This is a genomic window from Phycisphaeraceae bacterium (genome assembly GCA_019636795.1).
In the GTDB taxonomy this organism is placed as follows: Bacteria; Planctomycetota; Phycisphaerae; order Phycisphaerales; family UBA1924; genus JAHBWW01.
Genome location: JAHBWW010000004.1, coordinates 230,686 through 288,356, shown reverse-complemented (window position 1 = coordinate 288,356; position 57,671 = coordinate 230,686). Strand labels below are relative to the sequence as shown.

At 61.3% G+C, this 57,671-nt stretch carries 50 protein-coding genes (2 of these 50 only partly in view); 27 read left to right on the top strand and 23 right to left on the bottom strand.

Going from position 1 to position 57,671, the window contains the following annotated elements; all coding sequences use genetic code 11:
- The 6 genes from KF757_10295 to KF757_10270 all read right to left on the bottom strand — a co-directional run.
- Positions 1-297 carry the beginning of a prepilin-type N-terminal cleavage/methylation domain-containing protein gene (locus KF757_10295; GenBank protein MBX3323369.1) on the bottom strand. Its footprint begins 423 nt before the window's first position, so only the first 297 of its 720 coding nucleotides appear in the window; the start codon lies at positions 295-297; its stop codon lies off the left edge, out of view.
- The gene (locus KF757_10290) at positions 294-857 is read right to left on the bottom strand and encodes a hypothetical protein (protein ID MBX3323368.1); all 564 of its coding nucleotides are present in this window, start codon (positions 855-857) and stop codon (positions 294-296) included. Before KF757_10290 ends, KF757_10295 begins: the two co-directional genes overlap by 4 nt.
- Positions 854-1,726, bottom strand: a complete 873-nt coding sequence (locus KF757_10285) for a hypothetical protein (protein ID MBX3323367.1) — start codon at positions 1,724-1,726, stop codon at positions 854-856. The genes KF757_10290 and KF757_10285 overlap by 4 nt, the downstream gene beginning before the upstream one ends.
- On the bottom strand, positions 1,668-2,174 hold the full coding sequence (gene gspG, locus KF757_10280; GenBank protein ID MBX3323366.1) for a type II secretion system major pseudopilin GspG: 507 nt from the start codon (positions 2,172-2,174) through the stop codon (positions 1,668-1,670). The genes KF757_10285 and gspG overlap by 59 nt, the downstream gene beginning before the upstream one ends.
- 218 nt (positions 2,175-2,392) lie before the next feature.
- Positions 2,393-3,589, bottom strand: coding sequence for a type II secretion system F family protein (locus KF757_10275; protein ID MBX3323365.1), 1,197 nt, complete (start codon positions 3,587-3,589; stop codon positions 2,393-2,395).
- Positions 3,590-3,624: 35 nt separating this feature from the next.
- Complete coding sequence (locus KF757_10270; protein MBX3323364.1) at positions 3,625-4,074, bottom strand: glutathione peroxidase; 450 nt, start codon at positions 4,072-4,074, stop codon at positions 3,625-3,627.
- A gap of 186 nt (positions 4,075-4,260) precedes the next feature.
- Here KF757_10270 and KF757_10265 point away from each other — a divergent pair, with 186 nt between their 5' ends.
- The 3 genes from KF757_10265 to KF757_10255 all read left to right on the top strand — a co-directional run bounded on the left by KF757_10265 (position 4,261) and on the right by KF757_10255 (position 7,887).
- A complete protein-coding gene (locus tag KF757_10265; GenBank protein ID MBX3323363.1) occupies positions 4,261-5,052 on the top strand; it encodes a 6-carboxytetrahydropterin synthase in 792 nt (263 codons plus the stop codon).
- Positions 5,053-5,145: 93 nt separating this feature from the next.
- Positions 5,146-6,828: a Flp pilus assembly complex ATPase component TadA gene (gene tadA / locus KF757_10260; protein ID MBX3323362.1), complete on the top strand. Its 1,683-nt coding sequence runs from the start codon at positions 5,146-5,148 to the stop codon at positions 6,826-6,828.
- A gap of 30 nt (positions 6,829-6,858) precedes the next feature.
- Positions 6,859-7,887 carry a glycosyltransferase family 9 protein gene (locus tag KF757_10255; protein ID MBX3323361.1) on the top strand — a complete coding sequence of 343 codons (1,029 nt, stop codon included), beginning with the start codon at positions 6,859-6,861 and terminating at the stop codon, positions 7,885-7,887.
- Here the strand turns inward: KF757_10255 and mutL are convergent.
- Positions 7,884-9,782: a DNA mismatch repair endonuclease MutL gene (gene mutL, locus KF757_10250; protein ID MBX3323360.1), complete on the bottom strand. Its 1,899-nt coding sequence runs from the start codon at positions 9,780-9,782 to the stop codon at positions 7,884-7,886. The genes KF757_10255 and mutL overlap by 4 nt on opposite strands.
- 79 nt (positions 9,783-9,861) lie before the next feature.
- On the opposite strand from mutL, the gene KF757_10245 reads away from it, so the two are divergent.
- The 3 genes from KF757_10245 (at position 9,862) to KF757_10235 (ending at position 13,732) form a co-directional block, all read left to right on the top strand.
- Positions 9,862-10,140 carry a DUF2007 domain-containing protein gene (locus tag KF757_10245; protein MBX3323359.1) on the top strand — a complete coding sequence of 93 codons (279 nt, stop codon included), beginning with the start codon at positions 9,862-9,864 and terminating at the stop codon, positions 10,138-10,140.
- Between the two features lie 418 nt (positions 10,141-10,558).
- Complete coding sequence (locus tag KF757_10240) at positions 10,559-12,394, top strand: SLC13 family permease (GenBank protein ID MBX3323358.1); 1,836 nt, start codon at positions 10,559-10,561, stop codon at positions 12,392-12,394.
- Between the two features lie 165 nt (positions 12,395-12,559).
- Positions 12,560-13,732 (top strand): hypothetical protein, encoded by a 1,173-nt coding sequence (locus KF757_10235; GenBank protein MBX3323357.1) that lies wholly within the window; start codon positions 12,560-12,562, stop codon positions 13,730-13,732.
- A gap of 20 nt (positions 13,733-13,752) precedes the next feature.
- Here the strand turns inward: KF757_10235 and KF757_10230 are convergent, their stop codons facing one another.
- Positions 13,753-15,228 (bottom strand): AMP-binding protein, encoded by a 1,476-nt coding sequence (locus KF757_10230; protein ID MBX3323356.1) that lies wholly within the window; start codon positions 15,226-15,228, stop codon positions 13,753-13,755.
- A 53-nt stretch (positions 15,229-15,281) separates the two neighbouring features.
- Here KF757_10230 and KF757_10225 point away from each other — a divergent pair, with 53 nt between their 5' ends.
- A complete protein-coding gene (locus tag KF757_10225; GenBank protein MBX3323355.1) occupies positions 15,282-15,854 on the top strand; it encodes a hypothetical protein in 573 nt (190 codons plus the stop codon).
- Between the two features lie 56 nt (positions 15,855-15,910).
- Here the strand turns inward: KF757_10225 and KF757_10220 are convergent, their stop codons facing one another.
- Positions 15,911-16,948, bottom strand: a complete 1,038-nt coding sequence (locus tag KF757_10220) for a DMT family transporter (protein MBX3323354.1) — start codon at positions 16,946-16,948, stop codon at positions 15,911-15,913.
- Positions 16,949-17,049: 101 nt separating this feature from the next.
- On the opposite strand from KF757_10220, the gene crcB reads away from it, so the two are divergent.
- The 3 genes from crcB (at position 17,050) to KF757_10205 (ending at position 18,386) form a co-directional block, all read left to right on the top strand.
- Positions 17,050-17,451 (top strand): fluoride efflux transporter CrcB, encoded by a 402-nt coding sequence (gene crcB / locus KF757_10215; GenBank protein ID MBX3323353.1) that lies wholly within the window; start codon positions 17,050-17,052, stop codon positions 17,449-17,451.
- Entirely contained in the window at positions 17,448-17,930 is a 483-nt protein-coding gene (locus KF757_10210) for a histidine phosphatase family protein (protein MBX3323352.1), read from the top strand. Before crcB ends, KF757_10210 begins: the two co-directional genes overlap by 4 nt.
- 81 nt (positions 17,931-18,011) lie before the next feature.
- Complete coding sequence (locus KF757_10205; GenBank protein MBX3323351.1) at positions 18,012-18,386, top strand: transcriptional repressor; 375 nt, start codon at positions 18,012-18,014, stop codon at positions 18,384-18,386.
- Positions 18,387-18,474: 88 nt separating this feature from the next.
- On the opposite strand, the gene KF757_10200 is transcribed toward KF757_10205, so the two are convergent.
- Positions 18,475-19,116: a hypothetical protein gene (locus KF757_10200; GenBank protein ID MBX3323350.1), complete on the bottom strand. Its 642-nt coding sequence runs from the start codon at positions 19,114-19,116 to the stop codon at positions 18,475-18,477.
- 30 nt (positions 19,117-19,146) lie between these two features.
- The gene (locus KF757_10195; GenBank protein MBX3323349.1) at positions 19,147-20,466 is read right to left on the bottom strand and encodes a right-handed parallel beta-helix repeat-containing protein; all 1,320 of its coding nucleotides are present in this window, start codon (positions 20,464-20,466) and stop codon (positions 19,147-19,149) included.
- A gap of 273 nt (positions 20,467-20,739) precedes the next feature.
- Between KF757_10195 and KF757_10190 the strand changes: the two genes are divergently transcribed.
- A complete protein-coding gene (locus KF757_10190; protein MBX3323348.1) occupies positions 20,740-23,196 on the top strand; it encodes a DUF3459 domain-containing protein in 2,457 nt (818 codons plus the stop codon).
- Between the two features lie 21 nt (positions 23,197-23,217).
- Here KF757_10190 and KF757_10185 read toward each other — a convergent pair whose 3' ends face one another.
- The 3 genes from KF757_10185 to KF757_10175 form a co-directional block, all read right to left on the bottom strand.
- On the bottom strand, positions 23,218-24,294 hold the full coding sequence (locus tag KF757_10185) for a hypothetical protein (GenBank protein ID MBX3323347.1): 1,077 nt from the start codon (positions 24,292-24,294) through the stop codon (positions 23,218-23,220).
- Between the two features lie 132 nt (positions 24,295-24,426).
- Positions 24,427-24,747 carry an HPF/RaiA family ribosome-associated protein gene (locus KF757_10180; GenBank protein ID MBX3323346.1) on the bottom strand — a complete coding sequence of 107 codons (321 nt, stop codon included), beginning with the start codon at positions 24,745-24,747 and terminating at the stop codon, positions 24,427-24,429.
- Between the two features lie 55 nt (positions 24,748-24,802).
- Complete coding sequence (locus KF757_10175; protein ID MBX3323345.1) at positions 24,803-26,605, bottom strand: methylmalonyl-CoA mutase; 1,803 nt, start codon at positions 26,603-26,605, stop codon at positions 24,803-24,805.
- A gap of 255 nt (positions 26,606-26,860) precedes the next feature.
- On the opposite strand from KF757_10175, the gene KF757_10170 reads away from it, so the two are divergent.
- The 3 genes from KF757_10170 to KF757_10160 all read left to right on the top strand — a co-directional run bounded on the left by KF757_10170 (position 26,861) and on the right by KF757_10160 (position 29,320).
- Positions 26,861-27,826 carry a fasciclin domain-containing protein gene (locus KF757_10170; GenBank protein MBX3323344.1) on the top strand — a complete coding sequence of 322 codons (966 nt, stop codon included), beginning with the start codon at positions 26,861-26,863 and terminating at the stop codon, positions 27,824-27,826.
- Positions 27,827-27,914: 88 nt separating this feature from the next.
- Positions 27,915-28,475 carry an RNA polymerase sigma factor gene (locus KF757_10165; protein MBX3323343.1) on the top strand — a complete coding sequence of 187 codons (561 nt, stop codon included), beginning with the start codon at positions 27,915-27,917 and terminating at the stop codon, positions 28,473-28,475.
- Positions 28,472-29,320, top strand: a complete 849-nt coding sequence (locus KF757_10160; protein ID MBX3323342.1) for an anti-sigma factor — start codon at positions 28,472-28,474, stop codon at positions 29,318-29,320. The genes KF757_10165 and KF757_10160 overlap by 4 nt, the downstream gene beginning before the upstream one ends.
- Positions 29,321-29,617: 297 nt before the next feature.
- Here KF757_10160 and KF757_10155 read toward each other — a convergent pair whose 3' ends face one another.
- A complete protein-coding gene (locus KF757_10155) occupies positions 29,618-30,478 on the bottom strand; it encodes a 3-hydroxybutyryl-CoA dehydrogenase (protein MBX3323341.1) in 861 nt (286 codons plus the stop codon).
- Between the two features lie 136 nt (positions 30,479-30,614).
- Between KF757_10155 and KF757_10150 the strand changes: the two genes are divergently transcribed.
- On the top strand, positions 30,615-31,283 hold the full coding sequence (locus KF757_10150; GenBank protein MBX3323340.1) for a RecX family transcriptional regulator: 669 nt from the start codon (positions 30,615-30,617) through the stop codon (positions 31,281-31,283).
- Between the two features lie 2 nt (positions 31,284-31,285).
- Positions 31,286-31,855 carry a hypothetical protein gene (locus KF757_10145; GenBank protein ID MBX3323339.1) on the top strand — a complete coding sequence of 190 codons (570 nt, stop codon included), beginning with the start codon at positions 31,286-31,288 and terminating at the stop codon, positions 31,853-31,855.
- A 139-nt stretch (positions 31,856-31,994) separates the two neighbouring features.
- Here KF757_10145 and KF757_10140 read toward each other — a convergent pair whose 3' ends face one another.
- Together KF757_10140 and carA are read right to left on the bottom strand one after the other, a co-directional pair.
- Positions 31,995-33,074 carry a hypothetical protein gene (locus KF757_10140; GenBank protein ID MBX3323338.1) on the bottom strand — a complete coding sequence of 360 codons (1,080 nt, stop codon included), beginning with the start codon at positions 33,072-33,074 and terminating at the stop codon, positions 31,995-31,997.
- 468 nt (positions 33,075-33,542) lie between these two features.
- A complete protein-coding gene (gene carA, locus KF757_10135; protein ID MBX3323337.1) occupies positions 33,543-34,748 on the bottom strand; it encodes a glutamine-hydrolyzing carbamoyl-phosphate synthase small subunit in 1,206 nt (401 codons plus the stop codon).
- Positions 34,749-34,768: 20 nt separating this feature from the next.
- Between carA and priA the strand changes: the two genes are divergently transcribed.
- The 3 genes from priA to KF757_10120 are packed head-to-tail and all read left to right on the top strand — an operon-like array spanning position 34,769 to position 39,184.
- Positions 34,769-37,114, top strand: a complete 2,346-nt coding sequence (priA, locus tag KF757_10130; GenBank protein MBX3323336.1) for a primosomal protein N' — start codon at positions 34,769-34,771, stop codon at positions 37,112-37,114.
- Positions 37,115-37,121: 7 nt separating this feature from the next.
- On the top strand, positions 37,122-38,438 hold the full coding sequence (murD, locus tag KF757_10125) for a UDP-N-acetylmuramoyl-L-alanine--D-glutamate ligase (GenBank protein MBX3323335.1): 1,317 nt from the start codon (positions 37,122-37,124) through the stop codon (positions 38,436-38,438).
- Positions 38,435-39,184 carry a hypothetical protein gene (locus tag KF757_10120; GenBank protein ID MBX3323334.1) on the top strand — a complete coding sequence of 250 codons (750 nt, stop codon included), beginning with the start codon at positions 38,435-38,437 and terminating at the stop codon, positions 39,182-39,184. Before murD ends, KF757_10120 begins: the two co-directional genes overlap by 4 nt.
- Here KF757_10120 and KF757_10115 read toward each other — a convergent pair.
- Positions 39,159-40,580 carry a trypsin-like peptidase domain-containing protein gene (locus KF757_10115; GenBank protein MBX3323333.1) on the bottom strand — a complete coding sequence of 474 codons (1,422 nt, stop codon included), beginning with the start codon at positions 40,578-40,580 and terminating at the stop codon, positions 39,159-39,161. The two genes, KF757_10120 and KF757_10115, sit on opposite strands and share 26 nt — an antisense overlap.
- A 152-nt stretch (positions 40,581-40,732) precedes the next feature.
- Entirely contained in the window at positions 40,733-41,632 is a 900-nt protein-coding gene (panB, locus tag KF757_10110; GenBank protein MBX3323332.1) for a 3-methyl-2-oxobutanoate hydroxymethyltransferase, read from the bottom strand.
- Positions 41,633-41,687: 55 nt separating this feature from the next.
- Here panB and KF757_10105 point away from each other — a divergent pair, with 55 nt between their 5' ends.
- From KF757_10105 to KF757_10095, 3 genes are read left to right on the top strand one after another with little or no spacing between them, the layout of a single operon-like run.
- Positions 41,688-42,248: a hypothetical protein gene (locus KF757_10105; GenBank protein ID MBX3323331.1), complete on the top strand. Its 561-nt coding sequence runs from the start codon at positions 41,688-41,690 to the stop codon at positions 42,246-42,248.
- 24 nt (positions 42,249-42,272) lie between these two features.
- Positions 42,273-43,463 carry a PQQ-dependent sugar dehydrogenase gene (locus KF757_10100; protein MBX3323330.1) on the top strand — a complete coding sequence of 397 codons (1,191 nt, stop codon included), beginning with the start codon at positions 42,273-42,275 and terminating at the stop codon, positions 43,461-43,463.
- A gap of 30 nt (positions 43,464-43,493) precedes the next feature.
- Positions 43,494-45,479, top strand: coding sequence for an ABC-F family ATP-binding cassette domain-containing protein (locus KF757_10095; protein ID MBX3323329.1), 1,986 nt, complete (start codon positions 43,494-43,496; stop codon positions 45,477-45,479).
- A gap of 151 nt (positions 45,480-45,630) precedes the next feature.
- Here the strand turns inward: KF757_10095 and KF757_10090 are convergent, their stop codons facing one another.
- The 4 genes from KF757_10090 to KF757_10075 form a co-directional block, all read right to left on the bottom strand.
- Positions 45,631-49,074, bottom strand: coding sequence for a protein kinase (locus tag KF757_10090; GenBank protein MBX3323328.1), 3,444 nt, complete (start codon positions 49,072-49,074; stop codon positions 45,631-45,633).
- Complete coding sequence (locus KF757_10085) at positions 49,071-49,649, bottom strand: sigma-70 family RNA polymerase sigma factor (GenBank protein ID MBX3323327.1); 579 nt, start codon at positions 49,647-49,649, stop codon at positions 49,071-49,073. Before KF757_10085 ends, KF757_10090 begins: the two co-directional genes overlap by 4 nt.
- 116 nt (positions 49,650-49,765) lie before the next feature.
- Positions 49,766-50,641: a hypothetical protein gene (locus KF757_10080; protein MBX3323326.1), complete on the bottom strand. Its 876-nt coding sequence runs from the start codon at positions 50,639-50,641 to the stop codon at positions 49,766-49,768.
- The gene (locus tag KF757_10075; protein ID MBX3323325.1) at positions 50,625-51,521 is read right to left on the bottom strand and encodes a hypothetical protein; all 897 of its coding nucleotides are present in this window, start codon (positions 51,519-51,521) and stop codon (positions 50,625-50,627) included. Before KF757_10075 ends, KF757_10080 begins: the two co-directional genes overlap by 17 nt.
- Positions 51,522-51,864: 343 nt before the next feature.
- Between KF757_10075 and KF757_10070 the strand changes: the two genes are divergently transcribed.
- From KF757_10070 to KF757_10050, 5 genes are all read left to right on the top strand, one after another.
- A complete protein-coding gene (locus KF757_10070; GenBank protein ID MBX3323324.1) occupies positions 51,865-53,211 on the top strand; it encodes a hypothetical protein in 1,347 nt (448 codons plus the stop codon).
- A gap of 380 nt (positions 53,212-53,591) precedes the next feature.
- Complete coding sequence (locus tag KF757_10065) at positions 53,592-54,467, top strand: c-type cytochrome (GenBank protein MBX3323323.1); 876 nt, start codon at positions 53,592-53,594, stop codon at positions 54,465-54,467.
- A 61-nt stretch (positions 54,468-54,528) separates the two neighbouring features.
- The gene (gene nosZ / locus KF757_10060) at positions 54,529-56,607 is read left to right on the top strand and encodes a Sec-dependent nitrous-oxide reductase (GenBank protein ID MBX3323322.1); all 2,079 of its coding nucleotides are present in this window, start codon (positions 54,529-54,531) and stop codon (positions 56,605-56,607) included.
- Between the two features lie 87 nt (positions 56,608-56,694).
- Positions 56,695-57,372, top strand: coding sequence for a hypothetical protein (locus KF757_10055; GenBank protein MBX3323321.1), 678 nt, complete (start codon positions 56,695-56,697; stop codon positions 57,370-57,372).
- A gap of 1 nt (position 57,373) precedes the next feature.
- Positions 57,374-57,671, top strand: partial view of a nitrous oxide reductase family maturation protein NosD gene (locus KF757_10050; protein ID MBX3323320.1) — the start only. It continues 1,172 nt past the right edge of the window; the window shows 298 of its 1,470 coding nt (coding positions 1-298); its start codon is at positions 57,374-57,376; its stop codon lies beyond the right edge, outside the window.

Genomic DNA, 57,671 nt, shown 5'->3' with positions numbered 1-57,671 from the left:
CACCGCGCCTGATGTCTGCCCGATCGGCAGCGTGACACTGCGCGAGAGCAGTGTCAACGTCGTCGGCGTACCCGAGATGCCAGCACCAAACCGTGACGCCCCCGCCAGCGTCGTCGTCAGGTCGCGTTCGATCGTTTCGAGCACGCCGATTCCGACTCTCGCCCGATCCGTCAACTCGACGATCCGATCTCGCTTGTTCATCAGGTCGAACAGAAAACTGTAGATCGCACCCGACAGAATCATCACGATCCCGATCGCGAGCAGCACTTCCAACAGCGAAAAACCGCGGCGGATCATCGGGCGCCTCCCGGTCGATCGGCCCCGCGACGCGCCGCATCCATCAACTCATCTTCTTCGCCCGCAATGTCATCAGGCGCAGACCCCATCCGCACCAACTGCCGAAGGGAATACGACGCTTCATCACGACTCGATCCCGCCGGCCCCGCCAGCCGCGCGGTGATGGTCACGAGCCAAAGCCCGGTTCCTTCGTGCGCTTCGGTCTCGATATCCAGAAACCACTCAAGCCCCGACCCGCGTGCCACAACCGATGCTTGCGGCGCACTGGCTGGTAGCAAATCATCAAACTCACCCGAGCCCACCAACGCATCCGGATCAAGAAATCGTGATTCATCCCACCGCGTGGCCGGACCATGCAGCGCAACCGGGTCCGCCAGCCCCGCCTCGATCATGGCCATCGTCGATCGCGCAAGATCGCACGCCTGCATCTGCCAGCGGGTGCGCTCCATCGACCCCACGCTCTGCAGAACGATCCCGCCCAGCGTCAAAGACGCCATCGCCAGAATCGCAAGAGCAATCATGGCTTCAAAAAGCAGAGCACCGCGTGCCCGCGACCTCACGGCAAACCTCGTGGCACAGGTTCCCTCGAAGCATCCCCCGATTCTTCCCCTTCGCGGATCGAAGGATCGAAGAGGTCAATCTCATCCTCGCTCTCCAGCATTGCCTGCGTGATGCGCGTCGCTGAAATCGAGCCAAGAAACGCATTGCTCGCAATGCGGGCAATCCGCTCGGGTGGCGTCACCAGATACACCGATTCGCCCGCGATTAATGTTCCATCCGGCAGAAAAATCGCAAGCGTAAATCGCTGTTTGCGTCGCTCGTCACTCGTCGTTTCGAAATCACCACGTGTAGCGCTTCCCAACGCCTTCGAACCGTCCGAAGGGTTGAGCAGCATCTCGCGCAGGTCGTCCGAGAGTCCCCGATACAACTGCACCCTCGGCCCGAGCGTCAACATGGTCTCAAGGCTGGCGAGAGTGACTCCTCCCGACTCGAACTCGTCATGTGCATCAGGTTCTTCCTCGATGGCTCGCACGACCCCTGCCAGATGATCTTCTTCCTCATCCGTATCGAGCCTCGACACGCCGATGACATACTCCGCCGAGGCGGCGTCCCAACGCGCCTCAAAGCGCAGAGGCGCGCTCGTGCGCTGCGATTCACTTCGGGCTACGGCACCCGTGCGCTCGATCTGGATCAGCAACTCGTCAAACGCAATGTTGCGCGACCGCGCCAAGACAAGCGGCAGCGTAACACCCGCGAGCGCCGCCACCAGCGCCACCGCAACAACCAACTCGAAGAGCGTCAGCGCGCGAGCCGACAGCGGGCGACGCGTCCTGCCGAGTCGCCTGTTCTGCAAGCCGAACCGCGAGGACTCATCCCCCCCGTCCGCTGCCCACGCCATCGAATCCGAACCCACTGGTGTCATCATCATCTGTCCACGCTTTGAGGTCGTCTTCGGTGCCGTCTTCGCCGTCTGGACCCACGGACCACAACGAATACCGCGCCGGGTCCTTGTCGCTCTGCTGCATGTACATCCACTCGCGGCCCCACCGATCCTTGGGTAGAGGCTCCTCGAGCTGAGCCTTCCACTTCGACTCATCCAGTTCCGGGTCGAGCGTCTCCGAACTCCACAGCACCGCTAGCCCCTCCTCATCCGTCGGGTAACGGTTGTACTCGAACCGGAACCACTTGAGCCCCGCTTTGAGGGTGTTCAGGTCTGTCTTGGTCAGGTTCACATTGGCCTGGTCGCGCCGGCTCAGAACTGCCACACTGACGATCGCGCCAAGGGCAAGCACGATCGCAAGCACGATCATCACCTCAATCAGGGTGAAGCCTCTCGACACACGCCGCACTGCATACCACTTCTTCTTCCTGAGCATGTTCATCCCTTTCTGTCCCGAACCGCCTCCGACCTTCACCACTGACAACCTGAGCCCGATTCTCTCGCATCTTTGCATCGACCGGCGCGGCGTGATTACGCCAGCGCCAGCATTACCCAGAGCGACTTAGTCGATGCTAGCATACTCGGTTCAGCGGTGCAATACCACTGCAAATTAACCCTGAAGGAACATGCACCACAACATCTGGTACATTCCCGTTACAAACCGGCACTCATCTTGAGCATCGGAAGCAGCAGCGCAATCGCCACCAGCACCACGACACTCGCGATCATCAGAAGCATCAGAGGCTCGATCAAACGGACAGCCGTATCCAGCATTCGGTTGATGCGAGACTCAATCGTTTCCGCGATCCCGAGCATGACCTCGTCAACGTTGCCCGCTGCCTCACCGACCGAAATCATCTCGATGACGTCTTCCTCGAACATCCCGCTCTGGGCCAATGGGGGAGCGAGGGGTTCACCCGCCCGGACCGATTCGACCGCCTTGTCGATTGCTTCCTCCATGAGGACATTTCCCGCTGCCTCGCGGGCGATCTGCATCGCGGCCAGCAAAGGCACCCCATTGGCCTCCATCGTCCCGAGCATGCGACAGAATCTGGCAGCTGCGAGCGATCGCGACAACGTGCCCGCAATCGGGATGCGGTTGCGAAGCACCACCAGGGTTCGCCGCACATCGGGCCTGCGCGTGATGCGCCACACCACCGCTGCCAGAGCGATGAGCCCAATTGCGGTGAACACGCCATAGCGCCCAAGCGCGTGGCTGATGAAAAACAAAACAGAGGTCAGCGCGGGCAACTCACCTTGACTCTTGAGACCCTCGAAGTTCGATTCGAACTGCGGCACAAAGACGATGAAGATGACCGCCAGCAGCGTGATACCCACCCCGATGAGCACGCACGGATAGATCATGTTGCCGACGACTTTGCCTCGCAACTCGGCCTGGGCCTGCACAAACTGCCCGAGGCGCGCAAAGACCTGTTCGAGGAACCCGCCTCGCTCACCTGCTCTGATCATGGCGATATGAATGCGGGGAAACACGTCCGGCTGAAGTTCCATGCCATCGGAGATCTCGCCGCCGTCGGAGACGTGCTCTGCAAGTTTGCGAAACACGGCTGCGAGTTTCTTGTCGCTCTTTGATCTGCCCAGCAGCGACAACGAACGCATGATCGGTACGCCGGCCCGCATCAGGTCGGAGAGCTGGGTGTATGCCCGCGCGAGTTTGGCAGCCGACAGTCCGCGCCGAAACCCACGCGATTCGACCTGCTCCTCGACCCGCAAGGCTGTCAACTGCTTGGCTTCGAGCTCGGCAAGCACAGCTGCATCGCTGGCCGCAGCGAGAACACCCTCGACACGCGTTCCGGCTGACGTTACCGCTGTGTATTCAAAACTCGGCATCTGGCTCCAGTATCGGCAGTATCTCAACCAGCTCGTCAACCTTCCAGCAGCGTGCGGATCGATTCCACGACCTGAGCGTCGTCGGGCTTGGTCCGCGGGTCGATGCGCTCGACCAGATGCCCCTGACGGTCGATCAGGTACTTGGTGAAGTTCCAACTCGGCTCGGCGCTGAGAAATGCCAGTTCAGCAAACAGCGGATGTGCCCCCTCGCCCTTGCAGACAATCTTCTCGAACATCGGAAAGGTCACGTCAAAGCGTTCGGTGCAGAAGGCTGCGATTTCCTCGTTCGTGCCCGGCTCCTGCCCCATGAACTCGTTGGCAGGAAACCCGAGCACGACAAATCCCTCATCCTTGTGCTCGCGATACAGGGCTTCGAGTTGTTCATACTGAGGCGTCAAGCCGCAACGACTCGCCACATTGACAATCATCACCACCTTGCCCTCATAGCGACGCAACGACTCGGGCGTGCCGTCGATGCGCGTCATCGTGTGCGCCAGAACATTGGGTGCACCGCCTGCGGGCAGTTCGGACGACTGCACCTTGCGGGTGCTGCACGCTGGCAGGGCCATGACAACTGCCAGGGCAGCAACAACGTGAGAGATTCGCAGGATCATCGAGTTCTCCATTCGGGGGTTCGGGGAAGGCATGGTTCGCCTGATAGACTTCGAGACATGGCCAGTCTCAGACGCACAGTTCGATTCTCCATCAACCCCGGAGGTGAAACCGGCGGTGTCAACGGCTCGGCCGGCATCCCGGCGATGCATGGGCTCGGGAGATACTACGAGATCGACCTGACCTGTCGCGGCGAGCCCGACCCACTCACAGGATACCTTGTCGATATCCGCGAAATCGACAGAATTGTGCGCACAATGCTTGTCCCGATCATCGCGAAGGCTTGCGAGCAGACTCCGACCGTCCATCCGGCGACGTTGATGCCGCGTCTGGTCGAGGCGGTGCGGATTGCCCATCTTGAAGGGGCCGAATCGCTGCGCTGGAGATTGAGCCCGTATCATGCAGTTGAAATGCCCGTGCAAGGTTCAGAGGAGTGGGCGGAGATCCGGGTGCGGTTCGATTTCGCAGCCGCGCATCGGTTGCATGTCCGTGCGATGAGCGATGAGGAGAATCGCCGTGTCTTCGGTCACTGCAACAACCCGAACGGTCACGGGCACAATTATCAGATCGAGCCTTGTGTGAGGGTTCGGGTTGCGGCATCCCCAATGCCGGTGGCTCGTATCGAGGAACTGGTCAAGGCGGCGATTCTGGACCGGTTTGATCACACGAACCTGAATTGTGATACTGCGGAGTTTGCACCCGATTCGGGGGTGAATCCTTCGGTCGAAAACATGGCCCGGGTGTTTTTCGGGCTTCTTAAGCCACGGATCACGGAGGCTGATCCCAACGCTTCGCTTGTGTCGATGACGGTGTGGGAGACTGAACGCACGAGCGCAACATATCCGGGTTGATGTCAGCGGCAGGCTCTGGCGACGGTAGAAGTGACGGGAATGTGACGAAAAGTGTGGAACTTCGGGCGCTGAGTCTGGTAGGGTGTAAGCAAGATGGGCATTGGGCTGATTCTGGTCGAGAAGGGGTTGATCACGCGCGAGCAGCTCGAGCGTGCTTTGACTGAGCAGCGCGAGACGGGCGAGCGGCTCGACCGGGTGCTGGTGCGGCTGAGGTTTGTCTCGCGGGCGCAGGTGCTTCAGTCGCTGGGCGATCAGTTCCAGATGCCGGTGGTGGATCTTGCGATGATCGCGCCCGATCGTGGCGTGCTGTCGATGCTGCCGCCGAAACTGGTCTACCGGCAGAGTTGCGTCCCGATCGATCGACACAACGGGACACTGACGATCGCGACGAGCGACCCGTTCGAGATCACGGCGCTGGATGAACTTCGGCTGCTGACGGGGTGCTCGATCGAACTGGTGCTGGCCGACGAAGAGGAACTGAGCAAATTCATCAGGCTGCACTACGGCGTGGGCGGCGACACGCTCGAACAGTTGTCGGCCGACAAGGACGAGCAGGCGCAGATCACTGGCGGCGAGGCTGAGGAGATCGAGCAGGCGCAGGAAGCCTCGGTCATCAAACTGGTCAACGACATTCTTTCTGAAGCGATCAACGAGCGCGCGACGGACGTGCATATCGAGCCGTACGAGGGTGAGTTGATTGTGCGTTATCGCATCGACGGCGTGCTGCAGAAAGCCAATGTGCCGGCGACGATCAACCGATTCGGCGCGGCGATCGTCAGCCGCCTCAAGATCATGTCGAGCCTGAACATCGCTGAGAAACGCAAGCCTCAGGACGGGCGCATCACGTTCGTGCATCGTGCGCCCAACACGCCCACGGCCGAGTATGACCTGCGCATGAGCGTGATTCCGATGCTCTTTGGCGAGGGCGTGGTGCTGCGCGTGCTGAGCAAGACCGCGGTGCTGCTCTCGCTTGACGATCTTGGCATGGATACGCAGACTCAGGCGCGGTGGGACAGGCTCATCTCGCGGCCGCATGGCATTGTGCTGGTCACGGGCCCGACCGGCTCGGGCAAGTCGACGACGCTGTACGCGAGTCTGAACCGGATCGTGACCGACGCGGTCAAGGTCATTACGGTCGAGGATCCGGTGGAGTATCACGTTGCGGGAGTGAACCAGATCCAGGTGAACATGAAGACGGGCCTGACGTTTGCGGCCGGCCTGCGGTCGATTCTGCGTCACGACCCGGACGTGGTGATGGTCGGCGAAATCCGCGACAAGGAGACGGCGGAGGTCGCGATTCAGGCGTCGCTGACCGGGCACATGGTGTTCAGCACGCTGCACACCAATGATTCGTCGGGCGCGACGACGCGCCTGCTCGATATGGGCGTCGAGCCGTTCCTGGTGTCGTCATCGGTCGAGGGCGTGATGGCCCAGCGTCTGGTGCGACGAATCTGCGAAGAGTGCGGCGAGCCGTACAAGCCCGAGGCCGACGAGATTCCGCCCGATTTCGAGATGTCCGAGGGTGGGATGCTCACGCGCGGGCGCGGGTGCCGCTCGTGTCGCAACACGGGGTATCGCGGGCGTGTGGGTGTGTACGAACTGCTGAGCCTGACGCACGAACTGCGCGACATGATCATGCACCGGCGCAACGCTCCGGACATCGCGGCCGAGGCACTGCGGCAGGGGCATCTGACGGTGCTGCGGGCCGACGGGTTTGCGAAGGTGCGCCAAGGGCGGACGACGCTCTCGGAAGTCGCGAGGGCTCTGACGGCCTAGTCGAGCGTGCGATACCATCCGCCGCACGCCATGGCACGAGCACACGACCCACAACACATTCTGCTGATTCGCCCGAGCGCTCTGGGCGATGTGTGCCGGACGGTGCCGGTGCTGGTGTCGCTGCGGCGGGCGCTGCCATCGGCGCGGATCGACTGGCTGGTGCAGGATTCGTTTGTCGATGCGGTGCGGGCGCACCCTGATGTGGCGCGGGTGGTGCCGTTTGCGCGCGGGGCGCTGGGGCGGGCGATGAAGCGCGGGCGGATCGGGGAGGTGTTTTCGTATCTGGGCGGGCTGCGGGCCGAGCGGTACGACCTGGTGATTGATGCGCAGGGGCTGCTGCGCAGCGCGCTGATCGGGCGTGCGAGCGGGGCGCGGCGGCGCGTGGGCTATGCCAATGCGCAGGAGTGCGGCTGGGTGTTCAATACCGAGCGGCACGCGCTGGATCGCTCGATGCACACGGTCGATCGCATGCTCGGGCTGGTCGAGCGCGCTGGCATCGCGCCGGTGCGCGACATGCGGCTGTATGCGGCGGAGGAGGATCAGATGGCGGCCCGCGCGCTGGTGCCCGAGGTCGGCATCGTGCTCGCGCCGACGAGCCGATGGGCGGCCAAGCGGTGGCCGATCGAGCGATTCGCGGCCCTGGCCGAGCGGTTGCTGCGCGAGTCGGACGAACCGATCACGATCATCGGCGCACCAGGCGAGGAAGCCCAGTGCGGGGCGCTGACGGCGCTGGCTGCACGCGAGCCGCGTGTGACGAACCTGGTCGGGCGGACGAGCATCGGGCAGACGATGGCGATCATCGAGCGCAGCGTGCTGGTGGCAGCGTGCGACTCGGCGGCGCTGCACATGGCGGTGGGCTTTGATCGGCCGATCGTGGCGCTGTACGGGCCGACGGAGGTCTCGCGTGTGGGGCCGTACCGGCGCGAGGGCGATGTGATTCAGCATGTGACGCCCGGCGACAAGCTTGATCACAAGCGCGCGGCCAATGTTGCGCTGATGGAGCGGATCGAGGTCGATGAAGTGCTCGCAGCGTGCCGTGCGCGGCTGGGCAAGAGCTAGCGGCGGTGAAAGAGTTTTTCGAGCTGGTCGATGGTGACGCGCACGGTGGTGGGCCGCCCGTGCGGGCAGGCGGCCGAGCGTTCGACGTCCTCGCGCATCGCGAGCAGTTCGCGCAGTTCTTCGTCGGCGAGTTTGTCGCCGGCCTTGACGGCGGCCTTGCAGGCCATCATGTCGAGGACTTCGTGCAATGCTTCTTCTTCGCTCACGGGCATCTCGTCGCGCTGGGCGCGTTCGAGCAGGGCCGACATGAACTCGACCGGATCGACGCCGCGCGCAAAGAGCAGCGTGGGGAACGCCCCGATGCCGATCGACGCCGGGCCGAGGATCTGGATCTCGATGCCGCAGCGGGTGAGCAAGGCTTCGAGTCGTTCGACGGCCTCGATCTGGCGGCTGGTGGCCGGGGCGGCGATTGGCGTGAGCAGTTTCTGGCTTTCGAGGGGGCCATTGCCGAGGCGTTGCCACAGGCGTTCGTACATGACGCGCTCGTGCAGGGCGTGCTGGTCGATGATGACAAGCCCGGCCTCATCCTGCGTCACCAGATACGTGTTGTGGACGGCCAGCACGCGCTCGACGGGGCGGACCACGCTCAGCGGGCGATGTTCGCTGCTGTCGCACGCGATCGCGGCTGGCAATGGGTGGCTTGCGCGGTGTTCATCTTCGGCCAGCGCGTCGCGGATGGCGCTGGGGCTGGGCATGGGCCCGGCGCGCAGGTGCTCGACAAAGGCCTGGGCCGAGCGCAGCGCAAAGCCGGGGCTCGATGATGCTCGATCATCGCTCGACAGCGCGGCGCCCGGGCCCGGCAGCGCTGCACTTTGGTGCGAGCGCGCGCCGAACAACGCTGCGCCGCCCGCGGCGGGTGTCAGGTCGGCGGTCCGCAGGGCGTCGCGCAAAGCGTGCAGCACCGCCTGATGGATCATGGACTGATCGCGGAAGCGCACTTCGAGCTTGGCCGGGTGGACGTTGACATCGACGGCTCCGGGCGGCAGGTCGAGCATGAGCACGGCGGTCGGGAAGCGCCCCGGCTCGATCAGCCCGCGGTACGCTTCCTTGATCGCGTGGGCGATGGTGCGGTCGCGAATGGTGCGGCCGTTGAGAAAGATGTGCTGGTGGCTCGCGGTCGCGCGGGCCACAGCGGGCCGGCCGATGAGCCCCCACAGCGAGAGCCCGCGCGCGTCGTCCTGATGGTCGAGGGCGACCTCGATGAGTTGCGCTTCGAGTTCGGCCCCGAGCAGCGCCAGCACGCGCTGGCGCGGCGACTGGCCCGCGTCGCACTCGAGGCGGATCTTGCCGTCGCAGCGCGCGACAAACCCGATCGCCGGGTGCGCGAGCGCGAGGTTGGTGATCCATTCAAGGCAGCGGCCCTGCTCGGTGGCGGGCGTGCGGAGGAACTTGCGCCGCGCGGGGGTGTTATAAAAAAGATTGCGAACCTCGATGGTGGTGCCGGGCGGCGCGGCGGCGGGGGCTGCGGGCGTCACGCTGCCGCCCTCGCCGGCGATGGTCCAGGCCTGATGGTCCACGCTCGCGCTGCGGTGCTCAACATCGGCGCGGGTGCGGCTGGTGATGCGTACGCGCGCGACCGAGGCGATCGAGGCGAGCGCTTCGCCGCGAAAGCCCATGGTCATGATGCGGTCAAGGTCCTCGGCCTCTCGGATCTTGCTGGTGGCGTGAGCGGCCAGAGCCAGCGGCAGGTCATCGGCCTCGATGCCCCAGCCGTCGTCGCTGACGCGCACGAGTTCGACGCCTCCGGCTTCGAGGTCGATCGAGATGCGGCTGCTGCCCGCGTCGATGGCGTTCTCGACGAGTTCCTTGACGACGCTTGCGGGGCGCTCGATGACCTCTCCGGCGGCGATCTGTCCGGCGAGCAGCGGCGACAAGCGTGCGATGCGGGGGGCCATGCGGGCGATTGTATGGGCTGCGGGCGCCAAGAGGCTGTATGATGCGTGTGTGCGGCGGCGCGCGTGAAAGGACCTGTCCATGCACGAATCCGAGCAGCAGCCCGATGTGGTGGTAGCGGCCAAGGTGGCCAGCGAGATCGAGGCCAACCTGATCGTTGCGGCGCTGGTCGAGCACGGCATCGAGGCGCGCGCGGTCGGCGGGCTGACATCGGGCTTTCGGACCGAAGCGCCGGGGAAGGTGCGCGTGCTGGTGCGGGCCGAGGACGCGGCCGACGCGGCAGCGGTGATCGACGCGGTGCTCGTGGCCGCGGCCGAGATCGACTGGTCGCAGATCGACGTGGGCGAGATGGAGGACTAGGCGGCGGGGCGGGTCGGATCGCCTGTCGCTCGCGCGGCATCGTGACGGGGTCGAAGGTGATCGCATCTTCACGGGTGCCTTCGCCCGCTGCCCTCCTAACTTCTTCTCTTCCTCCCCCATGTCCCGCGCAGCGATGCCGGATGACGCACGGGTTCCCGCGCGATGCACAGCCCTCGAAATGAGTACCGCCCACACCGCCCCGGCACGACTGCGCGACCTCCTCGGTCGCGCGATGTGGTACCCACCCTGAGAGTCGTGAACAAATGATCGCGCAGCGGGGCTTGGGCCCCGCTTTTCTTGCGCCTCACGCGCAGCAATCGCCATCACGCGGACGGTTTTCATGCGGCTGGCGTTCGGGCGCGGGCGCGAGCGCTGCGAATGAAGGACAAGCGGGCAACCGGTCGATATCCTTTGCCCTATGACGATCGAAGTTCTGCTTGTGCTCGCAACGCTGGTCGGAGTGCTGGGCCTGCTGGCGGCAACTCGCATTGCGGCCGATGCGATTCTCGCCGCTGCACTCGTGTTCATGCTCGCCGTGCCGTATCCGAAAGATGGCGTCTGGAAACTGGGCATCCTTTCGAGCAGCGACGGGCTGGCGGGGTTCAGCAACTCGGGCATGCTGACGGTGGGTGTGCTGTTTGTCGTGGTCGCCGGGCTGCGCGAGACGGGCGGGATCGACTTCATCGCCAGCCGTCTGCTCGGCAAGCCCAGGAGCGAACGCGGCGCAATCGTGCGCGTCATGACCCCCGTGTGGGGCATGAGCGCGTTTCTCAACAACACGCCCGTCGTGGCGATGATGATTCCAGCTGTTCAGGACTGGGCCCGCAAACTCAACCTCGCGCCCAGCAAACTCATGATCCCGCTGAGTTACTCGGCCATTCTTGGCGGCACGTGCTCGCTCATCGGCACGAGCACGAACCTCGTGGTCGCGGGGATGCTCATTGCCACGCTCGCGGCTGCGGGCGATGTTGTTGACCCTGCCAACATGCGGGCACTGCGGATGTTCGACATCACATGGGTCGGACTGCCGACGGCGATCATCGCGGCGCTGTTCCTGATCTTCATCGGGCCCAAACTGCTGCCCGGGCGCAAGGCCTCGACGAACCTGATGGTGGACCCCAAGGAATACTCGCTCGAACTCATCGTGCCCGAGGGCAGCTCGATGGCGGGCAAGACCGTCGAAGCCGCCGGGCTGCGGGCGCTGCCGGGGTGCTATCTGGTCGAGATCGAGCGCGGGGGCGACATTCTCTCGGCGGTCGGGCCCGATCAGATTCTGCGCGAGGGCGACCGGCTGGTGTTTGCCGGCGTCGTCGATTCGATCAAGGAACTGGCCAACGCGCGCGGGCTGGCGCTGGCGACCAATCAGGTCTTCAAGCTCGACTCGCCGCGCTATCGCCGCCGGTTGTTCGAGACCGTCGTCGCACCCGGGTCACGTCTGGCCGGACGCACGATCCGCGAGTCGCGCTTTCGCAACCTCTATAATGGCGCGGTCATCGCGGTGGCACGCAACGGCGAACGCATCCGCGGCAAGCTCGGTGACATCAGGCTCAAGGGCGGCGACCTGCTGCTCGTGGAGTCTGACCCGGGCTTTGTCGATCGCGTCGGGAGTTCTCGCGACTTTCTGCTCGTGAGCAAGCTCGAGGATTCAACGCCGCGAAGGCACGGACGCGCGCCGCTGGCGGTGGCCATCCTCGTTGCGATGGTGGCGCTGGCGACCTTCGAGGTCTATCCGATGCTCACCGCGGCGATGCTCGCTGCCGGGGCCATGGTGCTCACACGCTGCTGCACCATCACCGAAGCGCGGCGCAGTATCGACTGGAGCGTGCTGATCGTCATCGGCGCGGCGCTGGGCATCGGAACGGCGATGGACAAGACAGGTGCGGCGCGACTCATCGCCGGAACCGTGATCGGCCTCTTCGGGTCCAACCCGCATCCGTGGCTGCTCCTGCTGGCGATCTACATCGTGACGAGTTTCTTCACCGAGATCATCACGAACAACGCTGCGGTGGCGCTGGCCTTCCCGATCGCACTGGCGACGGCCAACGCGCTGGATGTGAACTTCATGCCGTTCGTCATCGCGATCATGATGGCCGGGTCGGCGAGTTTCGCCACGCCGCTGGGCTACCAGACGAACCTGATGGTCTATGGTCCGGGCGGGTACACGTTCAAGGACTTCCTCAAGATCGGCGTGCCGATGAATGTGGTTGTGGGGATCTGCGCGGTGATTCTTGCGCCGATCGTGTTCCCGTTCTGAGATGGCCGGCACGCGGGACGCGGCAATCGGCTGTCTGGTTCCGACTTTGTGCTTGCCAGAATGACACTGAGTCGTTATGGTGTATGCGAATGGGTCGCAGCGGGGTGCCGCTACGAACCGGGGTGTAGCACGAGATCCGATCCACACTCAGGAAGGGAGAACAACATGCGAAGCTTCTTTGTGGCGATGGCAACAGGGGCGCTCACGCTCGCAGCGAGCTCGGCTGCGGGGCAGTGGACCGCCACGGTGCTGCACCCAAGCGGGCAAATTCAATCCGAACTTACCGGCGTCGATGTGGATGTTCAGGCCGGAACCATCTTCACAGGATCGAGCAATCGCGCGATCCTCTGGAACGGATCGCCTTTGCTGTGGAGCGACATCACCCCCGCTGTTGCCACTTCGGCCACAATCGTCGATATGGAAGGTGGCAATCAGGTCGGGTCGGCAGTGATCAGCGGCGGCTGGCGTGCCGGATGGTGGAACGGAACCGCTGCCTCATTTGTCGATCTCAACCCGCCCGGAGCCGTCGGATCTTTCGGCGTTGCCATCGATGGCTCACGGCAGGGAGGCACGGTCTATCTGACCGGCTTCGGATATCAAGCGTCTCTCTGGACCGGCACGCCGCTGTCATGGGTCAATCTGCATCCGGCCGGCTTCGACGAATCGTTCGTCCAAGGGCTGAACTCCACCCACCAGGTTGGATTCGTCACGCTCGGCAAACAATCCAGAGCGGCGCGGTGGCGTATGACGGTTGACACCTTCGTCGATCTGCACCCGGCGGGGGCCGACTCAAGCGTCGCCGTCGGCATGCATTCATCGGTGCAGGTCGGAGCTGCAATGTTCGGCGGCGAGTGGCAGGCCGGGCAGTGGAACAACACGGCTGATAGTTTTTTCAACATGCACCCCGCCGGCGAAGTATCGTCGGTCGTCTTGGCCACGCATTCCCGCATGCACGTCGGGAATGTGGAAAAACCGAGCGGCGACATTGTGGCTGCACTCTGGGACAGCGCGACAACGGTGTACGAAAACCTGCATGTTTACCTGCCCGCCCATTACCGGCACTCTATCGCCCAGAGTGTGATGGTCACGCCCAGCTGTATCCGCGTCGGGGGATATGCGATGGCCGACCAGTCGCCGTGGCAAGAGGCCGTGCTGTGGCGCAAATCAATGTGCCATGGAGACCTCAACGGCGACTGCAAACTCGATTTCTTTGATGTGCAGCTCTTCCTGGCCCTCTTCTCGCTCGGCGATCCAGCAGCCGACTTCAACGGCGACGGCAACCTCGACTTCTTCGACGTGCAGGCCTTTCTGACAGCGTTCAGCGCTGGATGCCCATGAACTGTGTGATAAATATCTGACTATGCCTGATCGGCGATACGTTCCTTGAGCGCGCGTCGAAGGATCTTGCCCGTTGCGTTGCGCGGCAGCGCATCGAGCACTTCGATGCGGCGCGGCACCTTGTAGCCGGCGAGTTTCTCGCGGCATATGCCCAGAACCCCGCGCTCGTCATACGTCGCGCCCTCGGCGATCTCGACGAACGCGAGCGGCACCTCGCCGCGGATCGGATCGACCTCGCCGATGACGGCGCTGGCGTGGATGCACGGGTGCTGGTTGATGACTTCCTCGATCTCGCGCGGAAAGACATTCTCGCCGCCGACGATGAGCATTTCCTTGATGCGGCCGGTGATCGAGAGATGGCCCTCGGCGTCGAAGCGTGCCATGTCGCCGGTGCGCAGGAACCCGCGCTCGTCGAAGGTCGCGGCCGTCTCCTGCGGAAGTTTGAAGTAGCCCTTCATGACGTTCGGGCCCTTGATGCGCAGCTCGCCATCGACTCCCGGCGGGAGCTGGCGTCCCGTTTCAGGATCGATGATCTGCTCGATGATGCCGGGCAGCGCGCGGCCGACCGAGTGCGGCTTGTATTCCTCGGGGCGGCACCAGTTGGTCACCGGCGCGGTCTCCGTCATGCCGTAGCCCTCGGCGATGGTCACGCCGAAACGATCGCGAAAGCGATCGGCAACATCATCGGGCAAGGGCTCGCCGCCCGAGACCGCGTACTTGAGCGACGCAAAGTCTTCGGGCTTTGCACTCTTGACCTGCAACATCGCGTTGTACATCGACGGGATGGCGACAAAGAACGTCGGGCGATGCTTGCGGAACAGATCCACGATCTTCGTCGGAGTGAAACGCGCGGTGTACACCACGCGCAGCCCCGCCGAGAGTGGAAGCAGCGTCAGCACCGTCAGCCCGAACGAGTGAAACTGCGGCAGCACGCCCAGGAACATGTCGCTGCGACTGAACTGCACCCACTCGAAGACCTGGCGGATGTTGGCCGAGAGATTGCCGTGGCTGAGCATGACGCCCTTGGGCTTGCCGCTGGTGCCCGAGGTGTAGAGGATGACGGCCAGATCATCGTCGGCACCGCCGCGCGGCCAGCGCGGGGCAGGCAAGCCGCCCAGCGCGAGGTCTTCGAGTTTGACCAAGTGTTTGACGCGCGGCGCAGCACCAAGATGTTCGAGCATCGGACCCGCCGTGAGGATAATGTCCGTCTCGCAATCGTCCACCACGTACTGAAGTTCGTCGGGCCGCAGCAGATAGTTGAGCGGCACAAGCGTGCGCCCGAGCATCCACGTCGCCAGGGCAGCGATAGGGAACGCGCCGCTCGTCGGGAGCATCACGCCCACGTTTTTCGTCGCCGAGCGCGTTTCGATCGCATCGGCCAGGTTCATCGACGCCACAAGCAGCTCGACACCCCGATAGTCGCGGCGGTCGTCGGTGACGGCGATCTTGCGGGCGTTTGCTGCCAGACGGCGGATGATGGGCCAATGAACGGACATGGGTCTTGCTATCCTCTTATCTGCGAAATGAACATCATGCGGAGGTTGCAGCGATGATACACGAAAGAATGGGCCTGCGTCTGATGCAAGCAGCAGCGGTCAGTGCGCTTGGCCTGACGCTGGCAGCGTGCGAAGGCAAGCAACCACCACCGGCACCCGCTCCATCTTCCGCTCCCGGCCCGCAGTCTCCCGAGCCGCACCCCGGCCCACCCGACGCTGCGCAGCCGCACGAGCCTGAGTCACCTGCCCCCGCACCCGCTCAGACTGCGCCCGAGCCGACCATCCCCGATGAGCCTCTGGCCGGCGTGCTCGGCGGTGAGCCATTCGCGCTGCGACGGGCCGAGCGCATGGGCACCGCGCTGCGGCTGGCGGGCGAAGGCGACTACGCCGTCACGCTCGTGTTCTTCAATGAACCGGATCGTCGCTCGTGGAGCATTCTCGAACCGGCTGCCTTCGGTGCGCCGCATCTGCATGTGCGCACACCGGGCGCAGTGGCTGTGGTGATGGAGGGCTATCGCATGCTGCTCGAACTCGATCAAAGCGGGCAGCGCGGCGGCATCTGGCTCGAACTGCCCGACCAGCGCGGCTCTATCGCAGGAACATTCACGATCGTGCCTTCACCCTGACACGGCGTTGCACGCTCACGGCGGGCTTGCTGTATTCCTGCCCGCGCATCACATGCTCACTCAACCGCCGCAGTCTCGCGCTCGGCGATGACCGCGGCCGCGACGGCATCGGGCGGGAGCTGCGCGAAATCCTCGATCTCTGGCTCGACCGTCGGCACATGGCGCATGGTGTGCTGAATGTACAGCACAAGGCCCGCCCCGCCGATGGCCACAACCCCGCACATCCACTGCGGCAGGCTGAGTCTTTCGCCGAGCACGAAGTACGAGATGATCCCGACGCCGAAGGGCTGCAACTGAAGTACCGCAGTCGAGACGGCCACGCCCAGGCGCGTGATGCTCATGTAGTACAGCACGTGCGTGCCCGCGATGCCCGTGAAGGCCGAGAGCATCAGCAGGCCGAACAAACCCGGGCTGAGTGAGAGCGGCACCGCCCCGTGATCTTTGGCCATGATGAGCATGAGCACCAGCAGCACGCCCGCCGTGACCTGACTGATCGCGGCGAAGGCGAAGTACGACGGCACCCCCCGCATGCAGTGCCGCACCGCAAGCCCGTAGCCGCCAAAGCCCGCGCCCGACCCGATGGCCAGGGCCATTCCCGCGACAATCCGGTCGTTTCCCGCCCCTTCGCCCAGCTCGAACACCATCACGCCCACCGTGCCCGCTGTGGCGAGGCTCGCGCCGATGATAAATCCCCTGGACGCGATGACCGAGCGCTCGCCCGCGAAGAGAATGGCCGCACCGATCGCGACGAAGATGATCTGCATGCGCAGCCCGATGATGAGCATGGCCGGATCGATCAGGTAGAACCCGCTTGTGAAGAGGATCTGCGCCACGACATTGACCGCTGAGGGCACGAGCGCCTTGCGCAGCAGCCCCGGCGGGATCTTTCCTTTGCGCGCGCCGATGATGAGCACCGGCATCCAGACCAGCGCCGCCATGCCGTAGCGCCAGCCGTTGTTGGTCCAGAAGTCGATGTGCGGCGAGAGGTACGAAATGAAGACCGGCGTGACCGACCACCCGACGAGCGTCAGCGCGATCGTCAGCATGCCTGCCCACTGTCCGCTCGACGACTGCCCCGACGTATTGCCTCCCAAACCGACTCTCCCCCCTCTTGCGGCCCCCACTTCCTGATGCATGTTCGGCCTCTGCCGAGGGGCAGCAATGCTAGACTCACTGCGGCTGCACTCCAATTGCCATGTATACGGGGCTCTACCATCTTGGCCTGCTGTTCGTCGGGGGTGGCGTCGGAACGCTGCTTCGCTTTGGCGTGGTGCGTTGGGTGCATACCGCCGGGCCGGGCGGGTTTCCGTACGGCACGCTGGCGGTCAATATCATCGGCTGCTTTGCCATCGGCGCGCTCTGGCACACGCTGGCGACGACCTGGGCGGTGCGCGAGGAGGTCCGGCTGGCGCTGCTCGTCGGGCTGATCGGCGGCTTCACAACATTTTCGACCTTCGGGCTTGAGACGATCCAGCTGTGGTCCGATGGCCATCAAGCGCGGGCGATTGTGTATGTGCTGGCGTCCAATATCTTCGGGCTGGCGGCGGTGCTCGCGGGGCTGAGTCTGTTTCCCGGAGTCAAGGAGCACGCGACATGAGGCTGCTGGTCGTCCGACATGGCAAGGCCGAACGCATCAGCGAATCGGGTCTCGACCGCGACCGGACGTTGCGGCTGCGCGGTCAGCGACAGGCCGAGTTTCTGGGCGCGGCCTTCGGGCAGCAGCGGCTGGCGCCCGACGTGATTGTCGCCAGTTCGTTCGTGCGTGCCCAGCAGACGGCCGAGATTCTCGCCCGCATCCTGCGCGTCGCGCTGATCAGCGATGATCGCCTGCTGTGCGATGCGCCTGTCTCCGAAGCGCTCGACCTGATCGCCGAGCACGCGGCACTCGGCCAGTCACCTTGTTTTGTCGGGCACAACCCGCAGCTCGAGGATCTGGTCACGGTGCTGACGCTGGGTCCGACGGGCTATGGGCAGCGGCTGCGCACCGGCGAGGCGGTGCATCTCGAGCTGGATCCGTCGGCGCCGATGTCGTCGGCGCGCGAACTGGCCAGGCTGAGGCTGGCGGGCGAAGATTGACGCGCCGCTCTGTTGTGCCAACACTTGCCTGATGACCCGTACTTTCTCCTGCTCCGGCTCTTTTGTGCGTGAGGCTACTTCATGGCGCGCATGACCCGCCAGCGAGCGGCGATCGAGGAAGCGTTCGCGCACGCCGCACGCCCGCTGAGCCCGCAGGAAGTGCTCGCCGCCGCCTCGCGCGAGATCGCCGACCTTGGGCTGTCCACCGTCTACCGCACGCTGCGCCGGCTCGAGGAGGAGGGGCTTATTGTGCCCGTCGATGTGCCCGGCGAGCCCCCGCGTTACGAACTCAAGGAAGCCGCGGCGCACCACCACCACCACTTTCATTGCGATTCGTGCGGCAAGGTCTACGACATCCACGGCTGCCCGAGCGGGCTGGCGGGGCTCCTGCCGCCGGGCTTCGTGCTCAGCGGCCACACGATCGTGCTGCATGGCCGCTGTGCGGCGTGCGCGTGAGGACGGCAGGGAGCGCCAACGTCACATCAGGCAGCGCCAACGAGACTCGAACCCAATCACCCCCCCAACGACTCGCCCCACCGGCCGCTCACAGACACCCGGCGCTGAATGCGTTGAGGTAGGCCTGCACGTCAAAGAAATCGAAGATCCCGTCGTTGTTGAAATCGGCACTGGGATTCTGCGCGCTGAACCAGTTGAGGAACAACTGCACATCGAAAAAGTCGAGGATGCCATCCTGAGTCAGATCGGCCGCGCACAGCAGGCCAACATACACCCTGTCGTCGTCGAGATTGATCCACCCGATGTTCTCGCCCCAGACAAAGCCGCGCAGGCGACGGGCTGCGAAATCGACCTTTGCGGGATTGCGAGGAGCCGCCAGCGCCCCGCCGCTGAAGTTGATCCACCCGACGTTCTCGCCCCACGCATAGCCCGAGAGGTTGTTGTTGGGGCCGGAGTAGTTGACGCCGAAGGTGGTGTGGTCGGTGTTGGCGTAGGGCCCATTGCCGTCGCCAAGATAAATCCAGCCGACGTTCTCGCCCCAGATGAACCCCGAGAGGAAGCCACTCTCGACCTGCGGGACTGCAGGCCCCGGCGTGTTGCCCCAGTTGAGGAAGCCGACATTCTCGCCCCAGGCGAACGTGTGTTTGGGGTCGATGAGTTGGGCGCTGCTCGCGGTGGCCGTCAGCGCAACGACTACAAGCCGAAGTATTGCGATGCGCGTGTTCATCATGGTGAGCTGCTCCTTTCTCGCAATGAAGGTTCAATACGAGAAGTTGGCCCACGGGTTTTCGCTCACCAGCGCCGACGTCGCGCCGCCGAGCCCGACCACGGCCGGGTTGCTGAGCGCCGTGACGTTGACGATCCCGCCGTGGCGGTTGTCGGCCGCCAGATCCCAGTTGGTCGTGTTGCCCGAGCAGGAGTTGCGCACGATGATCGAGCCGAAGGTGTCGCAGTCGATCCCGCGACCGTTGCCCGTGCAGTTGTTGTCCTCGATGCGGTTGTCGATGCCCGCGGTATGAATGCCGGCGCCCGCGGTGCCGCCGCTGCCCGTACCGTTGAGCGAGCACACATTGCCGCGAATGATGCAGCGGTTGGTGGCCCGGATGCCATCGACTCCGTTGCTGACGCTAAGGCACGATGCGATCAGGCAGTTGTCCGTCGCGCGGATCCCATCGGCCGTGTTGTTGCGGGCGCTGCACCCGATGAACGAGCAGCCGGACTGGACCAGAAAACCGGAGGACCCGCTCCCCTCGGCCGTGCAGTGCTCGAAGCGTGTGTTTCCCGAGGATGAGAATCCATAAAACTTGTGCAGTTGTGCGGTGCAATCGCGCACAATACAGCGAACGCCCAATGCGATGCCCAGCGCGTTGTTCACAGCGGTACAGTTAGTCACCACCGAGTCGGTGCCGACCTGCAAGCCGATGTTGCCATTGTCACGCACTGTACATGCTTCGACGATGCACGAGTGGCTGCACTCAATGCCGATGTTTCCATTGGCCTGAACGATGCAGTGGCGGACAATGGCGCATGTGCCCACGCTGATGCCGCGATCACCATTATCAGCCGTGATGATGTGTTCGACGAGCGCATTGTGTCCTGTGATGAACTGGACGCCCGATCCGCCCCAGTTGCGCACGATACCATTGCGGACGATGATGTTGCGGTACTGGCCGGAGTTTGCAGCGATCCCCGTGAAGATGCCTCCGACCCCCAGGACCGCAAAGCCGCCCAGGTCGATCGATACGTCGGACGATTCAATGAGAATGCCATACTTGTCGGGTTGGCCTACGAGGTTGCCGCTCAGGTAATAACTGCCCGGCTGCGAGATGCGGTAGGTCGCGTCGGCCGTGCCTGGCGTGTTGGTCGCGTTGATCGCGATGCGCGGCTCAACCTCGGTGAGCGTCTTGCCCGTCGGCGCAATCGGACCAGGTGGCGGATTCAGAGGGCCGGCGTGCGCAGTGCGCGAACCGGCAAAGAGTGCCCCCGCAGCCAGCCCGCCCAGCCCGGCAAGCAGCGCACGACGGTCGGCACCGATTCCACCGGGGAGGGACCCACTGGCTTCATAAGAATCTACGGACATGGCCTGGTTCTCCGTTCCTGCTTGTGATGCTCGCTCGGGCTGAGAAAAGCAACGAATGCCACCGCAGCACCGCCGATAGAGCAAGGTACCGTACAACCGCATCGCATGCAAGACTTCTGATTGAAAAACCCAACTGATGAACCGCCAGAAGAGGCTTGCTCAACCTGCCAAGCGGGAGACACGTCTCCAAATTGGATGGGTGACTGGCAGAGTCCCCGGCGTGGCCCCACGACTGCACGCCGGGAGCCGCAGGCCGCGTGTACCATCTGCCCAATGCACGTTGACATCTGCCACCTTGCGCTTTGTCTTGCCACATCGCCGCTGCTCGAAGTCGGAGGCCGCGCCCACGTCGCGCTTGTTCACTTTCCGATCGCGCTGGTCGCGGCAGCACTGTTCTTCGAACTCGTGCGCCTCGCCCGACGCCGCACATCACCCTCACCCGCGGCACTCGGCTGCTTGGCGCTCGGTCTGGCGGGCGGACTCGCGGCCATCGCCAGCGGCTGGCTGCACGCCGACGCCGAAGGCCTGAGCGGTTCGCCAGCCGTCGAGTGGCACCGCTGGACCGCCATCGTGTCGATCGCGGCAGTCCTGCTCACTCTTGGGCTTGCGCTTGCAGGTTTAAAGGAAACCGCCGTGAGTGTGCGCCGCCTCTCGGTGGTGTTTCTTGTTCTGGCCGTTGCTCTGGTCAGCCTCGCGGGGCATCAAGGCGGCGAACTGGTGTGGGGCAAGGGCTACCTCCTGGCACCACTCAAACGCGCCGCAGCCGCGACCGATTCTCTTCCCGTCGCGCCGGAACTTTCCATTGAACCGTCAGCCGGGCCGGTGAGTTTCGCGCGCGATCTCGCGCCGATCTTCGCAGCCGCATGCATCGAATGTCACGGCCCCGACAAGCAGAGCGGCAAACTCCGCCTCGACACCTACCAGCACCTCTCCGCAAGCCCGTACTTCGATGAGATCGTTGTGCCCGGCATGCCCGAACTCAGCAGCCTCCACGAGCGCATCACACTGCCACAATCTCACGCCGACTTCATGCCCAAGCGCGGCGTCCCCCTCCCTGCCGAACACGTCGAACTCATTCGGCAGTGGATCGAACAGGGTGCAAGCCCAAGCGCGTCGGCGATTCCCGCACGCGACCACATCACACACGTCGTGCACGAGGCATCGCTCCACACCAAACCCGCCGACCCCACGCAACCCTGGTGGCACGACGCAACGTTCTATCAGATCTTCGTTCGCTCCTTCGCCGACTCGACCACCGGCCCGCTCGCCGGCGACGGCATCGGAGACCTGCGCGGCCTCATCGAACGACTCGACTACCTCAACGACGGCGACCCCACCACATCCACCGACCTCGGCGTGAGCGGACTCTGGCTCCTGCCGATCAACCCTTCACCGAGCTATCACGGCTACGACGTCACCGACTATCGCGGCGTGAACCCGCAATACGGCACGCACGAAGACCTGCGCGAACTGCTGGCCGAATGCCACAAACGCGGCATCCGAGTTATCATCGACCTCGTCATCAATCACTGCTCGTCGCAGCATCCGTGGTTCCTCGAAGCCATCGACCCCAATAGCGACAAGCACGACTGGTTCGTCTGGCGCGACGAGCCGCTCACCGGCCCCGGCGCACCCAATCACACTGTCTGGCACGACCGCCAGAAACGCCGCAACAACAAGGTCTACTACGGTTTCTTCTACCACGGCATGCCCGACTTCAATCTGCGTTCCCCATCCGCCACCGCAGCCATTCATGACTTCTCACGCTACTGGCTCGCCGACATCGGCATCGACGGCCTGCGCCTCGACGCCATCAAGCATCTCATCGAAGACGGCGTAGTCTTCGAAAACACCGCCGAAACCATCGCATGGCTCGAAGACTACCGCGCTGCCATGCACCGTGCGGCCCCCGAAGCGTTCCTAGTCGGCGAGATCTGGGCTTCAACCGAACAAGTCCAGCGTTACATCCCCGGCGGGGTCGATTCGGCTTTCGAGTTCGACATCGCATTCGCGATCGCCGAAGCGCTCAACTCGGCCAAGGCAGCCCCACTTGCAGCCGCACTCAAAAAGGCTTACAACGCTTACGGCTCGGGCATCTATTCGACATTCATCGGCAACCACGACATGGACCGAGTGCGAAGCCGGCTTGGCAACTCGATCGAGCGTGCTCGGGCCGCTGCCAGTATCCAGTTCACCATGCCCGGCGTGCCGTTCATCTATTATGGAGAAGAGATCGGCATGATCGGCACCAAACCCGACCCCGACCTTCGCACACCAATGCAATGGACCAGTGAGCCCGAGAAGGCCGGGTTCTCGAACGTAAACCCCTGGCGAGCACCAAATCCCGATACGCCGAACGTCAACGTTGCCGTTCAAACCGATGACCCGCAAAGCCTCCTGAGTCACTACCGCACGCTCATCCGCCTGCGCCAGGCGACACCGGCGCTTGCAGTCGGCGACTTCATGCTCGCAAGCGCGTCAAGCCCGCAGGTGCTTGCGTTCACTCGCACTCATCAGCACCAGACTGTCCTCGTCATCATCAACCTCAGCGACCAGGCTCTCGAAGGCGTGACCATCAAGCCTCACGACAGCGTGCTCGCATGTGCAGGCCCGCTACGCGATGTCCTTGCCTCAGCAACGGTTAATCCGCGCCAGGGCCAGGACACTTGGACTCCCATCGCTTCGCTCGCGCCCTATGCCTGCCACGTCATCGTGTGCCGCAGCGAGTAACCGCGGCTTTGCTCGTGTTGTTTACGACTTCCCGCACCCGGCCGAGAACTGCCCCAGGAAGATCTGCACATCAAAGAAGTCGTGCACGCCATCGTCATTCAGATCTGCCGAAGGCTGACTCGCGGAAAACGCCGCGAGAAATGCCGAGACATCAAAGAAATCGACCAACCCGTCGCCATTGAAGTCTGCCGGGCACGACGTCGTAGGCTGCTCTGCAATCGCTACGAGATTCAGCCCAAAAGAGGTCGTAAGCGTCAACGACTCGGCAACCAACGTCAGAATCACGTTCGCGACCACGCCTTCTGTCAGCGTCGGCAGTTCGATCGGAAACGGCGGTAACTCAAATCCCTCGATCGGCAACTCCACTTCCGCCTCCTGCGTCTCCACCGCAATGCTGATTCGAAGCGTCCCACCCGCCAACCGCTCGATCTGACCCGAAAGGGGCAGTGCGACCGGCAAACCATCAATCGGCGTCTCGACAGGTTCCGATCCGGGAAGACCGATGGAAAGTGTCAACGAAATCTCCGCAGTCAACAACGCGGTGAAGCCAAAGACATTCGGGTCCTCTGTCTCCGTCAACACTCCAACACCCGCATCGACTTGTGCAACTTCAGCGCGGCTCACATCGCCGATTTGCCCGAGCGGAACCGTAATCGGAATTCCTCCTGGATAGATAAACGTCGGACTGAACGTGCGAAACAAATCATACAGCAACGTAGCCGAAAGATTCGTTGCGCCGACACTTCCGTTGAGTAAATCCAGTGTCAAGCCGTCGATCGAAAACTGCAACCCCTCGAAATCAATGTCGATCACGAACCCACCGGCTGGTGAACCATCGACCTCTGTAGCTGTCTCGAGGTCGATCGTCACCGGAATGGGCATGTTGCCCGAACCGCCAAACAACCCGGGTCTCGTCTGAGTCCCCGTTGGATTCGTGTCAGCGTCGTAATTGCCGATCAACGTTCCTGCCGTTGCCAGAACTGCGTCCGCACCGAAAGCAGCCGAACTCGCCTTGCTATTGACCGTAGCCTCGAACGACTGCCCCATCGCTGCTCCCGCGAGCATCCCGAGCGCCACCATACCAGTCAATCCCCTCATCGCGATCTCCTCTCAGTGTGAACCACATGAAGTATACCGAGCGACAGAGTGGGCACAAGAAAAGTGCCTGGCATCGCCAAAAGAGTGTCGGAACAAGAAGGGGATTGGTCCAATAACTCCGCTTCGCGTACTTCAATGCGGGTGATGTTCGTTCAACTTATCGAAGTGCTTGCTCAACACGCGTTCGAGTTTGTCCGCCCCGACCGAGACGACAGCAAAGAAGTCATCCCCATGGTGTTCAATGACAAAAGGCTCGTGTCCCGCGGGTCTTGCCTCCATCAGACAACGCTTGTCATTAGGCGAGTGCTTGACTCCATTATGATCGCTCACGTGGACCTCAACCCGTGTAATCCGTGTGGCGTACCGCCCGATACTCCGTTCTAGTTCTTCCCGGATGTGCTGCTCAAGTGACTCACTGCCTTTGACATCTGCGAAGTTGACCTGCACCTGCATGGCGTTTCCTCCTTGTCAAGTGGTACGAACACTGAGGGACACGGTTCGCCCTCTGCTACCACTCCGGCCCACCGCTGTATCGTCCATAAATATCCGCCATCGCCTGAGTCATTTCACCGAGTGTACACCCTGCAAGCGCAGCGTTGACCAGTGCTGGCATCACATTGGTCGGCTCAAGCCCAAGTTCACCGGCCGACTGCACATACGCACACACCACTCCGCCACGCATCAGTTTCGCCCCCGGCGAACCCGGATCACCATCGCGGCAGGTCATGCGGATGCGCTCCAACGCCTCACGCACCGCTGCAACGTCTCGATTCGCCTTGAACGCGCCAAGCCTGCTCACCTGATCATCCTCGACTTCACTCCCGATCATGAGAATGTCGATTGGTCTCTTCTCATTATCCTCGGTGTACTCATTGACGCCCACAATAATGCGATCGCCCGCTTCACACTCTTCACTGAATCGATAGCTCGCTTCGGCGATCTGCCGACGGAAATACCCCTTGTTGATCCCCGCGACAACGCCGCCCCCATGCTCGATCGACCAGTGCGACTTGCACGCAGGCCATTGACCCCCCGCCATGCCGTCAATCTCTTCAATCAGTGCCAGCGCCTCGGCCTCGACACGATCGGTCAGCGACTCGATGAACCACGAACCACCAAGCGGATCGGTCGTTCGTGTCACTCCTGTTTCGTGTGCCAGGATCTGCTGCGTGCGCAGCGCCACCGTCACGGCCTGTTCTGTCGGCAAGCCCAGAGTCTCATCCATCGAATCGGTGTGCAGGCTCTGACACCCGCCGAGCACTGCCGCCATCGCCTGATACGCCACACGCACGATGTTGTTCAGCGGCTGCTGCTCCGTCAGGCTGCACCCTGCCGTCTGCACATGCGTCTTCATGTACCAACTCTTCGGACTCTTGGCGCCGTACACATCGCGCATCCGCCGCGCCCAGATCCTTCGCGCCGCGCGGAGCTTCGCGATTTCCTCGAAGAACTCATTGTGGCTGTTGAAGAAGAAACTCAGCCTCGGTGCAAACTCGTCGATCTCAAGCCCGCGCATCAGACACGCCTCGACATACTCCATCCCGTCGCGCAACGTGAACGCCAACTCCTGAGGCCCGGTCGATCCTGCCTCGCGAATGTGATACCCCGAAATCGACACACTGTGCCATCTCGGAACAAGCCGTGACTGAAACTCGATCGTGTCCACAACCAGTTTCACCGAAGGTTCGGGCGGATAGATGTATTCGTTCTGCGAGTGGAACTCCTTGAGAATGTCGTTCTGCAACGTCCCGCCCAGCGTGTCCCACGAAATCCCGCGCTGCATCGCCATGCCCAGATACATCGCCCAGATTGCCGCAGCCGGACCGTTGATCGTCTGGCTCACCGTTACCGTGTCAACGGGAATGTCCGAATACAACCGGTGCATGTCCTCGATCGTGTCGATCGCAACACCACACTTGCCAACTTCACCCAGACACAGCACATCATCCGAGTCCCGGCCCATCAGCGTCGGCAGATCAAACGCTGTCGACAGGCCAGTGTTCGCCTTTGTCGAGGTCTTCGCCGCTTCGAGCAGGTACTTGAAACGACGATTCGTATCATCCGCCGAGCCAAACCCCGCAAACTGCCGCATCGTCCAAAGCCGCGTGCGGTACCCTTCGGGAAACAGCCCTCGCGTGTACGGAAACTCACCCGGAGCCGCGATATCTCGCTCCACCTGCTGCAACGATTCAGGCAGATTCTCCGGACCATACATCGGGTCCAGCACAATCCCCGAAATCGTCACCGCGTGCGGGTCAATGTCCGGCCCAACGATCCTGCTCGTGCCAACCGCCGATCCTGCCATCGTCATGTGCTGCCTCCCATAAGTCCTCGAACCAGACCTGCCCGAACTTTAGGGCATTCTCGAATCTCAGGCTCGGACTGCCCACCCTATTCGATCCGCCTCGCCCAGACCGCACGCCACCTTCCACGCCACGACGGATTTCAAGAAACTGCTGCATCGGCCAGACCCTCTCCATCGAAAGCAAGATTGAGAGCCAGTTCTTCGGGGGTTGTCCCCCGCAAAGGCTCAACACATCGTGAACACTTTTTGAAGGAGTCCTGAATGACCGTTTCTCAACGTCTCACTGCTGTCCTTGCGCTTTCGATTGGGGCAGGCCTCGCTTCGGCCGGCCCAGACAAGACATGCGCTCCCACATGCGCATCCGCCGTTACGGCCGCCTCGGCACAAATTGCCGATATCGCGCATCAGGCCCCAGACATCATCGACACGGCCCTTGCCGCCGGAAACTTCAAGACGCTCGCCGCTGCCCTCACCGCCGCCGACCTCGTCGGCGCCCTCAAGGGCCAAGGACCATTCACCGTCTTCGCCCCCACCGACGAAGCCTTTGCCAAACTCCCCAAGGGAACCATCGAAACCCTTCTCAAGCCTGAGAACAAGAAGATGCTCCAGGCCGTCCTTCTCTATCACGTCGTCCCCGGCGTCGTACCCGCATCGCAAGTCGTCAAGACAACAGGAGCCACCACCCTCGGTGGTCAGCGCATCGAGATCAATGCCTCCAGTAAAGGTGTCATGATCGACGGGGCAAAAGTCACAGCGACTGACATCAAGGCGTCCAACGGCATCATCCATGTCATCGACTCCGTCATCCTCCCCGAGTCGAAAAACATCGTCGAAGTTGCTGCCGCTTCTGGGTCATTCTCAACCCTTCTCGCCGCCGCAAAGGCTGCGGGCCTTGCCGATCTGCTGGGCTCTGAAGGGCCATTCACAATTCTTGCCCCCACCGACGAAGCCTTCGAAAAACTCGGAGCCGCAACAATCTCCAACCTCCTCAAGCCGGAAAACCGCGAAAAACTCGCAGCCGTGCTCAAGTTCCACGTCGTTCCCGGTCGCATCTTCGCCCGCGATGCACTTGTTGCCGGTGCAGCAAACTCGGCCCAAGGCGGAAGCCTCGTCTTCAGCGTCCGCGAAGGACGCCTCGTCGTCAACGGCATCTCAATCCTCGCTACCGACATCGACGCATCCAATGGCGTCATTCATGTGATCGACTCCGTACTCCTGCCGGAGTAATCCGTACGTGGACTCCCTCTGCTCATCTTGTAGCGTTATGTGCAGAGCGTTGCTATCATCGACGCAGCGTTCGAAAGGACTCTGCGTCGTGTCAAGTTCCCTGCTCCAAAGAGTGGCCCAAGGTGACAACGACGCTGTACGCGCATGCATCTCCACCTACAGCGGCCTCGTCTGGTCCCTCGCCCGAAAGTTCTGTAGCACCAACGCCGAGGCAGAAGATGTCGTTCAGGATATCTTTATCTCGATCTGGAAAAGCGCAGACCGTTTCGATCCGACCATCGCTTCCGAACCTACTTTCATCGCCATGATCGCCCGTCGGCGTCTCATCGACCACACCCGCCGAAAGGGACGCAAACCAGCCGAAACCGACATCAATGAACAGGCTTCCGCCCCTTCTCCCCCTTCCAGGCCAGAGCTTTCTGACGAAGCAAACTGGGCATTTCAAGCCTTTTCAACCCTCAACCCGGAACAGCAACGCGTGCTTCGCATGGCTGTCTTTCACGGCCTGTCGCACGAAAAAATCGCCGAATCCACCGATCTCCCTCTGGGCACAGTCAAGACTCACATCCGCCGAGGGCTGATCAAGATCCGCGAAACTCTTGAGGAGAAGTCCAAAAATCGTCCGACGTATCGGGAGCCCGTGTCGTGAATGAGCACACCTCACAACACGATCGCATCTACGACCTGCTCACGCAGCAAGCGACCGGTGCGCTCACGGATTCCGAACAATTGGAGTTGAACAAACTCATGGCCGCCAATCCCGACATCCCCCTCGACGCTCTCGATCTCGCCGCTGCCGCGCTCGAACTCGCATTCCTGCGCGACATCGAGCCCATGCCCGATTCAATCCGACAGAGACTCTTCCGCGCTGCCGATCAGTGGAACGCGTCGCTCCAATCAAGCACCGCCGACAACTCAATCGCAATCGGTGGCCCCGGACCCATTCCCATCTCCCCCGCCACACGTCCAAACTGGTTCGCCTGGACTGGTTGGATTGCCGCTGCAGCCGCAATCGCTTTCGCACTTGTCGTCAAGCAACCTTCCAGCCCAAGCCCTCTCGACGCCGCACAGGCTCGCCAGGCACTGCTCGCCGCCTCTACCGACGCACGCACTGCAAACTGGCTCAGTCTCGACAAGAGCCCCCTCGCCGCACCTGCACCTCACCCGCTCGATCAGGGTGTCGTCGGCGACATCATCTGGAGCGACACCGCCAACGAAGGCTACATGCGCATCAAGGGAATCGCTGCCAATGACCCCCGCGAGTTCCAGTACCAACTCTGGATCTTCGACGCCAACCGAGGCGGACTCGAACAAAACCCCGTCGATGGAGGCGTCTTCGATGTCCGCCTCACCGACTCCGGCGAAGTCATCATTCCCATCGACCCCAAACTCCGCGTCAACCGCGCCACGATCTTCGCCGTCACCAAAGAGCCCCCAGGAGGCGTTGTCGTCTCCGACCGCGACATCGTCTTCCTCGCAGCGCTCCCAGGCTGACAACAATTGCATACTCACAAAAGAACAACGCGAGGCCACCCACCTGGCCCCGCGCTGCAACTTTACTTTCGGCCGCTTTCGCCCTCGACGCGATGATCCTAATCGCACACGTCGCTACAACAAACACTTTGTACCGATTCTCACACTTTTTGCTGTCAAACCACCACAAACGCAAGCGCAAAACCCGTATTACCGGCCCAAGAACACAAGATCCGAGCAAGTCTGCACCGCTCTGTCAAACTCCATCCAACGACCACAACGCATCACAGCAAGTCCTTGGGATGCAAGCGTCTTGCCTCACCCGCGCGGATACTCAAAAACACCGCGCCCCGACTTGTCTCCAAGACGCCCCGCGGTCACCAACTGCCTCAGCAACGGACACGGCCGATACCGCTCGCTGTTGAGTCCTTCCGCAAGCACATCCATGATGTGTGCGCATGTATCGAGCCCGATAAAGTCCGCCAGACGCAAAGGCCCCATCGGAAAATTGCACCCCAGCTTCATGATCCCATCCAGATCCTCAGGCTTGGCAACTCCTTCCATCCACGCATAAAACGCCTCGTTGATCATCGGCATCAACACTCGATTGCTCACGAACCCCGCCCGATCATGAGCAGGGAGTGCCACCTTGTCCATCGCCTCGGCCAGCGCAATCACCCTCCTTGTGACTGCCTCTTCCGTCGCCAGGCCATTGATCACCTCGACCAGTTTCATCACCGGCACCGGATAGAAAAAGTGCATGCCGATCACTCGGCCCGGCCGCTTCGTCGCCGCCGCGATCTCCGTGATGCTGATCGAACTCGTGTTCGTCGCCAGGATCGCACTCTCACCGGCCACCCCATCGAGCCTTGCAAACAACTCCCGCTTGACCTTGGCATCCTCGACCACCGCTTCAATAACGACGTCCGACGAACCAAGTGACTCGAACGTCGTCGAATAACTCAGCCTCGCCTGAGTCTGCTTCATCTGCTCAGCAGTCATGCGTTGCTTCTCGACTGCGCGCGAAAGCAACTTCTCGTGCGTCTGCCGACAGCGATCAATCTGAGCCTCGCTTACGTCATACACCACCGTCTCGAACCCCGCAGCAGCAGCCACTTGCGCAATCCCGCCTCCCATCTGACCCGACCCCACAACTCCCACTCGCTTCACTTCGTGCATGACATGCTTCCCATATAACGCAACCTGCTTGGCCGCTTGTTCACTGACCCTGCATCCTCCAGGCCATCGCAACACTGTGCTGGCCCACCCTCCATCTTATTCCACTTTCACAAGTGCTCAACCTATCGTTCCTGAGATGGTCGAACCCGTCGCTCAACGCGTTTCACGCCTCCACCCCGCACCCGGTCGCCCAGGTCGGGTCATCGTCTTCCTCGATAATCAGCGCGGCCCAACGCTCGCCGAATCCCGTTGTGTCGATCTCGGCATTCGCGTCGGCACCGCCTGGACCCCTGATCTTGCCTTTGCAGCCGAACGCGGCCAGCGGATCGATGCCGCCAAAGAACGCGCCTTGCGCAATCTCCGAGCCCGCCCTCGCGCACGGGCCGATCTCGCCGCCGCACTGGCTGCGCACGAACCCGACCCCGCCATCATCGCCGAAGCACTCGACGAACTCACCCGCGCCGGGCTCATCGACGACGCTCATTATGCCCAAGCCCTCGTCGAGAGTCAGGCATCGCGAGGTCCGGGGCGGCTTTTTCTCGCCGAGCAGCAACTTGTCCGCTCTGGCATCAAGGCCGAACACATCGCCGAAGCACTTCACAACCAGCACACCGACCCGCTGACCGAAGCGATCAATCTTGTCAACGAACGCCGATCACGTGCGCCCCGCAGCGAGTCCGCTCGCAAAACCGCCGCACGCTTGCTGCGACTCCTTGCCGCTCGAGGATTCGACGAGCACATCGCCCACGAAGCCATCGAAGCCACCTTTGGTCCAGACCTTCTCAACAACGACGAGGACGCATGAATATGACTCAATCCCCCCGTCTCGCCCATCGCTTGACGTTGCATCTTGCACTTTGTGGCTCGTGCGTGTGCTTCGCTGGATGCGGCTATGACCGTTCCCTTGCCGATCGACTGGTCCTCGGAGGAAACACGCAACCAATCGGCCTCGCTACACACCCCGCAAATGACCAGGCACAGCAATCAACTGCATCGCTCCTGACCATGCACCGGGGCGAATGGGCAACGATCGACGTTATCGTCCCCGTCGATGGCACCGCCCACGGCCCGCTCCTCCGTATCGATCGCCGCTTCGCGTTCCGTTCCCCACGCAGCAAGGCCCTGTATCCAACCCCCGACTCGGCGCTCGACCTGCGAGAGTCGAACCGCAGAGGCCTTGTCATCGAAGGTTTCGCCCAACCCGTCCTTGCCCTTGGGCAGACGATCGCGCTGCCTCTGGTCATCATCACTGAAGCCCCCAGCGCTCATGCCTCACCCTCCTCGCGCACGCTGTACAAGCGAGCCTCACAAGGCCGCGCCATCCTCGGCTCTCAGAGCAATCCCACATCCCGACTCGACAGCACTACCCCCGAGTAAGCCGGGCGTCGGCTGATCGAGTTTGCACACGCTACTCGATCTTGGTGCGCATCGACCCGACAAAAAAGACGACGCCCGCGACACATTGCCGCGGGCGTCGATTTCAGATCAGTTCAACTTCGTAACGGACGAACCCGGATTACGGGCAGCCGTTCGAGAAGAGCTGGAGGTAGAGCTGAACGTCGAAGAAGTCCCACATGTTGTCGCCGTTCAGGTCAGCCGAAGCCTGCTGAGACGAGAACGCCTGGAGGAAGTTCTGGACGTCGAAGAAGTCGCACTCATTGTCATTGTTGCGATCGCAGGGGCACGGAACCGGGCCGCCGCCGCCGCCATAGAGACCGACGTAGTTACCAGCCCAGGGACCCCAGAGGAAGCCAGCGCCTCCGGCGCAGTTGTAACCACCGAACCAGTACAGTCCGTCATAGTCAAGGAAGTCGAAACCACCAGCGTAAAGGCCCATGTTGTCGCCTTCGCCGAGGGTGTTGCCCAGATCGCCCGGGGGAACGACCAGACCCATACCGCTGAGGCTGGCGGGAGTCGGCACAGCGAAACTGTAGCCGTAGGCAAAGTTGGCATTGCCATCGCCATTGAGGTCAACCAACGGGCCGTAACCCGAGTTGAACCCGTTGCCCGAGTCGTCGATGCCGTCAGCATCGCCGACTTCGAACTCGGCCAGGCCGGTCAGATCGAGGGTCAGGACCCAGCCAGCGGTGCCAGCAGCCGAACCCGGGAGGTCGGTGATGGTCAGCGCGAAGTGCGGAATGGCGTTCGGCGAACCGATGATGCCGATGTCCACGCCGTCAAAGAGCCACAGGGTCACTTCGTGACCGGCAACGCCGGCTTCTGTCGGGTCCGGGACGGAGGTCGCGTAGAGCATGGTCACGGTGTCGACCACGCTGTTGGGAGCGATCTCGCCGTAGTCCATCATGTGCCAGTCAGTACCGGTACCGGTGTCGCGCAGACCGAAGAAGAACCACTCAGCAAAACCGCACTGATCGTACCCTTCGTTGACCCAGATCGGGTTCGGCGTGCCACGCAGCTGCGTGGGGGCGCCAGTCTGGACCATTTCGCCGGTCGCGGCGTTGAAGTAAATGTGACCGATGCGATCGGCCGGGACGCTGAACAGACCCTCGGTCATCAGAGCCGGGGTGTCATTCGCAGCCGCGACGCTGGCGCAGCCAGCCGCGATTGCCAGAGCAAGACAAGTCTTCGCCTTCATGGAACGCTCCTCTTTCAAAAAGTCCTAAAAAACTGTGGAACCACAACAACTCAAACACAAATCCCCATCCGGGGGAACACAGAACACGTCAACGACGCCCGCACAATCTCTGGCGAGCGCTCAGGAACACAAACCGTTCTTCAACCGCGTAAACAACTCGATCTCTCTCCGTCACCGTCGAACCCTCAAGCCCCACGAGAAGGGGCCGACGTGTTCACACGGTTGCACTCCAAACTGTCATTCCCAGAGATCCCCTTCCCTGAGAGATGAACCAAACGAAACTCTCCTGACCCATGTATCCAAATTGAGCAGAACACTCCATTCAGAAAGGGCCTCGATTCAATATACCCGAATCTCAGAACAATGCAAGCGCCATTGTGAGCAAAATGACCAATTCATTCAAAACCGGACCAAATCCAACCCATCGTTACACCGCACCACCACCCACTTTTATCGGACGCCTGCAGGTCACACTCCGGTAACTGCCGGAGAACACTTGGTTTCCATCATTTTCATGAACTCTTCGAACAGCCCATCCGCGTCATGAGGCCCGGGCGAGGCCTCCGGGTGATACTGCACCGCAAACACGGGACGATCCACCAGCCGGAACCCGGCAACAGTTCCGTCGTTCAGGTGTTCGTGCGTCACCTCGCCGCCGACGGCCTTCAAAGAGTCCCGCTCAACCGCGAACCCGTGGTTCTGTGACGTGATCTCCACACGACCCGAAAAGGCACTCCGGACGGGCTGATTCGCGCCGCGATGCCCGAACGGCAGTTTGTATGTCTTTGCCCCCGCAGCCAGTGCCAGGAGTTGAAGACCTAGGCAGATGCCGAACGTCGGCACGATAACGTTTGGATATGCCGCAAGGACTTCACGCAGCATCGCCACAGTCTGCGTCACTGCAGCAGGATCCCCCGGCCCGTTCGAGATGAACAAGCCGTCAGCTTCGCCATGGCGAAACGCACGCAGGACCTCCGAAGCTGGCGTCGTGTGCGGAATCAACGTCACATCGCACCCATGCTCGGCGAGAATGCGCAGAATGTTCTGCTTGATGCCACAATCCAGAGCAAGCACGCGCAAGCGTCGACTGCCACCCTGCACCAAAGCCCAGTCCCCGCGGTCCTTACTCCACCCACATGGTCGATCGCACCCGACATCGCCCACGAGGTTTTGCCCGTTCATGTGTCGTGTCTCGCGTGCCATGGCCACCAAAGCGGCATCTGACACATCTTCACGGTTGGTGAGTACGCCCGGCATCGCGCCCCGCGTCCGCAGCACCCGCACCAATGCTCGAGTGTCGACGCCTTCAAGCCCCAGCACGCCCGCCCGGGCCAAAAACTCTGAAAGTGAGTGCTCGCCACGAAAATTTGACCACCTTCTGGCGATTTCATGCACAATGAACCCGGAAACATGGACCTTGTCAGATTCAACATCGACGCGGTTGGTCCCCGTGTTCCCGACCAGAGGCGTCGTCTGCACGAGAATCTGCCCCGTGTAGGACGGATCTGTTAAAGACTCCTGATACCCGGTCATCGCGGTGTTGAACACCACTTCGGCCGAGACGAGCACCGGTGCCTGCACCGCTCCGAACGCCCGCCCGCGAAACACACTCCCGTCGGCCAGCGCGAGGCGACCAACGCGAAACCCGTCCGATGAAGTTGGCTTATTGTTCACGAATCAGAGTATAGCGCCGCGTGAACCTCTTCGACCAACATCCTGCACCACTGCCCGAAGAGCTCGATCACGCCTACGTCCGCGTCGTCATCGAACGCGGCATCGAGGGCTTGCTCGGGCACGAAGGCCTGACGTACCGTGGCCGCGACCTGGCCATTGGCCAATGGGTACAGGTTCCCATCGGTCGAAACGCCAAAATTGTGGGTGGCGTTGTCGTCGGTGCGGGCGGAAAAGAGTTGCTCGAAGGCCTCAACCCCGCGCGGGTAAAGTCGGTGCTCGAGTCCGGCCGGGCGGTGCTCTCACCTCAGCTCGTCGAATTGGCCAAGTGGATTGCTCGCTATTACGCCTGCCCGTTGGGATTGGTCATCAAGGCCATGCTTCCGAGTTCGGTTAAGTCTCGCGTCGGCGAGCGCACCCGCACAGTGCTCAGGCGTTCGTCAGATGTCCTCCCGCCGGAGCGCATCGCGTCGATGCCCCCCGCTGTTCGCCGAGCCCTTGATGCAATAACCGAGCTCCCCGAATCCAACTTTCCGATCGAACCGCGCGCCCTGGCTCGGCTCGCGCATTGCTCGAACGTCGGCCCTGTCAATCGCCTTATCGAAGCAGGCACGCTGGAGGCATTCGAACACGCCGAGGTTGCCGCTGCAGATCAAGCCTGGGTTTCGGCACATGCTTCGCCGCCTCCACCACCCACGCCGACTGCTGCGCAGCAGAAGATCATCAACGCCACCACCCTCACGCTCGGCTCGCACGCGGTCCATCTCCTGCGCGGCGTGACAGGATCTGGCAAGACCGAGGTCTACCTCCGCCTCATCGCTGAGGCTTTGCAACGCGGGCAGACAGCGATCGTCCTTGTACCCGAAATCGCGCTGACTCCTCAAACCGTACGACGTTTTTCGGAGCGTTTCGGTCCGACGCCGCTCGCGGTGATTCATTCACAACTGACGGGCGCGCAACGTCATCAAGCATGGGCCAGATGTGCCCAGGGTCACGCTCGAATCCTCATCGGTCCGCGATCGGCGATCCTCGCTCCGATGCCGAACCTTGGTCTGATTATCGTCGACGAGGAACACGACAGTTCGTACAAGCAGGACCAGGCTCCGCGCTATCACGGCCGCGATGTCGCCATCAAACGTGCACAGCTCGAAAACGCAGTGGTGCTCCTGGGTTCTGCCACGCCATCGCTCGAGTCGTGGAACAACGCAGTTGGCCATTCCGCTCGGTATGAACTGCACACACTTCACGATCGAGTCAGTGGCGGCATACTTCCGCCTGTTCATATCGTCGATCTCGCGAAGGAACAACACGCCGAACGACGAGCTTCGCGGCGTCCGACCATCGACCTGATCGGCCCCTCCATCGAGCAGGCGCTGCGCGAAACTCTTGCTCGCAATTCGCAAGCCATTTTGCTCCTCAATCGCCGCGGCGAAGCCGGGTATGTCGCCTGCGCCAGCACACGCTGCGGCTGGTCGATGCGATGCTCATCGTGCGACGTTTCGCTCACTGCTCATCGCCTGCCCGCATCGGGCGACACCCGCTTTCTTCGCTGCCACCACTGTCTGGCTGCCGAACGCACGCCTCAACATTGCCCCTCGTGCAATGGGCCGATGATTCTGCTTCAACCCGGCACTCAGCACGTCGAGCGTGAACTCGAACAGCGATTGGGTCTCAGGGCCGATATCGACTTTTATCGCGTCGATTCCGATTCGATGCGCACGGGCAACAACTACTTCGATGTCCTCGACCGGTTCGGATCAGGGCAGATACGCGTCCTTCTCGGCACACAGATGATCGCCAAGGGCCTTGACTTTCCGAACGTCGGACTCGTCGGCGTGCTCAGTGCCGACACCTCCCTCTTCATGCCGGACTTTCGCGCACAGGAACGTACATTTCAACTTGTCAGTCAGGTCGCGGGTCGCGCCGGGCGTGGCTCGATCGAAACCTTTGGCCGCGCTCGCGTCATCGTGCAGACCATGAATCCGCAGGATCCATCGATTGTCCTTGCTGCTGCGCATGACTACGAGACATTCGCCCGCCGCGAACTGGCGATCCGCCGCGCAGCACGCCTCCCGCCGACCACACGCATGGCCCGCATCGTCGCCCGCCACGCCAATCTTGAAAAAGCAAAATCTCTCGCCGATGCTGCACGCGATGCGCTCTTGCCGCACATCACGCAGGATGTCGAGCTCGCAGGCCCGATGCCGTGCACTCTTGCACGCCTCTCCGATCGATTCCGGTTTGAGATTCGCATCATGACGCCGTCCGCGCGTACGCTCATGCATGTGCTGGCTGGTGCCCGCGCGTCAACCCACCTGACCAGCGACGCAGAGTACGCCATTGACGTGGATCCGATCTGGCTCTTGTGACCGAGCAATGCCTATTCCCGCTCAACAACGCGCGATTGTCCTTGGCCTCGGCAAGTTCGGAGGCGGCGTCGGAGTCGCTCGCTATCTCGCATCGCTCGACATCCCCGTTCTTATTGTTGATCGCCTCGATGCTGATGACTTGAACGAGTCGATTGCTGCTTTGGCGCCATACGTCGAACACGGTTCAATCAAACTTCAACTCGGTTGCGATGATCTCCCGCAGACCGACGAGCGAGACATGATCGTCGTCAACCCGGCCATTTCAAAGCCGTGGGAACATCATCAACTCTCAGCCGCCCGCGACCGAGGCGCTCGCATCACGACAGAAGTCGAACTCTCCATACTTGCATTGATCGACCGCGGCGGGCCTAACCTGCGCATCATCGGCATCACCGGCAGCAACGGCAAAAGCACCACCACAGCAATGATCGGCACTGCGCTCGAAACTCTTGGCATGCCTGCGCTCGTTGGCGGAAACATTGGTGGATCGCTGCTCGGCGAACTCCATAGTGTCACGCGCGACTCTGTCATTGTGCTTGAACTGTCGAGCGCGATGCTGTGGTGGTTGCGCGAGTGTCGCGAATTTCGGCCAACTGTCGGCGTCATCACGAACTTCGTCCCCAATCACCTCGATTGGCACGGCGACGAAGCACACTACCGATCAAGCAAGCAGGTGCTGGCTCTGAACACGCGCCCTGGAGGAACCGTCATTCTCGGCCCCGGCGTGCACGACTGGCCGACTGCGCACGGTGTAGAGCGGCGCATCATCGATCGCGCCGTTCGAGTGCCGCTTCTTGCCGTGCCGGGGCACCACAATGAACTCAACGCCGCCTGCGCGCTTGCTGCGATTGAAGCACTCTCGCTGGATTCGGCTACTGCGCTGCCTGGAATTCAGCAGTTCAACGGATTGCCGCACCGTCTCGCGCTCGTCGGCGTCCATCGCGGCGTTCGCTTCTACGACGATTCCAAGTCTACCACTCCCGAAGCCACGCTCCTCGCGATTCGGGCACTGCAAGAAGCGGGGTGCGAGCGCATCCATCTGATCGCGGGCGGATATGACAAGAAGGTCTCGCTCGACGCTATTTCTGCTGCCGCTGCCCAGCTCGCAACGCTCGCCGCCATCGGCGCTACTGCTCCAGCACTGTGCAAGCACGGCGGCATCAACTGCCAGACACTCGATGGTGCTGTGGAAACAATCATGTCTCGCGCGCAGGCTGGCGATGCTGTCCTGCTCAGCCCCGGATGCGCCTCGTGGGATCAGTTCAGCAACTTCATTGAACGGGGACAACGGTTTGCAGAACTTGTCGGGAGATTCGGCCAATGAGGGCGGCATTGCTCACACTGGCCCTGGCCACGCTCGCGGGGTGCGCGTCCTCGCCGCGCAATCAATCGGCAAGTGAACCGTTCGAGTCAACAAGACCCTCAACAGAGTCTCGTTTCATCGAAGTTTTTCCGCATGTGCGCCTCGATCTGGCCTCCCGCACCATCGAAATCGACGCGCGTATTGCAACAGACATGCACGATCCGCAGACGCCCGATGTGTACCTCGAACTGATCGCATGCTCGCCTGACTCGCGTGAACACGAGGCTCTCGTCGTCACCGACGCCAGACCTTCGCACATCCACGCTGCTCTCTTGATGCTCGGTCTTGAGCCGGGCTCGCCAGGTCGCTTCGAACTTGCCGATGGCTCGCTTCGCGCGATCCCTCCGACAGGCCCACCGCTCGAGGTGCACTTTCGCGTGCCACCCGATGGCGGCGCAGCGCTTGTCCCGCCTGAAAACTGGATCGAAGTTCTGCCTGATCGAAGCACGCTCGGACCACAGCAATGGGTGTTTGCTGGTTCGGCAATCCGCCGAATTGCCGGGCAGGAGCGATACTGGGCCGATCTCGAAGGCACGATCATCGGACTGACGACCTTCGGCTCCGAGGTCATTTCCCCGCTCGCGATGCATCATCCTGATTCGATGATCCAGACGCCTTCGTTCCTCGCTCGCAACCCGTCAATTCCGAAGTTCGCTGCTCCGGTGGCGATCATCATTCGGTCTAGCGAGGATAGATCCGAACCCTGATCGTTGCACGAGTGGCGTTGCTCTCGTCGCTCGAGACAACCACGAACGGTAGTTCCCCGCCATTGAGCAGCCTGCCGGTATAGACCGCTTCGAGGAAGTCGTTGCGAGTTGCGATCAACCGCCCATCAACCGAAAGCACAATCTGACCCGGGCGCAGCCCCAGTCTCGATGCGATCGATCCTTCCGTGACCGTCATGATCGCCGCGCCAGTCCCGCCGTTCTCGAGATAGACCGTCCGCACGCGCACACCGAGTTGCCGGTAGACCTGGCCTTCGATCCGATCGAGCATATTCGAGAGCGGCATTTCATCGAGTGTGATCTGCACCGGCAACAACCGATCACCCCGCAACACCTGCATCGGAATCACCGCTCCTGGTCTCGACGAACTGATCAACGCCTGCAAAGCCTGCGAACCCGTGACCGAGTAGTCCGCGATCGACACAATGACATCGTCAGCCCGCAAACCTGCACGGGCTGCTGGACCATCGTCGATCACCCGAGTCACACGAGTGCCAACCACCGACGAGCCATCCGGGAGCGACACGCGATCTTCGCTTTCGCGAAACTGCACGCCCACGAACCCGCGCGCCACCTGGCCCCCTTCGATGATCTGCGACACAATCGGCTCAATCGTCCCGACCGGAATCGCGAAACTGATGCCCGCAGAGTCGCCCGAGTCCTGCGTTCCCTGCGTGTCGCGCCCGGTCGCGATCGCGACGTTCATCCCTACCAGTTGCCCGCGAACATCGACCAGAGGCCCACCGGAATTGCCCGGATTGACCGCAGCATCGGTCTGAATGAAATTCGTGTACCCCCCGAACCCGAGCGACCCCGACGGGTTTCGCCCGAGTCCCGACACGATCCCCTCGCTCATTGAGAACTTGAACCCGAATGGCGAGCCGAAGGCATACACACGCTCACCCTTGCGAGGCACACGCCCACGCGCGAGCGTCAGCGGAAAGAGCCCGTCGGACGTATTCACTCTGAGGACCGCAATATCTGTAAAAGGATCGGCCCCGATCAGTTCGGCCTGAACAACTCGCCCATCGAAGAACTGCACCCGTACTGCATCCGCCCCGCGCACGACGTGCGAGTTGGTCACGATGTGCCCGCGCTTGTCGAGCACCCATCCCGAACCTGTAGTCGAAGCGCGAGACCCCGACGAACTCACATCGACATGGACCACGCCCGGCTCGATCGCCTCCGCAATCGCAGACACCGCACGGTCGATTCGCTCGAGAATGTCATCTTCACCAAGCGTCTGATGCGCAATATCAATGCGCACTGCCGTGGCACTGTGGCCGATCTTGCGCAGTGCCGTCGGAGCCGCCTGCAGGACCGTCAAGGCAGTCAGCAACACCACCATCGCGGGCATAAATGTCAAAAAGCGTCTCATGGGTTTCTCCGGTCGGTCCTTCCTGCCTCTTCGCAGCCTACCACACCATGGATTGTCGATCGAGACAATACCGTCGCATTCTGTTCGGATTCGCTGGCTGTACGGGTCAGCATGACGCACAACCGCGCCATCTATTGCAATCGGTCATCTGGTCATCGCGGGCCGGACTTCTGATTCCGCTCGATCAGGGCATCGCGCACCGCTTCGGAAAGCTTGGCCAGCTCGCCTTCGAGCATGCCGTACCCCTCTCCGCCCATCTGCTTCGCTGCAACACGCTGCACCCACATCGACGCGGCATCCCGAATCGCCTCACCAAGCTTCAGCACAGGCACGGCAAACCGTGGCGGAACATCCGACAATCCGAGCAGATCATGGACCACGAGAATCTGCCCATGGCATCCCGCTCCCGCCCCGATCCCGATCAGAGGCAGCGACGTATGCGCCATGATTGCGTCCGACACCGCCTCGGGCACCGCTTCGACCAGGAGCAGCGCAGCGCCAGCGTCCTCCATCGCCATCGCATCGCGAACCAGAGCCGCAGCCTCCTTCGCTGTACGCCCCGCTGCCCGGTATTGGCCTTCCATCGCAACCATCTGAGGCCTGAGCCCCACATGAGCACACACCGGTATTCCCGCCCGCGAAAGCTTGCGAACCAGACCAGCATGCTGCGCGTCTACTTCCAGCTTGACGACATCGGCCTGCCCTTCGGTCATAAATCGACCGGCGTTGCGCATCGCGCTGGCATCCGAAGCGTGATAGCTCATAAACGGCATGTCCGCCATCACCAGTGCCTGGCTTGCGCCACGCCGCAACGCCGCGGTCAACGCGATCATGATTTCCAACGGCATATCCGTGGTCCGGTCGTACCCGAGCACAACCTGGGCTGCCGAATCGCCCGCCAGCAACACATGCACGCCCGCTCGATCAAGCCATCTGGCCATCGTGGCGTCATACGCAGCAAGACAAGCAAAGGGCTCTCTCCGGGCTGCCATCTGCCGCAAGGTTCGCAGCGTCACCCGCCTGGGCCCGGTCGGTTCCACGTTCACGCTCATGGCAAAGTATACGTTGAACCAAGCACAGGCTCCGCGAAGTGATTACCATGCTCTCATGGTGCCTTCGCCCTTCCTCGAACTTCACCACGAGCAGACCCATCGAGCCGCTCGACTCATGGTCCGTCATGTCGCTCGTTTTCTGCGATCGTGTCCGCGCGGATCACCGATCACCCTTCTCGATACGGGCATCGGCGCGGCCGAAGCGTGTCAGGATCTCCTGCGCCGCACACGCGACCGCGGGTGCCCCCTTCGGGTCGTCAGCATCATCGATACCCAAGGCCCCAGCTCACGCCCCGAACCCACGGCACAACTCGAAGCCTTCGAACGCATCGCCATGAGTCCATTCGACGCCATCAATGCCTTCGGCCCAGGATCCTTCGACTTCGTCTGCACTCAACTGCGAACCGCAACCCTACGCGAAGTCCCGCGCATGACCTGGCTGCGGATGATCGATCGCCTTGCTTCCAAGGGAGTCGTCTGGGTCGATCACACGCACCGCCCGGGACTCAACAAGCGTCAGGTCATCGAACTGGCCGATCGCGTAGGGATGAACTACCTCCGCTACCACCGCCCGCTCGGTTCGCCGTGGTTCGTCATGCGCGGGCTCAAGACCTGACGCCACAGCGTGCTACCCTTGCGTATGAACCACTGCCTCTCTGTCATCGTCGCAGCAGTGCTGCTCGCCTCGCACGCCCCCGCACAGAGCATCGAAAAGTTCGTCTCAGGCCTGCGAAAGCCCGTCGACTTTGCTGCCGATCCCACTCAGGACGACCGCTTCTATGTCGTCGAGCAGGTCGGCGCAATTCGCATCATCGAAGGCGGAAAACTTCTCGATGAGCCTTTCTTCTCCTCCGATCCATCCAACTTCACGGACAAGAACTGGGAGCAAGGCCTGCTCGGCATCGCACTTGACCCCAAGTTCGCCGACAACAAACGCGTTTACCTCAACTATTCGGCCAAAGATGGCTCCACTCACATCAGCCGATTCATCGCGCAGTCGCCACACAAACTCGACCCCGCATCCGAAATGGTCATCCTCGTCGTCAAACAACCCTTCGGCAACCACAACGGCGGCAGCCTCCGATTTGGGCCCGACGGCATGCTCTACATCGGCCTGGGCGACGGCGGCGCGGCCGACGACCCGCTCAACGCCGGCCAGCGCCTCGACACCATGCTCGGCAAGATGCTCCGCATCGACGTCACCTCCGAGCCCGAAGAAGGCAAGTCCTACGTCATCCCCAAGGACAACCCATTCATCGGGCGCGAAGGTGTCTTGCCCGAGATCTGGTCCTATGGCCTGCGCAACCCCTGGCGATATGAGTTCGACTCGCTCGGACGACTCTGGATCGCCGACGTCGGCCAAAACCGCTACGAAGAAATCCACCTCCAGAAAGAAGGCTCCAAGGGTGGCGAAAACTACGGCTGGAAGATCATGGAAGGCTTCGGCGTGTTCCGCCGCGGCGGGCAGCGTTCACAGGATCCCCCACGCCTGAGCCCCGAGCAGCACGCCGAGCGCGGACTCGAAGCCCCCATCTGGGCCTACCGCCACGACCCCGATGGCTCAATCACCGGCGGCTACTTCTACGAGGGTCAGAAGATCCCGTCATTCAAGGATCGCTACTTTTTCGCCGAGTTCCAGCGCGGACGCTTTTGGTCGTTGCGACTCCGCGATGGGGCCGCCTTCGACGTGGCTGAGCACACCGATCTTCTGAACCCGGTTCTCGAAGGCCAGAGTCCACTTCAGCGCATCTCCTCGTTCGGCAAAGACAATCACGGCGAACTCTACCTGCTCGACATCCGCGCCGGCGCGATCTATCGCCTTGTGCCCTGATCGCTCACCACCATCACCTACCATCGCCTCATGCCGGTCGTCGCAGCCACCAACATCGCCCACTCTTTCGGGAATGACATCATTCTCGAAAACTGCTCCATCAGCGTCGAGCCCGGCGAACGCATCGGCCTGGTCGGACGCAACGGCGCGGGCAAGTCCACGCTCCTGCGCATCCTCAGCGGCCGCCTCAAGCCCGACTCAGGGCTTGTCTCGTCGCAGCGCGGCATCACCGTGTCGTATCTCGAACAGGACCCCAGACTCACTCCGGGTCAGACTCTCAAGGACGAAGCCGAAGCCGCCTTCAACGCCCTGCACGAACTCCACATCGAACTGCACAAGGTCTTTGACGAAATGGCGAGCGCGACCGGCGAAACTCTCGCCCGACTTCTACGCCGCCAGGAAGACCTCGAACGCCGCATCGAAGCCGCCGGCGGACACGCCATCGACCACCGCATCACCGAAGTTCTCCATGGCCTCGGGTTCACCACCGAGCAGTTCGCTCTGCCCGTCGAAGCGCTCAGTGGCGGGCAGCGTTCGCGGCTGGCCCTGGCGCGCGTTCTGCTCGAACAGCCCGACCTCATGCTCCTCGACGAACCGACCAATCACCTCGACATTGCCGGCCGCGTCTGGCTCGAACGATTCCTGCGCGACGAATACAAGGGTGCCGTCGTCCTCGTCTCGCACGATCGCTACCTGCTCGACAACGTCGTCGATCGCATCCTCGAAACCGAACTGGGCCGCCTGATCGAGTATCCCGGCAACTACCACACCTTTCGCAAACTCCGCGCCGAACGCCGCATCGCGCAGCAGCGGGCCTACGAGAACCAGCAGGTCCAGTTCAAGCGTGAAGAGGCCTTCATCCGCAAGTACAAAGCCGGGCAACGTGCCAAGCAGGCTCGGGGGCGCGAGTCTCGCCTCGAGCGCCTCCGCGAGGATACTTCGCTCGAACGCCCGGTCGAACTGGCCACACTGCGCCTGAACCTCCCCAAGGCTGAGCGATCGGGCGACCTGGTCGTCACCGCACGAGGCCTGTCAAAGTCGTACACCGACGACGACGGCTCAAAGAAAGTGCTCTTCCACGATCTTGATGTTCAGATCTCGCGCGGCGAGCGATGGGGCATCATCGGCCCCAACGGCGCGGGCAAGACCACTCTCGTACGCACGCTCCTCGGGCTCATCGATCCCGACTCGGGCACGACCAAACTCGGCACCAAACTCGTCATCGGCTACTACAGCCAGATGCACGACGATCTCGACCCCGAGCGGCCCGTCTATCAATATCTCCAAGCCATCGTCCGCAAGGAATGCCCGAGCCAGGCCCTGAGCGAACAGGCCGCTCGCGATCTGGCCGGTGCGTTTCTCTTCAGCGGCTCAGATCAGGAAAAGCCTATGGGCGTGCTCTCGGGCGGCGAGCGCACCCGCGCGGTCCTGGCCGGGCTGATGGCCAGCGCCAAAAACCTGCTCATCCTCGACGAACCCACCAACCACCTCGACATTCCCTCAGCCGAGCGCCTCGAACAGACGCTCTCGCGCGGTGAAGAAGGTGGCGGATTCGACGGCACGCTCGTCATCATCAGCCACGACCGCGCCTTCCTCGATGCCACCTGCGACCATTTGCTCATCCTCGATGGTCGCGGCGGGGCCGAGGTTTTTCCAGGAACGTACGCCGAATGGGACCGCTTCATCGCAGCACGCAGCAGCCCGTCTCCGGAATCTCGGCCAGCACCCCCGCCACAGCGCGCAGCCCCCGCCGCCGCTGCATCCTCTGGGCCCCAACCTGCACACCACTCCGACACGAGCGCACGCAAGAAGAGTAAGTTCTCCTGGATGCGTGTCGAGCAGATCGAACAGCGCATTCATGAATTGTCTCTTCGCGTGCGCACTATCGACGCCGATCTGGCAGACCCTGACGTCTGGAAGGATGTGGAGCGTGCCAATGCCCTGACTGAAGAGCGCGACTCGCTCGCAATCGAGATCAGTCAGCTTGAGGAAGAATGGATCCGCAAGAGCGAATGAAACGTCGGCTGCCGACAGCCCGTTGGGCTTCACGCTGAATCGACTTGCGCGGCAAGATACGGATCCATTTGTGATACGCAACCCGTTCGAAGGCCGGTCTCAAGCCCTTGTCCTCAGACCCTCGGGCCGGCAAATTTCACCGCTTGTTGACTCACCGGCTTGTGTCATGCACACTTTCAATTTCCGAAAACAGCGACAAAGCTGCCTTGTGCAGAAAAGGCTCAAACGCTGGATCGCTCAACGATGCCTCTCGAATAAGCCTCGCAACCGCCTCGTCGGTGATCGGTGATTGGGAGCTCAGTTCACCTGCGAAGTGGTCCTGTAGGACTTGTCGTGCCCACGCCAGTCGCTCGCTGGCGTCTCGCCGTATGCTCGCAAGTTCTGACCGCGATCGCGCGTCGTAGATGATCACCGTTCCATCATGCCCAGAGCAGGCAAGCATGCTTCCCTGAGGCGAGAAGGCAAGCGATCGAATGGCCGAGTTCTGAGCCGGGAACGAAATCACAGCGCCATGATCGGTTGTGTCAAAAAGCGTGACATCGGCATACCACGAACTGGCTGCAACCCGGGTGCCATCTGGATGGACCGCAAGCGACGTGATGAACTGCCCCTTGCGATCAAGCGTGTCCAGATGTTCGCCGGTTGCGACACGCCACACCTGCACGGTCTGATCGCGCGAGCCGGTAAAGAGCTTCGTCGAGTCGTTCGTGAACGCCGCCGCAAACACATCAAGCCGATGCCCGCGAAGTATGGAGCGAATCCTGCCACTGGGCATATCCCAGAGTTTGACAATCGCATCGCGGCCGCAAGTTGCAAGTGTTCGACCATCAGGACTGAAAACCAGACGAATGATCCGCTCTTCGTGCGCTTCGATTGATCGAACGATCGTTCTCGCTTCAACATCCACGAAGATGACATCCCCTCCCTCTCCCGCAGCGGCAAGCAACTTGTTGTCAGGTGTAAACGCGACCGTCCATATGTCTGCGTTCGTTTCGAGGACCGTCTCGATCAAACGACCAGTCAGTGCGGACCAGAGCCGGACTGTGCCATCTGAGGAACTCGACGCGAGGTACTGCCCGTCAGAGGAAAACGTCACAGTGTAAATCGCGGATTCATGACCCGCAAGCACGGCAACCTGCTGATTCAACAGCGGATCCCAGAGCTTCACCACACCATCTCGTCCAGCAGAGGCCAGCACATGTCCTGAGGGAGAAAACGCTACAGAGAGCACGTTCCCTTCGTGCGCATCGATGACGTTCATGGGCGAGAAGCCCGAGCGATGGCCAACCGACCAGTATCGAACTGTGCCATCCCACGAACAGGAGATCAGCCTCGACGTCGCACGGTCGAACGCCAGCTGCGTGATTGACTCATCGTGCCCAAGATATGGCACTCGCCGTTCAGTGCCATCGAGTGACCAGTGAAAGATGGCACGATCTACCTGCCCGGTAAAGAGCTGCGACGAATCCGACGAAAACGCCAGGCCACGCACGGTGCTGATCGTCGGACTGGTATCCCCATCAAGCACCAATTCTGACGTCCGCAAGTTCCATACCCTGAACTTCCCTTCGGCCCCTGCTGCCGCGATGAACTGCCGATCTTCGCTCAAGACAGCGACTTCGGCACTGACTCCGAGGTCGAAAGTATTCATGATGCTTCGTTCATCCATGTCGATCAGCAACACCGCCCCCGATCGTGTCCAGACCGTCGCCAATGCTCCATCGATTGAGAAATGGACTCCCCTGGTGAAATGTTGGTCGTCGATATCAACGACAATCGGGGTCAAAGTGTCTGCGTTGAGGAATACCGTTTTCCCGCGCGAGTCCGTGCATGCAAGCACACCTTGCGAACTCGTATGAAGCCCGACAATCGCACGCGGAAGCGTTGCAATCAATTGTGGCATTTGCTGCACATCGGGGTACCAAACCAGCAAATTGCCGTTACGGAGCCCGAGATAGACGGCTCGTCCATCGTGCGATACTGCGACCGTGCGATCAAACTCTTCAAGACGCTCTGGAATTCGCACAATCAGTTGTGCGGTATCGAGATTCCAGACAGCAACATCGCCTGACTGCGACGCTGAGACGATTCGACGCGCTTCCGTAGCCACGGCCATTGAAGCCAGAGTATCGTGGGCGTCGATGACTGACTCGCCACGATCGGCCAGGGCTGCAACCAGAGACCACTCCCAGTTCCGCAACGAAGGAGGCGCAAGCTCGAGTCGCTCGCGCGCTTGTGAATACTCGCGCGCGCGGTAGGACGAATACCCGCTGGCCACACTCGCAACATACGCCTGTCGCCTCGCGATATTGCGCTCATCAATTGCGAGCCGCTCTGCATCGATGCGCAGATCAGACTCTCGCCACGCGCGATACCCGAGAATCGCGATCATCATGGTCAACGCGAATAACGTGACAACAAAAACTGACCCCAGCGATACTAGAACCCGGTGCCTGCGGGCAAAAAGTCTCGCTTGGTGCCACGGGCTTGGCAGCCGCGCCTGTATCGGCTTGTGAGCAAGATAGCGACGAACATCACTCGCAAGGGCATCCGCACCCTGATAGCGGCTCAAGGAATCCTTGTGCATTGCCATCGCAACAATCGCATCCAGATCGCCAGATGCTTCTGCGTTGATCGATGAAGGGCGCGCAGGCGACTGCGTCTCAACCATTCGAATGGCCTCGGGAATCGCCACCCTGGAAAGGTCGTACGGCAAGCGGTCAGTGATGAGTTCGTAGAGGATGACGCCAAGCGAATACACATCGGCTCGTGTGTCAACCCGATCTGCGCCCGAGCACTGTTCCGGGCTCATGAAGTTCAGGGTTCCGAGAAGTTGGCCCAACTCGGTGTGCAACGTGATTCGGCTGCTGTCCAGTGGATCCACAGAACGCGCAATCCCGAAGTCAATGATCTTGAACCTCCCATCAGGTTCGACGAGAATGTTGCTCGGCTTGAGATCGCGATGAATAATGCCCAGTTGGTGCCCATGCTGTATCGCATCGCATATTTCAGCAAAGATGCCTAGACGATCACGCAGCGGCATGCAAACCGTTCGAGCATACTCCGTTATAGAGCGAGCATCTTTCACAAACTCCATCGCAAAATACGGCATCGCTTGCCCGAAGGCGTCCTCAAAAGTGCCTGCCTCGTAGATGGCCGCGATGTTCGGATGACGCAGCCGCGCCAGAGTCTGCGCCTCGAATGTGAATCGCTGTGCAGCAGAAGTATGCGCAAGCATGCGGTGCATGACCTTGAGCGCAACACGCCTGTGAGGGTGGCGCTGCTCGGCTTCATACACCGTCGCCATGCCTCCTGACCCCAGAATCCCGAGAACCTTGTACCCGTCAATCAGTTCGGGTGTCTCGGCTTCGAGACTGCTTGAAAGTTGATCGTCGAGGATACTGATCGCCGGTGACTCGAGAAAATTGGCCCCAATGTCTACCGCGACTAGTAATCTGGCTACCGCAGCACGCAGGTCCGCATCCCCATCACACGATGCATCCAGCCACGCTTCGCGATCATGTGGTTCGACATCGAACGCTGCCCGAAACAACTCATACGTTCGGCGAGTGCGTTCGGTGCCGTCGGCTTTCATGAGTCGTCGTCCTCGTCAGAAAGGCGACAGTAGAGCCATGTTCTCGCAGCCATCCAGTCCCGATCGACCGTGCGGCGACCGACATCAAGCAGTTGAGCAATCTCGTCAACGGTGCAGCCTCCAAAAAACCGGAGTTCCACAATGCGTGCCTGTCGCGGATCGATGGCTGCGAGTTCTTCCAGAGCCTCGTCTAGCGCAACAAGATCAAGATCGCGCGATGGCGAAGCGACATCTGTCATGCTGATCGAGATTGGTCTTTGCGACCCCCCGCGCTTGAGGGCTTTGCGTTCGCGCGCATGATCGATCAGGATCCGCCGGATGATTTGTGATGCCACAGAAAAGAAGTGCAATCGGTCTGACCAGTTTGCAGAATGCTGATTGACCAGTTTCAGATACGCCTCGTGTACGAGTGCGGTCGGCTGCAGCGTGTGGTTCGCCCGTTCTGCCGCAAGATGCGTCTGCGCAAGCCGTCGCATGTCGTCATAAATCGCAGCCATCAGCTGGTCTACATGCTCTCGACGCCCCGATGCAACCGAGCGGAGAAGAAGTGTGATGTCGCCAGAGTTGATGGACATGGGTTCCGCCAAAATGATCGATGCCAAGGCGAGTTCTCCAATTCTAGTATACATAGGCACCACAAAACTGAGCACACAAATCAGGCATAGACGACTTATTGGCGGCACATTGACGTTCAGTCACTCATTGCCACGATGTAGACGTTCCATGTGGACAATCCGGCCAGCGACAATGGCTCGACTGGGCCCAGGAAAACCCCGTGCGTGCCCTTCGCCGGGTCATACGTGTGCCGCCACACCTGAGCACATCGAAAGCCAGCCTCCTCACACGCAGACACGATCTCTTCAGCCGACCATAGGCGAAAGTGATATCTGAATGCATCCTTTAACGCGTGCCCAAGGTCGTCAGTGCTTATCGGATTCAGTTGGAAATGGATGCGACAATCCGCCACCAAAGACTGCGAATCGACCCCGACGATCTCCCACTCGTATTCAAACGGCCTGATCGGCTTTTCAGACGGCAGCCTCGGCGCGGGAACAATCTGATGCCGAGTCGTGCCAGCCCTGCTCGCATCAATTCCGCCGAAAATGTTGCAGATGAACACACCCTTGGCATCAAGCCCCGCACGAGCGGCTCGCAGATAACTCAACAGACTCGCCCTCTCATGCAGTTGCATGATGCTGTAATTGAGCGCAACCGTAATGTCGGCTTTGGCAACTTCCAACGGTGACGGACCAAACAAGTCGGCCTCGATAAACTGAATCGCGTCGACGCGCTTCCCCAGGATCCGCGACGCCCGATTCCGTGCCCAATCAATCGTGGGTCGATCGATGTCGATGACAATGGCAGTGCGCCCCGACTTGATCGCCACCCACGCGACCGAATCCGCTGCGGTCCCCGCGAAATCTTCGCGAAGCACCGCAGGAGTCCGACCCGAGCGCACTCGCTCATAGATCACACGAAACAGCACCGCGTGCGTCTCCGGGTCCTGCACCGCCCAGCGATACAACTCAAGCCGGTGAGGCCAACTGATCTCATGGAGTGTTGACAAACTGCAGGCTCCATTCTGTGACAGTGCGAATCACGCTCGCATCGATCGGGCCAGACAGATCTCCAACCTGTGGACCCAGTTGATGCCCAAGCCGCGGCAGAACATGCACGCTCAGTTTCTCAAAGCCCGGAGAGTTCATGAGCATGAGGGCGGCATCAGCATTCACCGCTGAAGATTTATCTAACGCGCCAAAAATCGCCAGAGTTCTTATCCCGCACACGCGAACAACATCCTCGCCAAACGAAAGCCCTTGCTTTGCTAGCGACCCCGCCACACGTTCATCGCGAGAGAAGTAGGCTGGCGCGAGCAGAATCAACCCCGCAACGCTCCGGTCCTCCGACGCCAGTGACCACGCTCGCATCGCTCCCTGGCTGTGCCCCAGCAAGAGCACCCGATCCACTCGCACTCCTGGCCTTGCTCGAAGCATGCCAAGCGCCGCACGAGCCTGCTCCAGTAGTTCTGCCTGCGTACGAGCAGTTGCCATCGTCGGCCATTGATCGGCAAGCGGATCACCGTGTGCAATCGTGCTCCAATGCAGCACCGTCAAGCCCTCGCTGACCAACGCAGCACGCAGCAGCGGCGCATCCGCATGTGGCTCTCCGCTGATAGTCAACTGCATCGACTCCCCGTTGTGAATGAGAGACCCCGGAACATCCCAATCAAGCGTGTTCCCCAGTCCGCCGCCAATCATGAGCACTGCCCAGCCCGTGTTCCTCGAAGGCGAAGGTGTGTGCACCACGGCTTCAAACTGATGCCCATGGGCCTCAATCGTGAGTACTTCAACAGTCCCTGACTCTGACCGACTCGGAACAGACAGCATCTCCTCGAGACGCGACGGATTCTCCCCCTCGCACGATGCAAGACCGCCGAAAAGCATCATGGTCGCAAGCCAGAAACAAAACATGGGTTGAGACTTTCGCTGTCGCATGGTTGTACTCGAATTACACACGAGATCCGTCCGTGTTGCGGGTTGACCTGGCCCTACGACCAGACCTTCGCCTACCACAACGCGTAATCGATTCGCCAGCTGCGCCACACATTTGTAGCCCAAGTTCATCACTCTGAAGCCCACAACCACAATTTTGCCCTCAATGTGGCGCACCACGCTGCCGTTCTTCGCGTGGTGTTCCGGGCAGCCCAGCTCAACGCCTCCAGCCAATGTGGGCAGAGGCCGGAACACAGAACCGTTGTCCAGATCGGACAGCAGGAAAAGGAACACAGCAATGCAAGTCAAGTCATGGAATCGTTTCATGGGAGCCGCTCTCGTCGCAGCGGCCGGCGCGAGCACCTCTCTCGCGTCAACAGATTGTCGCCTCGGCATCACAAGCGACCGCTCCACCGTGGCCTTCGGCGAATCGGCGTTCATCAACGTCTTCGCGCATTTCCCCGCCTCTGCCTTCGCCCTTGCGAGCACGCAGTTCGATGTCCAGGCAAGCGCTCCCATGTGGCAACAGGCTTCGGATGGAGTTATCGGTGGCGGCTGGGTGAGCGGGATTGAGTTCTCGCAAGCACACGCGCCCTTCGCTGGCCAGTTCGCCGACCCCACCAACCCGCTTCGAGTCTGGTCCGGCGTCTACTCTCCCGCTTCTCCCGGGCCCAAACTCATCAAGATCGAAACCCACCCGCAATCGCTCTGGTTCTACCCGAGCGATCTCACCTCGTCGAGCGTATCGTGCGATGCGGACCCCTGGCGAACCTACTTGTGGGTCGATCCCGTTCACATCTCAGGCGTGGGACATGTGGCCCCAGGCGAAGGCACGGCCATGGACACCACCCCAGATGGTCTGGTCATCGCAACACCAGATGACGAGGCCATCCTCATCGGTCTGCTCTTGCCAGCCATCCAGAAAGTGCGAGAGGCAGCGGTTCGAATGGACCTCGTGGCCACGCCCCGCAAAGCCACTCCAAGCCTCACGCTGGAGAGCGCTCCCGGTCAGCACTTCCCCACCGAGCAGGTCTCATACAACTTCACCCGCGTCGACTTTCCCAACGCAGACCCGGTGTTCGAACTCACCTCCGAAGGCACATTCAGCCACATCACGATCATCTGCCTCATCGGCGAGAACGGCCAATTGATCTGCAACTTGGGCAACATGGTTCAGGGCGGACAGACAAGCCAACCACTCATCCGCTTCGACCGTCTCCCCACCTGCCTCGTCTACTCGATCGAGCAGGATGATGTCACGGGCCAGGACACCGTCGCGCTCTCATCGTGCGACACCGAACCCTTCTTCGTTCAGATTCCGAATGTCTACGAAGGCATGACCACAGGTCCTGTGGTGCTCCGGGTGATGCCACAAGACCCCACGGTTGAATTCGATCGCATCAAGTCCCAGATCATCGAACTCGAGGGTCTCCCGTCCGGGCCAAACGGCAACGCCACCTTCGACTTTGGTCGCCCCTGCCGCATTGACCTCAATGGCGACGGCCTCCTCGACTTCTTCGATGTCCAGATGTTCCTGAACCTCTACTCGCAGGGAAACCCGGCAGCAGACTTTGACGGCAACGGCAACCTCGACTTCTTCGACGTGCAGCAGTTCCTCCACGCATACGCAGCAGGCTGCCCGTAACTCCAACCCTCAAAGCCTCAGAACAATCCTCCCCGTCGAGACGGAAACGACTCGGCGGGGTTTGTCTTTATTGACGCATCAGGCTGGCAGTCAATCTCCTGGCAATTCGCGCAGGCACAGTCAGCACCATGCCAGAAAATCGTGCTCGACTCATACGCACTGCGTCAGGCCAAAAGCGCAGTCTCTTGACAACTCCGCGGTGCTATCGGCTACCAAAAATTATCGCAGAGTTCTCTTGACTTGGTACTAGATTACCGATAAATCTATATAGATCTCCAGTTATGCCTTTCTGTAGCCACGAGGACTCTTCGATGACCTCCCAAACCAAAACCGTTCAGAATCGCCCTCGCCGAATCTCCGACCTTCCCCATGGGAGACACATGCCGGGAAACGGATTCCGCGAAGCCGGTATCGCGCTCCTCTGGGCGTTGTCAATCTCGACACTGATCCTCGGCACCGGTGGCTGGAGAATCTACAGCTCATGGCGCGAACGCGAAGACCAACGCCAACTCGCAATCGAGCAAGCCCAGGCCTACGAACGACTCATTGCTTCAGCCCCAGGCCCAATGCTCACGCTCGATGCAGCGATTCACGGCCGCGAACTCTTCGCCTCTGCCTGCGCCGCATGTCACGGCACGTCTGGTAAAGGCGCAACCGGACTCGGAAAAAACCTCGTCGAAAGTGACTTCGTCGCGTTGCAGGATGACGAAATGCTCCGGCAGTTCATCATCACCGGTCGCCCAACTGGCAAGCCCATTCCTATGCCACCCTTGGCCGGACGCGACGATCTCACAAACGACGACCTCCATCACATCGTCGTATACCTACGCGGGCTTCAGGATCCGCGCAGGATGCCCGAACTCCCCGAAATGGTTGTCGACAAAACACCCACGGCCTCCCAACTCGACTCAGCACTCGCAGCTGCTGGCGGCGATCCGGAACTCGCCGAGTGGATAGCCAGCGGCGACAGAATCTATCACTCCTCATGCATGGCTTGTCACGGCAAATCAGGCACCGGCGTCGCAGGAAACGGTAAGGCACTCGTCCGCAACGACTTCATCAAGTCCATCGACGACGACGCACTGCTCGCGTTCATAACGCAGGGCCGCTCCCCTTCTGACCCCAAAAACACGACCGGAATTCAGATGCCACCCAAAGGCGGAAACCCGGCAATGTCCCAAGACGACATTCTCGATGTCATCGCCTACCTGCGCACTCTGCAAGGCGACGCTCATGGTTCGGCAAACCCCAAGTAACTCACCTGCAATGCGAAGCTCCCTGTCGGAGCGCCCGTCATTGCAACCCAGGAGAATCGACATGAAACACAAACGGCGTTCCTCTCCTCTCAATGCTCTGGCCATGATTATGGCGGTGGGATCCATCATGACCTTCGTCACACCCGAAGCCGATGCCCAGCAGGAAGGCCGAAGACGCCGCGGCACACAGGAGGTCAGGCCCATCGAGCTCACCCCCGAGCAAGTCGCACAACTGACTCGCATCGCCAACGAGCGCAGTCTCAATGTCGATGACTTGCTCGCGGCTGCAAAGACCTTCATGCCCAGCGGCCGCCACGACGAATACGTGCTTTTCTCTTCCGGAGGCCACAGCGGGCAGATCCATGCCATCGGCGTCCCCAGCATGCGACTGCTGCGCACGATCGCCGTCTTCACACCCGAGCCATGGCAAGGCTACGGCTATTCCGGAGATGAAGATCGCGCCATCGAATCCCTCAAAATCAACGGCAAACCCGTCACCTGGGGCGACACGCACCATCCCGCACTCTCCGAAACCAAGGGTGACTACGACGGAGATTTCCTCTTCATCGGAGACAAAGCCAATGCGCGCGTCGCAGTCATCGACCTGCGCGACTGGGAAACCAAGCAGATCGTCAAGAACCCGCTCACAATCAGCGATCACGGCGCAGCCTTCGTCACCCCCAACACCGAGTACATCATCGAAGGCGGACAGTACGCCACTGTCCTCGGCTACGGCTACGCCCCGCCGGAAGAGTACAAAGAGTCCTATCGCGGAATGGTCACGATGTGGAAGTTTGATCGTGCCAAAGGACGCATCGACGAATCTAAGTCCTTCGCACTCGAACTCCCGCCCTACTGGCAGGATCTTGCCGACGCAGGAAAACTCGCCAGCGACGGCTGGATCTTCATCAACTCCTTCAACACCGAAATGGCAACCGGTGGCGTCGAACGCGGCAATCCCCCATTCGAAGCCGGCGCAAGCAAACGCGACATGGACTACCTCCACATTATCAACTGGAAAAAAGCAGAAGCCGCATTCGTCGCTGGCAAGGCACAATCCATCAACGGCTTCCCCGTTCTCTCGCTCTCGACTCTGATCGAAGACGAAATCATGTACTTCGCGCCTGAGCCCAAGAGCCCGCACGGCGTGGATGTCACACCCAACGGACAGTTCATCGTCGTCGCAGGCAAACTCGACCCGCACGTCACCGTCTACTCAATCGACAAAATCAAGAACGCAATCGCACAAAAGAAGTTCTCCGGATCCGACGCATACGGCGTGCCCGTCCTCGACTTCGACGCCGTCATGGAAGCACAGGTCGAACTCGGCCTCGGGCCACTTCATACCCAGTTCGACGACAAGGGCTACGCATACACATCCCTCTTCCTCGACTCCGCTGTCGCTCGATGGACCCTCGGCGGAGAGTATGCAAAACTCAACGCCGAACAGCCTTGGAAACTCGTTCAGAAAACACCAGTCCAGTACAACATCGGGCACCTCTCCGCCGCTGAAGGCGACACCGTCAGCCCCGATGGAAAGTATCTCATCTCCATGAGCAAGTGGTCGGTCGATCGCTTCCTGCCCACCGGGCCGCTCCTGCCGCAGAACTTCCAACTCCTCGACATCGCCCAACCTGGCAACACCATGCCTGTCATCTACGACAGCCCCATCGGCGTCGGCGAGCCCCACTATTGCCAGATGATCAAGGCCGACAAACTCAAGACCTGGACCGTCTACCCCGAAGTCGGCTGGGATCCGCACACGCAACGTCTCTCTCCCATCGCACCCAAAAAAGGCCAGGAGGGTGTCGTTCGCAATGGCAACAACGTGCTCGTCACCATGACCGCAGTCCGCAGTCACTTCTTCCCCGAGCATGTCGAAGTCACCGAGGGCGACTCCGTCACATGGCGCATCACAGCTCTCGAAACTGCCATGGACGCCACACACGGATTCTGCATCGGTGGCTACAACATCAACCTCTCTCTCGAACCAGGAGAGTTCGCTGAGATCAAGTTCGTCGCCGATCGCCCCGGCACCTATCCCTTCTACTGCACCGAGTTCTGCTCCGCGTTGCATCTTGAAATGATGGGCTACCTCCACGTCAAACCAAAGTCTCACAATTCCGCAGCCATTGAGTAACACACGCCAGTCCGCAGCGGTCTGACGATCGCAGCGGGCTTTTCAGTCGCGCCCAAGCACGCGCACAACACCATTCGGGAGTCCAGCATGGGCACTTTCCTCCGCACACTCATCGGGCCGCGAGTCCCTGAGCACGACCTGCAAGCCAACCGATTTCGCTATCTCACACCCACTTTCATCCTCATGGCAGCCCGCGTCCTGCTTCTTGTCTCCATCTTCTTCCCATACTGGCACATGGAACTCGACGCGCCGCAATATCCCAATGGCCTCTTCCTCACCGCATACTGCAACCACCTCACCGGAGACGTTCGCGAAATTGACGGCCTCAACCACTACATCGGTATGCGCCCGCTCGGCGAAGCCGCCGCATTCGAACGATCTGTCGCAGTATGGATGATCATCGCAATGTTCCTGCTCGTCGAAGGCGCAGCATTCATTCACAGCAAATGGGCTGTCCTCCTCGCAATCCCAGCAGTGACATTTCCCGTCGCCTTCATCGCAGATCTCTACTTCTGGATGCGCACTTTCGGTCTCAACCTCGATCCCGACGCGCCACTCTCGTCCTCCGTCAAACCGTTCATACCCACAGTCATCGGCGAAGGAGGTATCGGTCAGTTCAAAACCTACGCCGAGTTCGGCATCGGGTACCACCTCGCAGTCGCCGCCGCAATCCTCATCATCATCGGCTTCTACTTTCACCGTCGAGCATACCGCCCCCTGCAACTCCGCTTGAAATCACAGAGCACAGCATCAACCTCAGTGTGAAATGATGAATCGCATCTCACTCCAATTCAAAGTCCTTCTCGTCGCCGCAATGGCATGTACTGCCGCATCGCCAACTCCGGCCCAATCACCAGTGCATACTGAACCGAAGTTCAACAGCACCACCAGCACCCCGCGCACGCTCGGCGAAATCGGTCAACGCATCCAGGCAGCAAGTCCAGGTGACACAATCATCGTCTCGGCAGGAACCTACCACGAACACCTCGTCATCGACAAGACCATTTCCCTTATCGCACAAGGACGCGTCATCATCGACGGCGGCGGGTCCGGAGACATCATCG

What these genes read in the sequence shown, in the direction of transcription:
- KF757_10180 (MBX3323346.1), bottom strand. Translation starts at nt 24,747, where the DNA reads ATGCAGGTGCAGGTCAACTTCGCAGATGTCAAAGGCAGTGAGTCACTT.
- KF757_10055 (MBX3323321.1), top strand. Translation starts at nt 56,695, where the DNA reads ATGGGCACTTTCCTCCGCACACTCATCGGGCCGCGAGTCCCTGAGCAC.
- KF757_10155 (MBX3323341.1), bottom strand. Translation starts at nt 30,478, where the DNA reads ATGCACGAAGTGAAGCGAGTGGGAGTTGTGGGGTCGGGTCAGATGGGA.
- KF757_10270 (MBX3323364.1), bottom strand. Translation starts at nt 4,074, where the DNA reads ATGACGCGCATCGACGGCACGCCCGAGTCGTTGCGTCGCTATGAGGGC.
- tadA (MBX3323362.1), top strand. Translation starts at nt 5,146, where the DNA reads ATGGGCATTGGGCTGATTCTGGTCGAGAAGGGGTTGATCACGCGCGAG.
- KF757_10240 (MBX3323358.1), top strand. Translation starts at nt 10,559, where the DNA reads ATGACGATCGAAGTTCTGCTTGTGCTCGCAACGCTGGTCGGAGTGCTG.
- KF757_10145 (MBX3323339.1), top strand. Translation starts at nt 31,286, where the DNA reads ATGACTCAATCCCCCCGTCTCGCCCATCGCTTGACGTTGCATCTTGCA.
- KF757_10170 (MBX3323344.1), top strand. Translation starts at nt 26,861, where the DNA reads ATGACCGTTTCTCAACGTCTCACTGCTGTCCTTGCGCTTTCGATTGGG.
- KF757_10115 (MBX3323333.1), bottom strand. Translation starts at nt 40,580, where the DNA reads ATGAGACGCTTTTTGACATTTATGCCCGCGATGGTGGTGTTGCTGACT.
- nosZ (MBX3323322.1), top strand. Translation starts at nt 54,529, where the DNA reads ATGAAACACAAACGGCGTTCCTCTCCTCTCAATGCTCTGGCCATGATT.
- KF757_10230 (MBX3323356.1), bottom strand. Translation starts at nt 15,228, where the DNA reads ATGTCCGTTCATTGGCCCATCATCCGCCGTCTGGCAGCAAACGCCCGC.
- KF757_10120 (MBX3323334.1), top strand. Translation starts at nt 38,435, where the DNA reads ATGAGGGCGGCATTGCTCACACTGGCCCTGGCCACGCTCGCGGGGTGC.
- KF757_10105 (MBX3323331.1), top strand. Translation starts at nt 41,688, where the DNA reads ATGGTGCCTTCGCCCTTCCTCGAACTTCACCACGAGCAGACCCATCGA.
- KF757_10065 (MBX3323323.1), top strand. Translation starts at nt 53,592, where the DNA reads ATGCCGGGAAACGGATTCCGCGAAGCCGGTATCGCGCTCCTCTGGGCG.
- murD (MBX3323335.1), top strand. Translation starts at nt 37,122, where the DNA reads ATGCCTATTCCCGCTCAACAACGCGCGATTGTCCTTGGCCTCGGCAAG.
- crcB (MBX3323353.1), top strand. Translation starts at nt 17,050, where the DNA reads ATGTATACGGGGCTCTACCATCTTGGCCTGCTGTTCGTCGGGGGTGGC.
- KF757_10275 (MBX3323365.1), bottom strand. Translation starts at nt 3,589, where the DNA reads ATGCCGAGTTTTGAATACACAGCGGTAACGTCAGCCGGAACGCGTGTC.
- KF757_10235 (MBX3323357.1), top strand. Translation starts at nt 12,560, where the DNA reads ATGCGAAGCTTCTTTGTGGCGATGGCAACAGGGGCGCTCACGCTCGCA.
- KF757_10285 (MBX3323367.1), bottom strand. Translation starts at nt 1,726, where the DNA reads ATGATGATGACACCAGTGGGTTCGGATTCGATGGCGTGGGCAGCGGAC.
- gspG (MBX3323366.1), bottom strand. Translation starts at nt 2,174, where the DNA reads ATGCTCAGGAAGAAGAAGTGGTATGCAGTGCGGCGTGTGTCGAGAGGC.
- KF757_10265 (MBX3323363.1), top strand. Translation starts at nt 4,261, where the DNA reads ATGGCCAGTCTCAGACGCACAGTTCGATTCTCCATCAACCCCGGAGGT.
- KF757_10255 (MBX3323361.1), top strand. Translation starts at nt 6,859, where the DNA reads ATGGCACGAGCACACGACCCACAACACATTCTGCTGATTCGCCCGAGC.
- KF757_10225 (MBX3323355.1), top strand. Translation starts at nt 15,282, where the DNA reads ATGATACACGAAAGAATGGGCCTGCGTCTGATGCAAGCAGCAGCGGTC.
- KF757_10100 (MBX3323330.1), top strand. Translation starts at nt 42,273, where the DNA reads ATGAACCACTGCCTCTCTGTCATCGTCGCAGCAGTGCTGCTCGCCTCG.
- mutL (MBX3323360.1), bottom strand. Translation starts at nt 9,782, where the DNA reads ATGGCCCCCCGCATCGCACGCTTGTCGCCGCTGCTCGCCGGACAGATC.
- KF757_10185 (MBX3323347.1), bottom strand. Translation starts at nt 24,294, where the DNA reads ATGAGGGGATTGACTGGTATGGTGGCGCTCGGGATGCTCGCGGGAGCA.
- KF757_10195 (MBX3323349.1), bottom strand. Translation starts at nt 20,466, where the DNA reads ATGTCCGTAGATTCTTATGAAGCCAGTGGGTCCCTCCCCGGTGGAATC.
- panB (MBX3323332.1), bottom strand. Translation starts at nt 41,632, where the DNA reads ATGAGCGTGAACGTGGAACCGACCGGGCCCAGGCGGGTGACGCTGCGA.
- KF757_10095 (MBX3323329.1), top strand. Translation starts at nt 43,494, where the DNA reads ATGCCGGTCGTCGCAGCCACCAACATCGCCCACTCTTTCGGGAATGAC.
- KF757_10140 (MBX3323338.1), bottom strand. Translation starts at nt 33,074, where the DNA reads ATGAAGGCGAAGACTTGTCTTGCTCTGGCAATCGCGGCTGGCTGCGCC.
- KF757_10175 (MBX3323345.1), bottom strand. Translation starts at nt 26,605, where the DNA reads ATGACGATGGCAGGATCGGCGGTTGGCACGAGCAGGATCGTTGGGCCG.
- KF757_10075 (MBX3323325.1), bottom strand. Translation starts at nt 51,521, where the DNA reads ATGATGCTTTTCGGCGGTCTTGCATCGTGCGAGGGGGAGAATCCGTCG.
- KF757_10085 (MBX3323327.1), bottom strand. Translation starts at nt 49,649, where the DNA reads ATGTCCATCAACTCTGGCGACATCACACTTCTTCTCCGCTCGGTTGCA.
- KF757_10245 (MBX3323359.1), top strand. Translation starts at nt 9,862, where the DNA reads ATGCACGAATCCGAGCAGCAGCCCGATGTGGTGGTAGCGGCCAAGGTG.
- KF757_10150 (MBX3323340.1), top strand. Translation starts at nt 30,615, where the DNA reads ATGGTCGAACCCGTCGCTCAACGCGTTTCACGCCTCCACCCCGCACCC.
- KF757_10200 (MBX3323350.1), bottom strand. Translation starts at nt 19,116, where the DNA reads ATGATGAACACGCGCATCGCAATACTTCGGCTTGTAGTCGTTGCGCTG.
- KF757_10205 (MBX3323351.1), top strand. Translation starts at nt 18,012, where the DNA reads ATGGCGCGCATGACCCGCCAGCGAGCGGCGATCGAGGAAGCGTTCGCG.
- KF757_10070 (MBX3323324.1), top strand. Translation starts at nt 51,865, where the DNA reads ATGCAAGTCAAGTCATGGAATCGTTTCATGGGAGCCGCTCTCGTCGCA.
- KF757_10090 (MBX3323328.1), bottom strand. Translation starts at nt 49,074, where the DNA reads ATGAAAGCCGACGGCACCGAACGCACTCGCCGAACGTATGAGTTGTTT.
- KF757_10210 (MBX3323352.1), top strand. Translation starts at nt 17,448, where the DNA reads ATGAGGCTGCTGGTCGTCCGACATGGCAAGGCCGAACGCATCAGCGAA.
- KF757_10190 (MBX3323348.1), top strand. Translation starts at nt 20,740, where the DNA reads ATGCACGTTGACATCTGCCACCTTGCGCTTTGTCTTGCCACATCGCCG.